Raw genomic sequence first — 55,573 nt, 5'->3', positions numbered from 1 at the left:
CCCAGGGCATCCCCGCCCGGAGGGTGCAGCCCGGTCCCTGGACCCGGGCCCTCAACGCCGAACTCCGCAAGCGCCTGGCGGTCTCCCGCGACTGCTTCCTGCCCGCAGACGGTCCCATGCTCTACCTGGATCCGGCCATCGTGGACCCTGCCGAGCGCAAACGCATCCTGGAGGCCGCGGTCGCGCTGGCCAAGGCCGCTCCCGAGGTGGCCGACGCCTTCACCGCCGAGGAGCTGGCCGCCGTGGTCCCGGACCCCCTGGAACCGCCGGCGCTCCGCAGCTACAGGACGAAATTGCGCCTCAGTTTCGTCCAGGGCCGTTCCGGCGATCTCCTGCTGGCGTACAAGCCCTTCTATTACAAAGAGGATCCCAAGGACCTGGCCACCCATGGCCATGCCCAGGACACGGATCGCCGGGTTCCCCTCGTCTTCTGGGGCCCCTGGAAGAGCGGACCGCGCACCGACCCGGCCCGCATCGTCGACCTGGCCCCAACCCTGGCCCGGGAGCTGGGAATCCGGCCGGCCGATCCCGTCGACGGGCAAGCCCTGGTCCTGCAGGTCCGGCAGGAGTAGAACCCTCCCGGGCCGGACGTATTAATTTTCATACCCGGGCCCATGCAGGGGAACCATCCGCCCGGATATTTGAACAAACCCATTTCGACGAAGGCAGTTCGCCCCGAATGACCGGAGTCACTTGTGCGGGATATAACACAAAAGTTCCATCACATTTGGCAACCCACCAGATACGATGATCTTTAATCAACTTCAATCATGGAGCCACGCATGAATTCCGCAGGTCTTCGCTTTTCCCGCCTGATCCCCCTGATCATCTGTGGCGCCCCCCTCCTGGCCCAGGGCGTCTCCACCCAGCTTGCCGGCCGCATCACCTCCAAGGGCGGCGCCGCCCTCGCGGGCGCCACCGTCAACATCCGCAACCAGGAGACGGGCCTGGTCCGCGTTGCCGTCACGGACGCCAATGGCCGCTACTTCGCCGGCACCCTGCCTGTGGGCGCCTACGCGGTCACGGTCAGCATGAAGGGCTACCAGACCGCCTCCAACCTCAAGATCAACCTGAACCTGGGTGACGCCGCCCCCCTCAACGTGACGATGGCCGCCGAGGCCGCCAGCATCGTCGAGGTGGTCGCCAGCGTCGCCGCCGTGGATTCCGACCGGGCCAGCGCGGCCGCCTTCGTGAGCCCCGAGGATCTGGTCAACCTGCCCATGTTCAACCGGAGCTTCACCAGCCTGGCGACCCTGACGCCCCAGGTGGTGGTCGACTCCCAGCGCGGCAACCTCGCCATCGCCGGCCAGCGCGGCGTCAACACGTCGATCAACATCGACGGCGGCGACAACAACGAGCCCTTCTTCGGCGGCGCCGTGGGCGCGGCCGAGGGCAAGACCCCCTTCACCGTCTCGGTGGAAGCCATTCGTGAATACCAGGTGATCACCGACGGCGCCAGCGCCGAATTCGGCCGCATGGGCGGCGGTTACGTCAACGCCATCACCAAGAACGGCACCAACGACTTCACCGGCAGCCTGTTCTACTACCAGCGCCCCCAGAGCATGGTCGCCAAGCAGCCCAACCTCAACGGCAAGCCCGACAGCAACAAGGTCGGCGACTTCAAGCAACAGCAGTTCGGCTTCTCCTCGGGCGGCCCCATCATCAAGGACAAGCTGTTCTATTTCGTGGCCTATGACGGCCAGCGCATGACCAGCCCCATCAACATGACCTGGGGCGGCTCCACGCCGCTGGTCCTGGATCCCGCCAAGGCCGGCGACGCCGTCCTGATCGCCAAGAGCGGTTCCTACAACAGCAAGGCCGACTCCGACGCCCTGTTCGTGCGCTTCGACTACAACATCAACACCGACAACGTCCTGCAGCTGCGCGTGAACCACACCTCCTTCAAGGGCGATGTGGGCTCCAGCATCACCGCCGCCCAGGAGAACATGGCCACCGACAACGTGACCACCGATTCCTATGTGCTGCAGTGGAACATGGTCATCAACGCCAACTGGCTCAACGAAGTGCGCGTCAACTACGTCAAGGACGACATGCCGCGCGCGCCCTACTCCACCATTCCCGAAGTGAGCATCACCAACGGCGGCTACTACGGCGCGTACCCCTTCGACCGCACCTACAACACCAAGCGCACGCAGTTCACCGAGAACATCAGCTACAACACCCCGGCCTTCCAGATCAAGGGCGGCTTCGACTACAACGCCATCGACGTCTCCGAATTCTTCGCGGGCAACTGGCGCGGCGTCTACTACTTCGATTCGCAGGCCAAGTTCAACGCCGGCCAGTGGACGACCTATCGCCAGAACTTCGGCCTGAACGGCAGCGTCCAGGACGCCGGCCTCTTCTCCACCACCACCAAGCAGATGGCCGCCTACGTCCAGTCCGAGTGGCGCGTGACCGACGCCCTCAAGGTGGGTCTGGGCCTGCGCTGGGACCGCCAGCAGAACCCCGACTACCCGATCGTGGACATGAGCAACCCCGCGGCCAAGCCCATGCCCGTCACCGCCAAGATCCCCAACGACAGCCAGTTCTCCCCCCGCGCCTCCTTCACCTACACCCCCGCCTTCGACGGCGGCAAGACGGTCGTTCGCGGCTCCCTGGGCCGTTATGTGAGCACCACCCCCGCGGTCTTCCTCTACCAGGTGTTCGCGGCCAACGGCCGGCGCACCGGCTCGGTGGACTTCAAGGCGGCTGACGCCACCACCTTCGGCATCCCCTACGGCGCCAACTTCAACCCCGCCAACCCCTACTGGATCCCCACCTTCCCCAGCGGCGCGGCTTCCAAGATCCCCGCCTTCAGCATCTGGACGTTCAGCCCCGACTTCAAGAACCCCTACACCGACCGCGCCAACGTGGGCGTCGAGCGTTCCTTCAACAGCCTGATCGCCGGCGTGTCCGCCACCTATGCCAAGGGCAACCAGCTGGAGCGCACCACCGACCTCAACATCGGCACGCCCTCCGTCAACCAGTACGGCCGCACCGTCTACACCGCCCGCCCGAACTCGTCCTACCAGACCATGGGCATGTATAAGTCCGACGGCACCAGCCTCTACCACGCCTACACCCTCAGCCTGAAGTACCACAAGGAAGGCTCGGACTTCGACGCCTCCGTGTTCTACACCTACGCCATCAACAAGGACTTCGACTCCAACGAGCGCAACTACTCGGGCGTCAGCATCCAGGAAGTCAACGCGCCCGGCAAGGACTGGGGCTACGCGGACACCGACCGCCGCTCGGTCCTCACCGGCTTCGTCAGCTACCACGAGAGCCGGTTCAGCGGCATCATGGCCTCCCTGGCCATCCGCTACCTGAGCGGCTTCCCCTACTCCCTGACCTACTCCAAGGACATGAACGGGGACGGCCAGACCACCAACGACCGCTACTACGCCGGCGGTCTGGACTCCGGCCGCAACACCCGGCGTTCCTGCTCCAACACCACCTTCGACCTGGCCCTCCGCCGCGAGTTCGCCATCGTCAAGAAGGTCAAGCTCACCCTGTCCGCCGACGTGTTCAACCTCCTGAACCGTCACGACACCTACGTCAGGACCTCCGTCGTCGGCTCCGGCACGGACGCGGCCCCTGCCCTGCAGACCGGCAACAGCGTCGTGGGCTCCGCCCGCCAGGCCCAGCTGGGTGTGCGCCTGGCCTTCTAGCCAGACCCGCATGCGAACGAGGCGGCCTTCGGGCCGCCTCGTTTTTGTGTCTTGATTCATTTCCTTCCTCGGCGAACCTCGGCCACCTCGGCGATGCATTCTGTTCCAGGACAGGCCGGCGCGATGATCCATTGCGCCGAAGGCTTCAAGAACCGAATTGCTTCGCCGAGGCGGCCGAGGGGCCGGGGTTCGCCGAGGAAACCTAGGCCAGGACCGGCACCGCCATGCCCGAGGACGCCACCTTCACGCCGTTGCGCACCGCGAAGTCCATGCGCCCCAGGTTCACGCCGGCAAAGCCCACCTGGAAGATCTCCGTCTCGCCCACCTTCACCGGGGCGTCCAGGAACGTGTGGCTGTGGCCGCCGATGATGACGTCGATGCCGGGGACCAGCCTGGCCAGGTGCAGGTCATCCATGGCGTAGCCGTGGAGGTCGTAGCCCAGGTGGCTGAGCACCACCACCAGGTCCACCTTCTCCACTTCGCGCAGGTGCCTGACCACGGGCTTGAGGGACTCCACGGGGTCCCGCCAGTCGACGCCCAGGTGGTTCTTGGGCGAGACGAGGCCCTTGAAGTCGACGCACAGGCCGGTGAGGCCGACCTTGACCCCCGGGAACTCGCGCACCTGGTGGGGACGCAGGCGCGCCGCCAGGGCGGGGGCGCCCTTGGCGTCGAGGTTGCAGTTCAGGAAGGGAAACTTCGCTTCGGACATGGCCGCCACCAGGGCGTCCACGCCGTTGTCGAAGTCGTGGTTGCCCAGGGTGCCCGCGTCGTAGCCGCACATGCTCATGAGGCGGTAGTCAAGGAAACCCTTGTACTCGTTGAAGTAGGGGGTGCCCTGGAAGACGTCTCCGGCGTCGAGCACCAGGACGTTGGGGGTGGTTGCGCGGATCTGTTTGATCAGGGTGGCGCGGCGGGCGATGCCCCCGCGGCCGGTGAGGTTGCCGCTGCCGGGTCCGAAGGGCTCGATGCGGGAGTGGGTGTCGTTGGTGTGCAGAAGGGTGATCCGGCCCGCGCCCGGGGCGTCCTGGCCCAGCAGGGGCAGGCGGGAGGCGGCGGTCGCGGCCCCGAGGGCCTGGAGGAAGGTGCGGCGTTCCATGGCGGATCCTAGAACTTGAAGGTCGAGGCCTTGAGGGCCGCGGCGATTTCGGGGGAGTAGATGTAGCGGGCGCCTTCCTCGGGCTGGATGGGCTTGTGCTCCCTGCCCAGGCGCTCGCACACGTCGATGACCAGCTGGCGCACCGGCTGGCCCGTGAGCTGGACGTTCCGCCCGATCTTCAGGGTGGGCGTGCCGTCCCCGTTGGCCAGGAGGTAGTCCGTGGTGGCGACCATGACGGTGGCGGCAGGATCGATGGCGGTGCCGTCGCTCCAGGTGATGGAGACGACCGGATGCCCGGGAGTGCCGGTCACCGAGGCCCGGGCGCCCGAGAAGGGCTCGCCGCCGCGGCGCTGGATGCCTTCCTTGATGATCTGGATGACCTCGGCGCCGGTGTACTCGGCGATCACCAGCTCGTTGTCGAAGGGCAGCACCTCGTAGATGTCCTGGACCTTCACGTCGCCGGGGTTGATGTTGCGCCGGAGCCCGCCGGTGTTGGTGAAGGCGAACCGGACTTCGGCCTTGGCCACCTTGGTGGCGCCTTCGCGCATGACATCGGCCAGGAAGAAGCCCAGGGGGTTGTCCCCGACGGTCCTGGCCTTGCCGATGCCGTTGGGGGAGGTCCCCAGCACGCGGCCGAAGCTGGCGTGGATCTTGTCGGCGAGGGGGGCGAGGACCTTGGCCACCTCCGGGTCGTCGGCCACCGCCGGCCCCACCGCGGTCGCCGAAGCCAGGTCCATGCGGGGCGCGGGGGTCTGCGCCACCAGGGCGAGGCCCAGGGCCCAGGTTCCTAGAATCATGGGGAGCTTTCTCACGGCGGTCCTCTCGGTTCGAAATGGGTCGTTGGCCTACCCGACAGTATGCCAGGGAGGGGCATCAAACCAATAGGTATGAACGGTTAGCGGATCCGCTCCCGGTGCAGGGTGTAGCGGTCCAGCCGGGCCGGGTCCAGGGTCACGCCCGTGCCGGGGCCCGGGGGGATGGCGATGAATCCACCGGGTCCCAGGACCACCGGCGGGTCCGCGATGTCCTCCCGGAAGTAGCGCCGGGTCTCCGAGGTGTCCCCGGGAATGGAGAAGTTGTCCACCGTCTGCAGATGGATATTCACGGCCCGGCCCAGGCCCGTCTCGTCCATGCCGCCGGACCACACGGGGACGCCCCGCTCCTCGCAGTGCCTGGCGATGCGGATGGACTCCAGGAGCCCGCCCACCCTGCCCTGCTTGATGTTGATGACCCGGCAGGCCCCCAGGCCCAGGGCGGCGGCGGCGTCGTCCAGGCTGTGGATGGACTCGTCCAGGCAGAGCGCCGTCTTCAACCGGGGCTGCAGGAGGGAGTGCTGGTAGATGTCGTGGTAGCCCAGGGGCTGCTCGATCATGGTGAGGTTGAAATCGTCCAGGCGCTTGAGGTGCGCGGCGTCGTCCAGGGTGTAGTCGCCGTTGGCGTCGGCCATGAGGGCCACGTCCGGGAACCGCTCCCGCACCGCCGCCACCCACTCCACGTCCTTGCCTCGCATGATCTTCATCTTCACCCGGTGGTAGCCCTGGGCCACGGCCTCCTCCACCTTGGCCAGCAGGGCCCCGGTGCTCTCCTGGATTCCGATGCTGATGCCCGAGGGGATGGGCCTGGCCCCGTACCCGAGCAGCTCGTGGAGGGGGATGCCCTTCCGCCGGGCGAAGAGGTCCAGGAGGGCGTTCTCCACCGTGGCCTTGGCCATGGGGTTGCCCCGCACCTTCCGGAAGCGGGCCAGGACCTCGCCCAGGGTGCGTCCGGGTTCCAGTTCCTTCAGCATGAAATCCCGGATGAGGTGCCGGGCGGTGGTGGTGGTCTCCCCGTCGTAGTAGGGGTCGGGGTCCGCCACGCACTCCCCCCAGCCCACGCAGCCGCCCTGCTCGAGGCGCAGGAGGAGGGCCTCCTTCACGGCCCAGGAGGCCACGCTGGTGCCGAAGGGCTCCACGAAGGGGACGCTCACCACCAGGAAGTCGATGCGATCGAGGGTTCCCAGGACCTCGCTCTCGGGCGAATGAAAATTTTTGCTCATGATGCCTCGCTAGGTTTCACATCTGGCCGGTTGTGGGATGATTGATTCTATACCGCAACATCATGAGGAACCTACGAATGCAAGCCAAGCCCCTGGACACCCTGCTCCTCTTCAGCCTCCCCGCCTCCGGCAAGTCCGAAATGCGCCGCTACCTGGCCAGCCTCACCCCCGACCAGTGCCGGGACGACTTCGGCATGGGCCCCACGTCTCAGCTCGACGACTATCCGTACGTCCACCTCATGCACCGCATCGACGACGAGCTCCAGGCCCGGGGCTGCGGCTACAGGTTCTACTTCGGCCCCACCCGCCCCTTCCAGGAGGAGTGGACCTGGGCCGCCCTCATCGAGCTGCTCAACGAGGACTACGCCAACCTGCGCAAGGGAGCCCACACCGAGGCCCACAGCGCCGCCCAGCTCCTCTTCGACCGCATGGACGAGGCCCGGGTCCGCGCCGGCATGCTGCCGGCCCTGGACGAGCTGCCGCACCGCGTCCGCAAGTCCGTGGCCGAGGCCCTGGAGGCCGAGTGCCGCGCCGAGCTGGACGTCCTGAACCGCCAGAACGCCCTCGGCATCGAAGGCCGCACCATCGTCATCGAGGCCGCCCGCGGCGGCGCCAACGGCTCGGCCTTCCCCCTCACCCCGCCCCACGGCTACGCGGCGGCCTTCCAGCACCTGTCCACGGACATCCTGGACCGCGCCAGCCTCATGTACATCTGGGTGGAGCCCGCCCAGAGCCGCCACAAGAACATCGAGCGCGGCAAGCCCGACGGCCAGGGCAGCATCCTGAACCACAGCGTCCCCATGGAAGTGATGCTGGGCCAGTACGGCTGCGACGACATGGCGTACCTGCTCGAGCAGAGCGACCGCCCCGGCACCATCCGGGTGGACCGCCTCGTGGCCGAGGGGAACCGCTACAGCACCCGCACCTGGCACATCCCCGCCTCCCGCTTCGACAACCGGCAGGACCTGACCACCTTCGTGCGCGAGCCCCGGGAGACCTGGAAGCCCGCGGACGTTGCGGCCATCCATTCCGGCCTCAAGGAGACGTTCCGGAACTTCGGCCGCTAGCATGTTCAAATCAGCGGAAGGCAGTACCGAACGGCTCCTGCAGCTGTGCACGGGCTATTTCCTCCTGTACGTCGTCACCGGCCTGGTGGTGAAGGCATTCACCGGGGCGCCGCAGACGCCCATGGGCACCCCGCCCATGAACGACATCGCGTTCCTCGCCTACAACACCCTGGGCGCCAACCTCACGTGCCTGATCCCCGCGGTCCTGCTGGGGTGGTGGCGCATGAAGTCCATCCGGCCCGCCCGGATCTGCGGCGTGGAGGTCCCCTCGGAGATCTTCTACATCATCCCCAGCGGCATCTGCACGGCCATCGTCATCCCCACGACGACGCTCATGTACACCCTGCCCATCTCCGTTATGGTCGCCATGGTGATCATGCGGGCCTCGGTCATCGTCATCGGGCGGGTGGTGGACGGCCTCCAGATCGCCCAGGGGATCCTCCAGAAGCGCATCTACTGGGAGGAGAACGCCGCGGTGGTCTTCGCGGTGCTGGCGGCGTGCATCGAGCTGTTCGGGCCCCACACCGGGGGCTTCGCCTTCCTGCGCAACCAGGCCGCGGTGGTGATCTTCACCAGCTACATAACCTCGTACGCCATCCGCATCTACATCATGAACTACTACAAGAACACCCGCCCCAAGGGCGCTCCCCTGGACAACAAGGCCTTCTTCGCGGTGGAGCAGATCGCGGCCTCGGTGGCCATGGTCTGCATCGCCCTGGCGGTGTTCTTCTCGCCGCGGCTCGTTCCCGCCTGGGGCGGCGTGCGGCAGATCGCGGCCTTCGTGGGCGCCATCCGGACCCCCAGCCCGGGCTGGTTCTGGGCCTCCTTCTCCGGCCTGGCCTTCGGCCTCGTGGCGTTCTTCTCGGTGTTCATCTTCATGTTCAAGGGGCGCACCGCCACGTTCACGGGCCTGATCAACCGGCTCACCTCGCTGGTGGCGGGCACCACGGCCACCCTCCTGGGGCACTGGCTCTTCGCGAGCCGCCTGCCCAGCCTCCAGAACTGGGTGTCGCTGGGCTTCGTGCTGGTGGCCGTGTTCTTCCTCTCCCGCGCCGAACGGCGAAGGGCGCTGGAACTCAAGCTGGCCCGGGAGATCTGACCACCGGGATGGTGTAGCAGTGGTTGATGTGCTGGACGCCCCCGTAGTCGAACTTGTACCGCTCGTTGCCCCGGGACAGGTCGAAGACGGGGGTGTCGGTGGTCTCGATGAGGTGCTTGAGCGTGCCGTTGATCAGCAGCCCGCCCGGGCTGTACTTCCCGAACGCCCCCTCCATGGCCAGGAAGGGCAGCGTGATCGATCCGTCCCCCGCCCGGAAGCCGGCGCAGAACCCGGCGACGGACCGGTCGATGTAGAGGATCGCGTAGAAGGTGTTCGGCAGCCGGCTCAGGGCCAGGATGGTCGGGTTGAACCACCTCCGCATGAAGTAGGGGAAGTACTTCCGCGCCTTGAAGTTGACTCCCTTTTCCGTCATGCGTCGCCAGTAGATGTCGAACAGACGCAATTGCGTGGAGAAAGGCATGGGCTGGTCGAGGAAGGTCCTCACCTCCCAGGTGCGGCCGTCGGCCTCCAGATGCCGGACCGAGGCCCGAAGCTTCTGCCGGTACCCTTTGCTGAGACGGCCCAGGTAGGCCTCGTAACCTCCGCCCAGGGGGATGTGGGCGCAGGGCAGCGCCTTCCGGTCATATTCCTCCGGCGTCCAGGCCGCCTCGATCAGGCGGTCCATGCGGCTTCCGGCCCGGACCCGGCTGAAAATGAACTCCGTGGGGCGGCCGTCCGCGATGGCCTCGAGGGCGAAGCGCAGGTCTCCGGGCTTGACGCCGTCGCTGGTGAGCCCCTCCAGGTAGCCCGCCTGGGAGAACTCGCCCCAGAGGAAGGCCTTGCCCGCCATGGCGGCCCGGCCTATGTGGAGGGGCAGAAGCAGCACGGTGCGGTCCGCGTCGTCCCGCACCTCGTAGATGACATTGCGGTAGAGATGCCGGGTGGAGAGATGGAAGAACTTCCCCACGACGCGGCAGTAGTCGAAGGCCTGGAACGGCGTGTAGTCCCGGCCATCGCCGTACATGGACGTCCACAGGCCTTCGACGTCACGCAGGTCCTTGTGCAGTATGAGCCGTGGCATGCGACACTTTCGGGGACGTACGGGGGTGGGGACGGACGCGAGGGTGCTGGGCCCACGATACCATCCGGCCAGCTAGCGGCCAATCACCCTCAATGGCCCGCCCCCGCGGGCCTGGCCTTCCAGATGGTCGTCATGATGGCCGCCCCCACCAGGCTGAAGGGGATGAGGCAGAGGGCCCATACCCAGGCGTGGGCGGGCACGTGGCCCGCGGTCCCCACCCCGTCCCAGCCGTAGGCCTTCAGGACCCAGCCCAGGCCGAAGCCGGTGAGGCCCGAGCCGATGTACTGGATGCCGTCCAGCGCCCCGGCCACGGTGGCCGCGGCCTTGCGGCCGCCGAAGTCCATGGAGGCCGTGCCGCTGAGCATCCCGTGCACGCCGAAGATGAACATGGCGGTGAGGCCCAGCAGGGTGATGGCCCACACCTGGCCGCCGTGGGTGCCCCGTCCCAGGGCCGCGCCCAGCAGGCAGATCATGACCACCTGCGCCAGGTAGAAGATGAAGGCGACGGGCGGCCGCCGGCTCTGGAAGAGCCGGTCGCTCATCCAACCGCAAAGCAGGCCGCCGAAGATCCCGCCCAGCATGAAGGCCACACCGGTGGCGCCGAACAGGGCCGCCCGCTTGGAGAGGTGGTAGACCTCCTCCAGATACTCCGTGAAGTAGAGCATGATCCCCTGGCGCACGAACCCCGTGCAGAACTCCGCGAAGATCAGGGCGATGATCACCGGGTTGCCGATGACCTTGGCCAGCAGCTCCTTGAGAGGCAGCGGCTTGTCTTCGGCCAGATGCGCGTTGCTGCCGTCGCCGGTGTCGAAGTCCTTGAGCCCGGCGTGGCTGGGCCGGTTGCGAACGAGCAGGTAGTCCACGAGCACCATGACGGCCATGGCCACCACCGGCGCGAACCAGATGATGGTCCAGCTCTTGAAGCTGGCCAGGAGCCAGGCGCCGACCGAGGTGGCCAGGAAGTACCCCGAGCTGATCATGACGCCGAAGATCCCCCCGAAGATCCCCCGCTCCCGCACATGGAACCAGGTGCTGTTCACCTTGACCACGCTCAGGGCCCCGAAGCTTTGGAAATACATGTTGAGGCTCCAGAGGAGGCTCATGGACACCAGCAGCTTCGTGGTGAAACCGTTAAGGAACAGGAGTCCCACCAGGAGGTTGGTCGAGGCGGCCCCCAGGGCCCCCACGAGGATCGCCCGGCGGCCGCCGATACGGTCCGCCAGGGGCCCGTTGATGGCCACCGCCAGGCCGTAGGTCCAGAAGCCCGCCGTGGCGATGATCCCCATCTCCCACTTGTCCAGGTGGTACCAGGCTCCGATATCGCTCTTGACGATATTGAAGTTGTAGCGGCCCATGTACATGGTCGCGTAGGTGAGGCCAAGGGGGAACCAGTTCAGGAAACGCCTGAACCGGAAGGGTTTCGTATGTTGCATGCCATGCTCCGACCCCTCCAGCTTAGACGATGCAGGTATCGGGAATGTAGCTGGAATGTGACGGGGGCGTAAACGCGCCTCCCTTGCCATCCCGGGATGGTGGCATAGTCTGATGGCAGAGGTTGGATCATGTTCAGCACCACCTTGCGCCTTCCCGACGAACTTGCCGCATTTCTCCAGGAGGCCGCCCGGAGCCAGGGCCTCAGCGTCAACGCCTACCTCGCCCGCCTGGTGGAGGAGCGGCGCGAGGGGGACCGGCGCAGCCGGCTCGCCCGCGACTGGGCCCTCTACGCCGGGGAAACCGCGGCCCAGGACGTGGAATACGCTTTCGACCCGCAGGTGAGCCTTGCCGCCGAGACGCCCCTCCCCTACAGGGCGAAGCACGAGGTCAAGAAGCCGAGGAAGCGGACGTGAACCCGCGGCGCGGGGAAATCTGGATGATGGATTTCAGTCCGGACCACGCCGGGTCCGAGCAGCGGGGTTTCCGCCCGGGGATCATCGTCCAGTGCGACGAGGGCAACCTGGCGCCGGGTGCGCGGACGACGATCCTCGTGCCCCTGACCACCCGGGGCCGCCCTTTCGTTTTCTACATTCCCATTCCCGCCGGCCCGGCCACGGGACTCCAGGCCGCCTCCTGGGCCAACTGCACGCAGGTGTTCACCGTGGACAAGTCTCGCCTGAAGGCCCGTTTGGGCTCCGCCCCCGCCCCGGCCCTGGAGGCGGTGGGCCGGGCTCTGGCCGCCACCCTGGACCTGGGAGGGCATGGCGAAAGGACCTGATGCCGCCGCCCTCTGGATCGCGGCCCGTCAGGCCGTGTGGGTCGACCTGTCCACATCGGGTGCGCGAACGGGCTCACCTCCGGAAAATGAGCCCGTTCAGCCTTCGCAGCTTCCCTTCGAACCGCCACAGGGAAGCCCGCCCGGCCACCTGGATGAAACCCGTCGCCTCCGGTGGGAACGGGCAGGCGTCCTGGAGTTCCCGCTGGAAGGCCAGCCTCTTGCGCCCGAAGGGATCCCACCAGGAGCCCTTCCAGCGGACCACCAGGAGAAGCACGGGACGTTCGGCGTGGAAGAGGAGCTTCTTGCGCACCAGGTGGGCTTCGGCGACCCGGGCGTCGGACAGGCACACCCGCTGGATCTCCTGCAGCGCCGAGGGGCTGCAGTGGTGGGATTCCAGGGCATCCAGCAGCGAGACGCCCATGCGCTCGCCCTGAACCTTCTCCACCAGGGCCGCGGCGCGAAGGGCCCGGTCCCACTCCTTGTCGGCGTTCTTCCGGTCGCCCCGGGCCCGCAGGTGGTAGGCCAGCAGTTCGTGGCAGGCCGGGGCCAGGACCGGGTCGCGGTGGATCAGCTCCCGGGCCTCGAAAACCGCGGCGCTGTCCCGGCCGCGGTCCATGGCGCGGCGGATGGACAGGAAGGAGGTTTCCACGCAGTTCCGGTTGGCCGCCCGGTACATCTCCAGGGCCGCGTCGAACCGGGGCCAAGGAGCGTGTTCGTACGCGAGCTTCAGGTATTCCAGAGCGTCGGGATGGTCCGGGAAGGTGCCCTCCAGGGCCCCGGCGAGGTCCCGGTAGCGCGTGGCGTCCTCCGCCCAGCCGCGGGCCGCCTCCTCGGCGCAGGCCAGCATCCGGGCCTTCCAGGCCCCCTCCACCTCCTCGGCCACCTTCGTGCCTTCCAGGAGCCGGCGGTAGGCGTGGCCGGCGGGGGGCATGGGGACCTGGGCCTTGGCCTGCAGGTAGTCCAGGCGCAGGCGCAGCAGGGGCGGCGCCTCCTTCTGGAGGCCATCCAGCGCCAGTTCCAGCATGCCTTCGGCGCCTTCGGGGCAGGCGGCGAGCACCTCGCCCAGGTGGCGGTGGAGATCCGCGGGCAGGGGGACGCCGGTATCCAGGCAGGCGTCCCAGTCGGCGAAGACCCTGCGGGCCACCAGGGGTTGCAGGATGGCCAGGCGGCACAGGGCCCGCACCAGGGTGGGCGTGCCGTGCTTCTCGGCGATGGCCCGGTCCGTGCGGATGAACTCGCGGGCCAGGAAGGGCTGGTAGTTCGCCACCACCCACCGGGTGTAGGGGCGCAGGAAGGCGGTGCACCACCTGGGCCAACCCAGGGCGCCGTTGCGCATCGAGGTCTCGATGTGGAGGTGGACCCGGTACCAGTAGGAGGCCAGCCGCTTCACCTGCAGGTTCAGCCAGCCCTGGTAGTCCGACCAGAAGACCGCCTCCCACTCGGCCACGGCGTCCAGCTCACGGAGGCTCAGGGCCAGCAGGGGATAGATGCCGACATGCCAGTGGTACCGGCTCCACCCGAACATGCCGGCCATGGGTACGCCGGTGAGTTCCACGCTCCAGGCGTCGGGAGCCAGGATCACCTGGGGCGACCGGGGCCCCTGCCAGGCCTCCCGGGCCGCCTCCAGGCGCTCGTCCAGGGCTGGGGCCTCCCCGGGCTTCAGGACGCGGCCCGGGGGCCGGGGGAAGCTCTTGAGCGCAAGGCGCAGGCCGTAGAGGGCGTTGGCCAGGAGGAAGGCGGCGGCAGGCCAGGCCAGGAGCCCCAGGCCCGGGGCCGGGAGGACCAGGAGAAGAACCCCCGCAAGGCCCAGGAGAAGCAGGCCCAGGAACGGCAGGGTGGCGCCCAGGGTGAAGCGTGCGGCGGAGCGGATGCGATCCTCGAGCCAGCTCATTGTATTAACCTCTTATATAAATATCTGCTTCAAAGAACGGGTCGCAAGGGAACAATTAATTCAATTTCAGCATTTCAACATTGAAGTAACCCGAGTTCCGTCCCCTTCCGTTCTCAAAGCCGCCAAGACGGGCGTCCCCAATGGATTCCAGGGGAATAGATGACTTGATTCATCCCGAAATTCCCCCGCATGGGCGCGCCGGGGATTTCCACCCACCTTCCACATGCCGCATGCTATTTTCATTCCCAAGACGGGCTGGGGACGGGTCGTTTGTTGGTTCTGTAACAACTGTGTTAGCTTTATTAAAATTTGAGGTGAATGATGACCCACAAGCCCCGTGGTTCTGGCTCGGCCCTAGAAATACCGGCCCCGGTCAAGCTGCCGAGCGTTCTGGACAAGTGCGCCGCCTTTACCATTCCCGATGACTTGAAAGCCATGGGCATCTATCCGTACCACCGGGTCATCGAAACGGGCCAGGCCACCGAGGTGATGGTCGACGGGCAGAAGCAGCTGATGCTGGGGTCCAATTCCTACCTGGAGCTCACCACCCATCCCCGGGTCAAGGAGCGCGCCCTGGAGGCCATCGAGGTGTACGGCACCGGCTGCGCCGGCTCCCGCTTCCTCAACGGGACCCTGCCCATCCACGTCGAACTGGAGCACAGGCTTGCGGCCCTCGTGGGGAAGGAGGCGGCCCTGGTCTTTCCCACCGGCTTCCAGACCAACACCGGGGTCATCTCCAGCCTGGTGCACAAGGGCGAGTACATCGTCGGCGACAAGTACATCCATGCCTGCATCATGGACGGCTGCATGCTCAGCCATGGGACCCTGGTGCGCTACGACCACAACAACATGGCCGACCTGGAGGAGAAGCTCAGCCGGATCCCGGCCCAGGCCCCCAAGCTCATCGTCACCGACGGCGTCTTCTCCATGGAGGGCGACATCTGCGACCTCCCCGGCATCGTGAATCTGGCCCAGCGCTACGGCGCCCAGGTGATGGTGGACGACGCCCACGGCATCGGCGTGCTCGGCCCCGGCGGCCGGGGCACCGCGGCCCACTTCGGCCTCACGGACCAGGTGGACCTGATCATGGGCACCTTTTCCAAGTCCCTGGCGGCCATCGGCGGCTTCATCGCCGGCAGCGCGAAGGCGATCAACTACCTCCAGCACGTGGCCCGGCCCTACATGTTCTCGGCCTCGGCCTCCCCGGCCAGCGTGGCCGCGGTGCTGGGCGCCCTGGAAGTCATGGAATCCGAACCCGAGCGGATCGCCCGGCTCTGGGAGAACGCGCGGTTCCTCAAGAAGGGCTTCGACGAGATCGGCTTCGACACGGGCAAGAGCGAAACCCCCGTCATCCCCATCATGGTGGGCGAGTTCGACACCTGCATGAAGATGTGGCTCTACCTGAAGGAGGCGGGGATCTTCGTGAACCCCGTGGTGCCCCCCGGGGTGCCTCCGGGCCGCAGCCTCATCCGCATCTCCGTCACCGCGGGCCACACCCGGGAGCAGCTGGAGTGGGCCCTCGACATCTTCCAGAAGGCCGGACGCCATTTCGGCCTCCTGGAGCAGGGGGCATGACCCCGGGGATCCAGGTCCGGCCCGCGACGGGTCCCGGGGACACGGAGGCCTTCATCCGCTTCCCGTACCGCCTGCACCGGTCCGAGCCCCACTGGGTCCCCCCCCTGATCCTGGAACGCCAGGAGTTCCTGGACCCCCTCAAGAACCCGCTCTTCGAGTACGCCAAGGTCCAGACCTTCCTGGCCCTTCGGGACGGGGAGGTGGTGGGCACCATCGCCGCGGTGCGCAACGACCGCTACGGCCAGTTCCACCCGGACGAGGCGCACGTGGGCTTTTTCGGCCTCTACGAATGCGTCCCGGACCAGGCGGTGGCCGGCGCCCTCTTCGACGCCGCCTGCGCGTGGCTGCGGGCCGAGGGCAGGACCGTGGCCCGGGGACCCGTCAACCTCACCACCAACGACATCGTGGGCCTCCTGGTGGACGGCTTCGATTCGGACAACGCCGTCATGATGCCCTACAATCCCGCCTACTACGGCTCCCAGTTCGAGGCCGCGGGCTTCGTCAGGACCAAGGACCTCTACGCCTACTACATGGCCAAGGCCGACTGCGCCGACCGGCTCACGGCGGTGGCCAGCCGCCTGGACCGGGGCGGCCACGTGAAGATCCGGCCCCTCGACAAGAAGCGGTGGCCCGAGGAACTGGCGTTCGTGAGGGACACCTACAACCAGGCCTGGTCGAAGAACTGGGGCTTCGTGCCCTGGACCGACCGCGAGGTGGCCTACATCGCCAAGGAGCTCAAGCCCCTGGTGGACACGCGCTTCGCGTTCGTGGGAGAAGTGGGCGGGGTGCCCGCGGGCTTCATCGTCTCCATCCCCGACGCCAACGAGGCGCTGAAGCTGGCCCAGGGCCGGCTGCTCCCCTTGGGGCTCCTCAAGATCCTGTGGAAGCTCAAGGTCACCGGCTGCTCCAGCCTGCGCACGATGATCATGGGCGTGCTCCCCCAGTACCGGCGCCGCGGGCTGGACCTCCTGATGATCCACCGCACCATCCAGAACTCCCTGAGCACCGGGTACCGCGGCGCCGAGGTGAGCTGGATCCTCGAGGACAACCAGGCCCTCCTGAGCCCCCTCCACCAGATGGGGGCCCGGCGCACCAAGACCTACCGCGTGTATGACCGCCCCTGCTAGCGTCCTGGTCACCGGGGGCCACGGCTTCATCGGGTCCCACCTCTGCGGGCGGCTCGCGCAACGCGGGTGCCGGGTGCGGATCCTGGCCCGGCCCGGCGCCGACCTCGCGAACCTCGAAGGCCTGGACGTGGAGGTGGTCCGGGGCGACCTCACCGACCCAGGCAGCCTTCAGGCGGCCCTGGCCGGGGTCGGCCGCGTCTTCCACCTGGCCGGGGCCCTGAAGGGCTTCAGCGAAGCCGGCCTCATGGCCGTGAACCGGGACGGCACCCGGAACCTCGTGCAGGCCTGCCCCCCCGGCCTCGAGCGGTTCGTGCTGGTCTCCAGCCTCGCCGCCGCCGGCCCCAGCCCCGGCGGTCCCGAACCCAGGCCCGGCGGCGCCCCCGACGCCCCCCTCACCTGGTACGGGCGCAGCAAGCTCGAGGCCGAGCGCGTGGTCCTGGCCTCGGGCCTTCCCAGCGTCATCCTCCGCCCCCCGGTGGTCTTCGGTCCCCGGGACCGGGACGTGCTGAGCTACTTCCGCATCGCCGCCCGGGGCTTCCTGCCGGTCCCGGGCGCCCGGGAACGCTGGTACTCCCTGGTGTTCGCCCCGGACCTGGCCGAGGGTATCGCGAAGGCCGGTGACGCCTCCCTGCCCCCGGGCCAGATCATCCCCCTGGTGAACCCCGATCCCGTCACCTGGCTGGACCTGGGCCGGCGCATCGCCAGGGCCCTGGGCCGCAGGTGCCGGGAGCTCCACCTCCCGGAGACGGCCATCCGGGCCGCAGGCCAGATGGCCGGCCTTGCCGCCCGCCTCCGGGGTCGCCCGGAAATCTTCTCCCCCCAGAAGGTGGTGGAAATGCTGGCCCCCGCCTGGGTCGCCAGCCCCGAGAAGGCCCGGGCCCTGCTCGATTGGACGCCGAGAACCTCCCTGGACCAGGCCCTGTGGCAGACCGTCCGCTGGTACCGCGATCATGGCTGGCTCTAGGCGCCCCTTCGGCCTGGCCGCCCCGCTGGGGTCCTGGCGTCCCCTGGACCGCTGGGTGGTGGGCTACGCCCTGGCCACCCTGCCCTTCCTGGGCTACGGCTGGCTGCGGGGCCACCCCGGCTGCGCCGCCCAGGCGGGCGTCAATGCCCTGGTGATCGCCGGATGCCTACTGATCGCCCGGTGGAGCCGGGACACCGCCGCCGTCGTCCCCACGGTCCTCCGCCTCTTCTACGCCCCCATCATCTACTGGTGCTTCTACCATCAGGTGCAGACCCTGTGGCCCCTGTTCCACACCCTGCCCCTGGACGGCCACCTGGCCCGGGCCGACCAGGCCCTCTTCGGCTGCCAGCCCTCCCTGGCCTGGCGCGCCGCCCTGCCCCAGCGCTGGCTCTCCGAGATCTTCTGCTTCGCCTACCTGGTCTACTACTTCTTCACGCCCATCGTGGGGTTCACCGCCCTCCTGAGGTCCGGCTACGCCGCCGCCGAGCGGGTGACCCTCGCGGCCACGGCCTGTTTCTTCGTGTGCTACGCGCTGTTCTGGATGTTCCCCACCGTCGGGCCGCACTTCTGGTTCCCGCCGGCCCAGGGCCCGCGGCTCTACGACGGGTACGTCTTCAACCATGCGCTCTTCTTCTTCACCCGGGGCGGCGAGATCCGCGGCGGAGCCTTCCCCAGCTCCCACATCGCGGTCGCCACGCTGTTCACGCTTTGGGCCCGGCGGGAGGTGAAGGTGCTGTTCGCGCCGCTGGCGGTGGTGACGGCGGTGATGCTGCCGGCGGTGGTGTACCTCCGGGCGCACTACCTGGTGGATGTGCCGGCGGGGCTCCTCGTGGGGGCCGTCGCCTACTGGGCCAGCGCCCGGACCCTCGCCGCTTCCCGCTAGCATGGTCGCCATGGGGCACCTTCGCGTCATCGAGTTCTTCGCGGGCATGGGCGGCTGGCGCCGCGCCTTCGGCGCACGTGCCACGATCGCGGCGGCCTACGACATCAGCCCGCCGGCCCTGGCCACCTACGCCCGCATCTGGGGCGAACGTCCCATCGCCCGGGAGCTGGCCACCGTGCCCGCCGCGGAAATCCTGCGGCACGGGGCCGACACCTGGGCGATGAGCCCGCCCTGCCAGCCCTTCTGCCGCATGGGGAACCGCCAGGACCTGGAGGACCCGCGCTCCCGGGCCTTCCTCCGCCTGATGGAGCTCCTGGCGGCGCACCCGCCGGAGCACCTGGTGCTGGAGTCCGTGGAGGGCTTCCTGGGCTCCGGGGCCCACGCCCTGCTCACGGACCGGCTCCGGGAGGGCGGCTTCCATGCGCTGGAATACACCCTCGACCCCCAGCGCTTCGGCCTGCCCAACCAGCGGCCCCGGGCCTTCGTGGTGGCCTCCCGGAGGACCCTGGCGGGACGGGAGCTCCCCGGCCTCCCGACGGCGCCCCTGCGGGGGTTCCTGGACCCTGTCGAGGACCCCGGCCTCTACCTGGGCGAAGCCCTCCGGCACCGGCCCGGCCTGGATCTGGTGACGGAGGACGCCACGCGCACCGCATGCTTCATCGGCGGCTACGGTCGGCGCTACGTCGGCAGCGGGTCCTTCCTGGAGACGGAGCGCGGCGTGCGCCGGTTCTCGGTGGCCGAGACCGCGCGGCTGCTGGGGTGGGAGCCTCCCCCGGCGTTCCCGGAGGAGGTGTCCGCTGAGGGGCGCTACAAGCTGCTGGGAAATGGATTGAGCATCCCGGTGGCGGCCTGGGTGGCGGGGCATCTAGCCTAGACATCATGTATTGGCCTGACACGAATCAGGCGGGCCGTTAGAACGAGATCCCCGGGGGCTCTGCCCCCAGACCCCCGGGATTTATCGCCTGAAGCCCAGAAACTGGGCCGGTTGGAAAGGCGGTTGCCAAGGACGGGGCCGGATGACTCCGGCCCACCCTGTTTCCGGGCCCGGGTCGGCGCTCGGGTCGCATCCCTGCGGTAGCCCTAACCTCCGCCCGGCTGTCTAAAGGGTGGTGCGCAAGGCCCACCGAGGCAAGGCCCCAGGCTCCTCAAAGGGGCCTGTCCGTCCTTAAATGACGCGGGTTAAGCTCAGTGCGCATTACACAACCGGCTCAGAGCCGTAATTGAGGAGGACAGGCCGTGAACGATTCTAGCAGGGTGAGCAAGTACGTCGGGCTGGATGTCCACAAGGAGACGATTGCGGTCTCGGTGGCTGAAGCCCACGAAGGGGAAGTTCGGTACGTGGGTGAGATCGCCAATACACCGGAGGCCGTGGTGAAACTTGTGAGGCAACTCCGGAAGGATGGCGCGACGCTTTCGTTCTGCTACGAAGCGGGCCCCTGCGGTTACATCCTTTATCGGCAACTACTCGCTTTACGGCTGGAGTGCCAGGTTGTGGCGCCGTCCCTCATTCCCAGGAAACCTGGGGACCGGGTCAAAACCGACCGCCGCGATAGTCTGACCTTGGCCAGGCTCCACCGGGCCGGGGAACTAACGGCAATATGGGTGCCCGACGAAGCCCAGGAGGCCCTGCGGGATCTGACCCGGGCTCGGGAGGACCTGAAGCATTTGCAGCACGTCGCCAAGCAGCGACTGTTGGCCTTCCTGCTGCGGCACGGGCGGACCTATTCCGGAAAAACCCGGTGGACCCAGGCCCATCTCCGCTGGCTGGAAACCATGAAGTTCGACCAGCCGGTCCAACAAATCGTCTTTCAGGAATATGTCGATACGGTCCAGGCCATGACCAGACGGGTTGCGGCCTTCGACGAGCAGATCGAAACCGCCGGATCGAGTTCGGCCTTCTCCAGGCTGATCGAAGGCTACATGGCCCTGCGCGGGATCAACCGCCTCACTGCGACCACGATCGTGGCTGAGATCGGCGATTTGAGGCGATTCGCCAATGCACCCCAGTTGATGAAGTATCTGGGGGTGGTTCCCAGCGAGCATTCCAGTGGCGAGACCCGGTCCCGCGGGGGGATCACCAAGACCGGCAATGGCCATGTGCGCAGGGTCCTGGTGGAGGCAGCATGGACCTACCGGCATCCCGCGAGGAAAACCCCGAGCCTGCAAAGACGGGCCGAACGTGCTCCAGAAGCAGTGCAGACCATCGCCTGGGCTGCACAGAAGCGCCTTTGCGCACGCTACCGGCAGTTCGAGGCCAGGGGCAAGAAGAAGGTCCAGACCTGCACGGCCATCGCCCGCGAGCTGACCGGCTTCCTCTGGGCCATTGGCCAGGCCCTGCCACCGCCTACCCCCAAGCCTTAGCTGGCTGAAGTGCAGCCGCAGTGTGTCGGCAGCAGAACGGACAACGGTGGGAGAATCCTCGAACCCTCTAAGAGGCATTCGCTTCTGGAATGACCCTCGCCACTAGATCGAGGCAGCTCCTCGACGAACCCGTTGTCATGCGGTACCCAACCCGCGCATATCAGACTGATCAACCGTCGGCATGCCGTCCGTTCTGCTCCCTACACACTGCCGGAAAAGAGAAATAGTTGGCTGCCAGCCTTGACAGGCCAATACATATCAGAGGGTGTTTTAGAAATAGAAGGCCCCGCGACGGTGTCCAGAAGCGTGATTATCGTGCGCAATGCCCGCAGGATGGATTGGGAATCCATTCAAGGGCATTGCGCACGATAAGCGCGCTTCTGGGCACCGCCCTCCGGGTGATGGCAGCGTGCCCGCCAACTCTGCGTCAGGCTCGTCGACCGATGTCCCGCATCGGTTTTCCTCGCCTTCCTTGATTTGCCGGGCACGGTGCCATCATCGCGGGGCCTTCTATTTCTAAAACACCCTCTAGTGTAGGCCGCCAGAAGAACAGGTAACACCTTGTCCCCCCCCCTTCGCCTCGGGTCCAGTTCAGGGCTTGGTGTTGACGAGTCGCTTGATGCCCCCGTCCTTGAGGGGCCAGTTATGAAAATTGATCAGCAGGCCCACTTCGAAATTTGCAAAGTGGAGGCAACTATTCAGTTGGGCGAAGTCGGCATCCGAAAACTTCGCAATGGCCTTCGCCTCGACGACCACCTTGTGGTCCACCACGATATCCATGATGTAGGCATTCTCGACGCACAATTCCTTGTAGGTGATGTCGAGGTGAACCTCGCGTAGGGCCTCGTGTCCGGCCAACCTGAGTTCATGGGCGAGGCAAGCCTTGTAGGCATTTTCCAGGAGTCCAGGCCCCAGAACTATCTGCACCCTGATGGCAGCGAGGATGATGGCTTCGGTGATATCTCGATGGGGATAGTTGTCGCCCCAATCTTCGCCCCAATGCCGACCCATGACTTCCTCCTTCGGGTCAGGAGTGCGCTCAATCACGCCGGGACGTTCAGGCCAAAATTCTTTCCTCGGTATCCTCGGCCTCCTCGGCGCCTCGGCGATGGGCTTTTCGACGGGTGCTTCGGCGCATGTAATCTTTGCGCCGACTGATACTTGAGAAAGCCATCGCCGAGGCGCCGAGGAGGCCGAGGATACCGAGGAAAAGAAAAAGGCAGGTTCGCCGTCAACCCTTGGCAGAGGCCGTCCGAATGGCCGCGAGGGCCTGCCGTGCTCGTGTCACCTTGGCGAGGATATCGTTCGCGGACGCGGTCCAAACAAATGGTTTCGGAGCGGCATTGTGTCTCGCGATATAGGTGTGGATCGCTGCTTCGAGTTCCGGGACGGATCTGAAAATACCCCTTCGGATGCGGTTCTCCGTGATGTCCCGGAAAAATCGCTCCACCATGTTCAACCACGATGAACTGCTGGGGGTGAAGTGAACGTGGACCCTCGAATGGCCTTTCAACCAGCTTTTGACCGCCGGATGTTTGTGGGTGGCGTAGTTGTCGCAAATGATGTGCAGAGCGAGTCGCTTCGACGTACCCCGCTCAAGCCGCTTGAGGAACTTCAGCCACTCCTCATGGCGATGACGTGGCATCGTGGCCGAGATCACCGTACCATCCAGCGTGTTCATGGCCGCAAAGAGGGTGGTCGTTCCATTGCGCTTGTAGTCGTGCGTCATGGTGCCGCAGCGACCCTTCTTCATCGGTAGGCCAGGCTGAGTCCGGTCCAGGGCCTGAATCTGGCTCTTCTCATCTACGCTCAGCACGATGGCATGCTCCGGAGGGTCCAGATACAGGGCCACGATGTCCACCAACTTCTCTTCGAAATGAGGATCGTTGCTTAATTTGAAACCAACGGTGCGGTGCGGCTTGAGGCCATTCTGACGCCAAATGCGTCCCACCGTGCTCTCGCTCACCCCGGTGGCCTGCGCCATGGAGGCCCGGCTCCAGTGCGTGGCATTGACGGGCTGTTCCTGCGTCGTCTTATGGAGCACCTCTTGCCCCTTCAAAGCAATCACCCAAGACTTCCGGCCTCGACCTGGGCGTTCCCTCTCGAGGCCATCGAAGCCCGCTTCCTCCCATCGCTTGAGGCATTGCCAAGCAGTCCGATGATCACAGCCCAAAGCCTGGCCGATGTCACGAAAGGACTCGCCAGAAGCTCGATGAAGAACAATCTTGGCCCGCAGGACGCTGCGCGCAGGCAAGGTCCGGCTCCGCGCCATTTCCTCAAGGCGTCTGAATTGCTCCACAGTTAGATCAACTCGCCCCACTTGCGCCAAAGTTCTCACCTGCCGCTTGGATGCGACGAGCTGTATTGGCGTTACAGGTATTTCTGGCGGCCTACACTAGGAGCCTCCGGATCACTTCCTGCGCCACCCGCAGCCCGAACAGCGCCGGCATGTACGACACCGTCCCGATGGGCTGGCGCTTGCGGCCGGTGCCGTGGTGCTCGCCCACGTCCGCGGGTTCGAAGGGCGTCGTGTTGAGGGCGGGCTCCACGGAGTAGACGCAGGGGATGCCCGAGGCCACGCCCCGCCTGCGCAGGCGCAGCCGCACCACGCGCGCCAGGGGACAGATGAGGGTCTCGGAGATGTCCCCGACCCGCACCTGGGACGCGTCCATCCTGCCGCCGGCGCCCATGCTGGAGACCACGGGGATGCCCAGCCGGTGCACGGCCTCCAGGAGGGTGACCTTGGAGTTGAGGGAATCGATGGCGTCCACGACCATGTCGGGGCGCGGGTCCAGGAAGCCGTCCACGGTGTCCGGGTCCAGGAAGCCGGGACGCGCGTCCACGTCGCAGTCCGGGTTGATGTCCAGGATGCGCTCCGCGGCCAGGTCCGCCTTCTTCCGGCCGAGGGTGGAGTGCAGGGCGAAGAGCTGGCGGTTGATGTTCGTGGCGTCCACCGCGCCGTAGTCCACTAGGCGGAAGTGCCCCACCCCGGCGCGGGCCAGGGCCTCCACGGCGTAGGACCCCACGCCCCCCAGGCCGAAGACGGCCACCCGCGCGTCCCGGAGCCGGGCCAGGGGCTCGGCGCCCAGGAGCTGTTCGGTGCGGGCGTACCATCTCATCTCAACCATCTCCTGAAGAGGCGTGAAGCGTTTTCATGGGCGGGCACCGGGCGGGGGGAGGCGGCGGCGATGCGCGCCAGGTTGGCGGGTTCGTTGGGGCCCGTCACCCCCTCCGGGGGCAGGTCGGGGGAATCCGTCTCGAAGAGGATCCGGTCCTCCCGCAGCGCCGCCAGGGAGGCGTGGGCCCGCCTCGCTCCGGGGACGGTGAGGGCGCGCCCGAAGGACAGGTGCAGGCCGAGGGCCTGGAACTCCAGGGCCACCTCGGGGGCGCCGGAGAAGGCGTGCACGAGGCCGCCCGAGGCGGGGAGGCCGGTCTCCCGGAGGATCTCCAGCAGGCGCCCCGCAGCCTTCACGCAGTGAAGGGAGACCGGGAGGTCGCGCCGGATGGCCAGGGCGAGCTGGGCGCGCAGGGCTTCCTCCTGGAGCTCCCGGGAGGGCCTGCCGTCGGAGAAGTCGAGGCCGCATTCGCCCGCGCCGGCGCCGGCGTCGAAGGCCGCCTCCAGCCGCGCCGCCCAGCCCGGGGACGCGCCGTCCACGTACCAGGGATGCAGGCCCGCCATGGGAAGGATCTCCGGTCGGCGGCCCAGCTCCAGCACCCGGTCCCAGTCGCCTTCCCGGGTGCCGCAGCAGACCATGTGCGTCACCCCGGCCCGGGCGGCCCGGCGCAGCACCGCCTCCAGCCCGGCGCCGAAGCGCTCGTCCTGGAGGTGGCAATGCGCGTCGAAGAGCACTAGTACCGGTAGTGCTCGGGCTTGAAGGGCCCTTCCACGGGAACGTTGATGTACTTCGCCTGGGTCTCGGAGAGCTCCGTGAGCTGGGCGTTGAGCTTCTTCAGCTGGAGCCTCGCCACGTGCTCGTCGAGCTTCTTGGGCAGGGTGTAGACGCCGACCGCGTACTCGCCCTTCTTCGTCCACAGCTCGATCTGGGCCAGGGTCTGGTTGGCGAAGCTGGAGCTCATGACGTAGGAGGGGTGGCCGGTGCCGCAGCCCAGGTTCACCAGGCGGCCCTTGGCCAGCAGGATGATGCGCTTGCCGTCGGGGAAGATGACGTGGTCCACCTGGGGCTTGATCTCCTCCCAACGGTAGCCTTCCAGCGAGGCGATGTTGATCTCGCTGTCGAAGTGGCCGATGTTGCAGACGATGGCCTGGTCCTTCATCTTCGCCATGTGGGCGTGGTCGATGACGTGGTGGTTGCCGGTGGCGGTGACGAAGATGTCGGCCTTGTCGGCGGCGTAGTCCATGGTCACGACCCGGTAGCCCTCCATGGCGGCCTGCAGGGCGCAGATGGGGTCGATCTCGGTCACCCACACCTGGGCGCTCAGCGCGCGCATGGCCTGGGCGCAGCCCTTGCCGACGTCGCCGTAGCCGCAGATGAGGGCGACCTTGCCGGCGATCATGACGTCGGTGGCGCGCTTGATGCCGTCCACCAGGGACTCGCGGCAGCCGTAGAGATTGTCGAACTTGGACTTGGTCACGGAGTCGTTGACGTTGATGGCGGGGAACTTCAGCTCGCCCTTCTCGGCCATCTGGTAGAGGCGGTGGACGCCCGTGGTGGTCTCCTCGGTGACGCCCCTGATGCCGGCCAGCTGCCGGGAGTAGAAGCCGGGATCGGTGGCCAGGGTGCGGCGGATGGCGCCGTACAGCGCCCGCTCCTCCTCGTTGCCGGGGTTGTCCAGCAGGGAGGCGTCCTTCTCGGCCCGGGCGCCCAGGTGCACCAGGAGGGTGGCGTCCCCGCCGTCGTCCAGGATCATGTTGGCCGCGCCCTCCTTGAAGGCGAAGATGCGGTGCGTGAAGTCCCAGTAGTCGTCCAGGCTCTCGCCCTTGAGGGCGAAGACCGGGGTGCCGCCCTGGGCGATGGCGGCGGCGGCGTGGTCCTGGGTGGAGAAGATGTTGCAGGAGGCCCAGCGCACCTCGGCGCCCAGGGCGATCAGGGTCTCGATGAGCACCGCGGTCTGGATGGTCATGTGCAGCGAGCCCGCGATGCGCGCGCCCTTGAGGGGCTGGGCTCCCGCGTACTCCTCGCGGATGGCCATGAGGCCGGGCATCTCAGTCTCGGCGATGGCGATCTCGCGGCGGCCCCAGGGGGCCAGGGACAGGTCGGCGACCTGGAAGTCGGTGGTGGTGGCGGTCATGGGAACTCCTGGGCGGCTGCCGGGTGGGGACACCGGGCGGCGATCCCGCGCCTACCCGCGAACCCGGCTGAGGTTTCAAGGTAAGCGCCGTTGGGAGCACAGGCTTCCGAGCCTGGGACATGGAGATGCCTTGCAGCGCCTCTCGGAAGTACCCAATGATACGCAATCTCAGGTATCCTGGCAATGACATGGACGCCCCCCAGCCCGTCTTCGACACCCTGATCCGGAACGCCCTGGTGGTGGACGGGACGGGAGGCCCCCGCTTCAAGGCCGACGTGGGGCTCCTGGACGGCCGCATCCATGCCGTGGGGGACCTGGGCCCGGCCCGCGCCGCGGCGGTGCTGGACGCGCAGGGCCAGGTGCTCGCCCCGGGGTTCATCGACACCCACACGCACGACGACCGCGCCGTGTTCCGCGCGGATTCCATCCTCCCCAAGTCGAGCCAGGGGGTCACCACCGTGGTGGTGGGAAACTGCGGCATCAGCCTGGCGCCCCTTTCCCCCCTCCAGGCCCCCCCCGCCCCCCTCGACCTCCTGGGCGGCGCGGAGGACTTCACGTTCCCCACCTTCGCCGCCTACGCCCGGGCCCTCCAGGACGCCCCGCTCGCCACCAACGTGGCCGCCCTGGTGGGCCACGGAACCCTGCGCGTGCGCACCATGGAGGACTGGTCGGGGCCCGCGGACCCCGGGCAGCTGCGGGCCATGGTGCGGGACGTGGAGGAGGCCATGGAGGCCGGCGCCCGCGGCCTCAGCACCGGCCTGGCCTACCCCACGAACATCGGCGCCGACACCGCCGAGGTGGTGGCCCTGGCCCGGGCCGCGGCGAGGCACGGCGGCCGCCTCGCCATGCACGTGCGCGACGAGTTCGACGGCGTGGCCGGCGCCACCCGCGAAGCCTTCCGCTGCGCCCGGGAATCCGGGGCCTTCCTGGTGCTCAGCCACCAGAAGGTCGCAGGCCGGGCCAACCGCGGCCGCAGCAGCGAGCTCCTGCGCCTCTACGCGGAGGAGGGCGCCGGGGTCCCCTTCGCCATCGACGCCTACCCCTACACCGCGGGCTCCACGGTGCTGGACCCGGCCTTCGCCTCCCAGTCCAGCAAGGTGCTGGTCTCCTGGTCCCTGCCCCATCCCAAGGCCGCGGGCCACACCCTGGCCCAGGTGGCCAAGGGCTGGGGCTGCACCGAGGCCCAGGCCCTGGAGCGCCTCAAGCCCGGGGGAGCCATCTACTTCCACATGGACGAGGCCGACGTGGAGCGCTTCCTGGCCTTCGACCGCTGCATGGTCGGCTCCGACGGCCTGCCCCACGACGTCCATCCCCATCCCCGCCTCTGGGGCACCTTCGCGCGCTTCCTCCGCGTGTACGTGGCCGAGCGCAACCTCTTCACCCTGGAGCAGGCCGTGCACAGGATGACGGGCCTGCCCGCGGAGGTCTTCGGCCTTGCGGGCCGGGGCCTGGTCAAGCCCGGGTGCCACGCGGACCTGGTCCTGTTCGATCCGGCCAAGGTGCGGGACATGGCCACCTACGAGCATCCCGGCCTGGCTGCGGAGGGGATCCTGGAGGTGTTCGTGAACGGCGTGCCGCGGGAAGCGGGGACGGCGGGACAGTTCCTCTGATCCGGAATCCGGGAAGTCCTGGAAATTGGGCCCCTCGGTTCGCGGCCTTGATCTCGAAGATCGGCACCACCCCTGGAAAAGCCTATCGCCGGAAGACCCAGCGGTCGCCGGTGCTGTCCTTGGGGTCGAAAGCGTAGCCCTCCGAGTCGAAAGACTTGAGCCCTTCGGGTTCCCTGATCCGGTTCAGGATGGCGAAGCGGCACATGAGGCCCCGGGCCCGCTTGGCGTGGAAGCTCACCACCTTGCCGCCGTCCAGGAACACCGGCGTCAAGGTGCGGGCCGGGAGCGCCACGGCCCGGGAGAACTCCCCGGACGCGAGGTTCACCAGGGGGCCTCCGTCCAGGGCCGCCTTCAGGGCCCGGGTGAGCGTCCCTTCCCAGAAGGCGTAGAGGTCGGGGCCCTTGGGGTTGGGCAGGCGCGCGCCCATCTCGAGGCGGTAGGGCTGGATGAGGTCCAGGGGGCGAAGCAGGCCGTAGAGGCCCGAAAGGATGCGCAGGCGGTCCTGGGCGAAGGCGAGGTCCGCGGCGTCCATGCCGGTGGCGCCCAGCCCGTTGAAGGCCTCCCCGCTGTAGGCGAGGGCGGCCGGCCGGGCGTTGGCCGGGCTGAACGGGGGTTTCCAGGCCCGGTAGCGGCCTGCCGTCAGAGCGGCCAAGTCCTCGGACATGGCCATGAGCTTGCCCAGGGCCCCCAGATCCAGCTTTTTCAGGAGGCCCGCCAGCGTCCGGGCCTGCGGGAGGTGGACCGGGAGGGAAACGGGGACCTCCGGGACGGGCCGGTCGAAATCCAATTTCTTCGCTGAGGAAATCAAGAGAATCACGAAGACTCCGATAAGGGAGGGGTGACGATCTGCAGGACGAACGTTTCCTCCAGCCTATAAGGAGTTCCCATGAACGTGGGCCGGATCTGCATCATCGCCTTCGCCGCCATCTGCCTCCGGGCCCAGGACCTCGTCCTGGCGGTGGGCATCACGCCCGCCCAGAACATCTTCAACCGCATCCAGGGGCCCTTCGAGAAGGCCACGGGCATCCACCTGGTCCTCAAGGACGCCCGCAGCCCCGAAGCCTGGCGCCTCCTGGACGCCGGGCAGGTGGAAGCCGCCTCGGGCGGCCTCACCTGGGAGGACTGGGTGGCCTCCATCAAGGCCAAGAACCTCCGGGTGCCCTCCGAGGAGGAGATCACCCGGTTCCAGATCGGCATCGACCAGATCCAGGTGGTCACCAGCCCCGACGTGCTCCTGTTGGAGCTCGGCCGGGAGGAGCTGCAGGGCATCTTCAGCGGGAAGACCACCAACTGGAAGCAGGTGGGCGGGGACGACGCCCCCATCGTCCTGCTCCTGGATCCCACCCAGATCGCCACCAACGACACCTTCCGCGGCCAGATACTCGGCGGCGCGCCCTTCGGGCCCGCCAAGTGGACCTTCCCGGCGGGCGTCACCCTGGTGCAGGCCGTCGCGGCCACGTCCCATTCCATCGGCTTCGCCCCCAAGGCCTCCCAGGAGAGCCTCAAGGTCAACAGCCCCGTCACCCCGGCCATCACCCGGCCGGTCCTCCTGGTCATCAAGGGGAAGAAGCCCAGCGCCAGCCTCCGCCGGCTCCTGGACTACCTGGAAAGCCCCGAGGGAAAGCAGCTCACGGTCCGGTGACCGGCAGCCGCGGCCCCAGGAAGGCGCCCAGCGCGGCGCCTCCCGCCAGCGCGGCCACCAGGGCGGAGCCGACCACGGGCACCGCGCCCAGGGCCCGCACGCGCTCCAGGCTCCCGGGGTCGTCCAGGCCGAAGCCCACGGCCAGCGGGCGGTCCGTGGCGCCGCGCAGGGCCTCCAGGCGCTCGGCCACCGGGCCCAGGTCGGTGCCCTGCCCCGTGCCGGTCACCCCCAGGCGCGCCACCACGTAGGCGAAGCGCTGGGCGAAGGGATGCCCGGAGCCCGGGTCGGGCCGGGAGGCCAGGAGCTGCCGGGCCCTGGCCAGGGGCGTGGTGGGGGTCAGCAGGGGCACGATGGGGTAGCCCGCGGCCCGCAGGCGCTCCTCCCACGCGGGCTCCTCGCCGAAGGGGAGGTCCACCACCAGCAGGCTCCTCACGGGGGTGGGCGCCAGGAGCCGCTCCAGGTCGTCCCCCAGCTGCAGCAGCGGATTGAAATAGGTGAACAGGACGACGTCCGGCCCCGGAAGCCCGGCCAGCGCCTCCAGAACCCGCCGCGGCGAGGTGCCGGCCTCCAGGGCGCGGTGGGCCGCGGCCTGCAGCACGGGGCCGTCGGCCACCGGGTCGGAATGGGGCAGCCCCACCTCCACGGTGCCCACCCCCAGGGCCCGGAATTCCGCGAGCAGCGCCGGAAGGCCTGAAAGCGTGGGATCGCCCGCCATGATGAAGGGAAGGATCGGTTCCATGTCAGGCTCCCAGCGCGGCTTGGTAGGTGGAGAGGTCCTTGTCGCCGCGGCCGGAGAGCCCCGCCAGGACGGTGCGCGCCCCGAGCCGCCCCAGGACGGCCAGGGCGTGGCTGGATTCCAGGGCCGGCAGGATGCCCTCGGCGCGGCAGAGGCGCCGGGCCGCTTCCAGGGCCTGGGCGTCCGAGGCCCGCAGGGCCTCGACGCGGCCCTCCAGGCACAGCGCCGCCAGCTCCGGGCCCATGGAGGGATAGTCCAGGCCCGCGCTGATGCTGGCGGTCTCGGCTGTCCAGCCGTGCTCGTCCTGGAGCAGGAGGCTTTTGCAGCCGTGCAGGACGCCCACGCGCCCGCCGCCCACGCGCGCGGCGTGCTCGCCGATGCCCGCGCCGTGGCCCCCGGCCTCCACCGCCACCAGGCGCACCGGATCGTCCCGGAACGGCACCATGAGTCCCAGCCCGTTGCTGCCGCCCCCCGCGCAGGCCACCACCACCTCGGGCAGTTCGCCGCAGGCCTCGAGCACCTGGGCCCGGGCCTCCTCGCCGATGACGCTCTGGAAGCTGCGGACGATGAGCGGGAAGGGATGCGGGCCCAGGGCCGATCCCAGGATGTAGTGGGCCCTGTCGCAGCGCCCCGCCCAGGTGCGCAGGGCCTCGTTCACGGCCTCCTTGAGGGTGCGCAGGCCCGCGGTCACCGGCACCACCTCCGCCCCGAAGAGCCGCATGCGGGCCACGTTCGGGGCCTGGCGGGCCATGTCCACCTCGCCCATGTAGACGGTGCAGGATAGGCCCAGGCGCGCGCAGGCCGCGGCGCAGGCCACGCCGTGCTGGCCGGCGCCGGTCTCCGCGATGACCTCGCGCTTGCCCATGCGCCGGGCCAGGAGGGCCTGGCCGAGGGCGTTGTTGATCTTGTGGGCGCCGGTGTGGGCCAGGTCCTCGCGCTTGAGGTAGAGGGCGTGGAGGCCCAGCTCCCTGGCCAGCCGCGGCGCGGAGGTGAGGGCCGTGGGCCGGCCCACGAAGGTGCGCAGCTCCTCCTTCAGCTCGCGCTGGAAGCCGGGGTCGGCCAGGGCCGAGACGAAGGCCGCCTCCAGCTCCAGCAGGGGCTGCATGAGGGTCTCCGGCGCGTAGCAGCCCCCGAGGCCCAGGTCGCCGTAGCGTCCGGACAAGGTGAATTCCGTCGTCATCGCTTCTCCAATCGGTGTGCTTCGGCCACGAACGCCGCCACCAGGGCGGGATCCTTCAGGCCAGGGGCGCGTTCCAGGCGGCTCGCCGCGTCGAAGCCCCTGCAGTCCATGTGCGCGGGCAGCGCCCCGAGGCGCTCCGCCAGCAGGCCCCCCCGGAGCCCGCCGGCCAGGAGGAAGGGCCCGGGCGGAGGATGGGCCCCCGCGTGGGCCAGGCCGGACCCGCCCAGGAGGCCGGTGGCCTTGGGCCCGGTCTCCCAGAGGTACAGGTCGGCGGGCGCCGGCTCCTGGCCGGGCTCGTCGGGCCACGGCAGCAGGATGCTCAGCCCGCGGGCCCGCAGGAGTTCAAGCCCGCTCCGGTCCGGCAGGTACGGCTGCACCCACCGGGCGCCGCAGAGCTCCGCCCACCGGGCGATCTCCGCCGCGTCCCCGGCCACCGCCACCAGCACGGCCCGGTCCCCGGCCAGCCGGGGCAGGAGGGGATCCGGGCAGTGGCGGGGACTCGCGGGATGGGCGAGGAAGCCCAGCCAGTCCGCCCCGGAGGCCAGCGCCAGGGCCACGTCCCCGGGGGTGGTCAGGCCGCAGACCTTGGCCTTCACGGACGCACCGCCCGGAGGAAGGCTTCCGGATCCGCGGCGCGCATGAGGGACTCCCCGATGAGCAGGGCGTCGAAGCCCTGGGCCAGGGCCTCCCGGGCCAGCTCCGGGCTGCGCAGGCCCGATTCCCGGATGAGCAGCGCCCCCGGGAAGGCCCGCCGCAGGGGTTCCGCGTCGGCGGGGCCCTCCGAGAAGTCCGCGAGGTTGCGCACGTTCCACCCCACCAGGCGCGCCCGGCTTTCCTGGGCGGCGGCGATCTCGTGGATGGCGTGCAGCTCCACCAGGGGCTCCAGGCCCAGGGCCCGCGCCGCCGAGGCGTAGGCCGGGAGCTCGCCGCCCAGCACCCGGGCGATGAGCAGCACCGCCTGGGCCCCCAGGGCCACGGCCTCCTCCAGATGCTTCCGGGTGCAGACGAAGCCCTTGTAGAGCACCGGCAGGCCGAAGCCCAGGGCCAGGGGGATGTCACCCGGGCGCCCGCCGAACCAGTGGGGCTCGGCCAGCACGGAAAGGCACGCCGCCCCGCCCCGGGCGTAGGCGCCCAGCCGGGAGGCGAGGTCCGCGTCGAGGGCGAAGGGCCCCAGCGAGGGCGAGGAGCGCTTGAATTCCGCGATGACCGGCAGGCGCGCCCGGCGCAGGGCCAGCTCGAAGGGGCCCTCGCCCCGCAGGGGATGGGCGCGGAAGGGGGTCCGGAAGGCCTGCTCCGCGATGCGCAGGCGCTCCCGCTCCACGATGGCCGAAAGGATCTCCGCCATGGCTATGCCGCCAGGGACAGGAGGGACGGCAGGGGCAGCCCATCCTCCAGGGAGGCCCGCACCTCGGCCACCAGGGCTCCCAGGCCGGACAGCTCCCGGTCCCGCACCAGGGCGAGGCCCAGGGCGGCCTGGAGGGCCACCTCCTCGGCCACGCGCCTGGAATAGTCCGGGTGGCCCGCGCCCCCGGCGAGGCCGCGGGCCAGGTCCACGCACGCCTCCAGGGAGCCGGCGGCGGCCGGCGCGAGGCCGCCGCGCACCCCGGCGTCCCCGGGCGAGAAGCGCACGGCGGGAAGGAGGCGCCCGGCTCGCACCGGCTGCAGCAGGGTGGGGCCCTCCAGGGACGCCTCGTCCATGCCCGCGCCCGAGGCGGTGGTGCCGTGCACCACCAGGGCCCGCTCCAGGCCCAGGGCCGCCAGGGCCTCGGCCACGGGAAGCACCCACTCCTCCCGGGCCACGCCCAGCACCTGGTAGGCGGGGCGGGCCGGGTTCAGGAGGGGGCCGAGCATGTTGAACACCGTGGGCACCGCCAGGGCGCGGCGGATGGGCACCATGCGCGCCAGCACCGGGTGGAAGCGCGGCGCGAAGAGGAACACGAAGTGGCTGCGGGCCAGGTCCGCCTCCAGGAGCGGCAGGGGCCGGGCCAGGTCGAGGCCGAGGGCCTCCAGCAGGTCCGCGGACCCGCAGAGGCTCGACGCCGAGCGGCTCCCGTGCTTGACCACGTCCACGCCCATGTGGGCCAGGGCCAGCGCCGACAGGGTGGAGAGGTTGGCCGTGTGCACCCCCTGGCGGGCGTCGCCGCCGGTGCCGCAGGTGTCCAGGGAGGGCCCGGGGGCCGGGAAGGCCACGGCGTGGCCGCGCAGCACCTGCGCGAAGGCCGTGAGTTCGGTGCCCCGGAAGGGGCGGCCGTTCAGGTCCAGGAGGGCCTGGCCCACGGCCTTGGGGTCGGAATCCGGGTCGAGGCAGGCCTCCATGAAGGCCCGCGCCCCGTCCAGGGAGAGGTTCTCGGAAAGGTGCAGGGGGTTGGTCATCGCATGCTCCTCAATTGGCCGATCCCCAGCCCACGGCGCGCCGGATGTACGGGACGCCGGACTGGCTTTGGGGAAGATCCAGGCGCCGGCCCACGGCCCGGGCCACGGGGCCCAACTCCTCTGCGAGGCGGCGGAACTCGGGGAAATGCAGGGACTGGGCGCCGTCGCTGAGCGCCCTGGCGGGATCGGGGTGGACCTCCACGATGATCCCGTCGGCCCCCGCGGCCACGGCGGCCCGGGCCATGGGAATCACGGCGTCCCGGCGCCCGGTGCCGTGGGAGGGGTCCACCACCACCGGCAGGTGGGTCATGGCCTTGAGCACGGGGACGGCGTTCAGGTCGAGGGTGTTGCGGGTGGCCGTCTCGAAGGTGCGGATGCCGCGCTCGCAGAGGATCACCCGGGCGTTGCCCTCCAGCAGGACGTACTCCGCGGCCAGCACGAACTCCTCCAGGGTGGCCGAGGGGCCGCGCTTGAGGAGCACGGGCTTGCCGGCCCGCCCCACGGCGCGCAGCAGCGGGGCGCTGGACATGTTCCGGGCGCCGATCTGGAAGCAGTCCACGAAGGGCAGCATCTCCTCCACGTCCGCGGGGTCCATCACCTCGGTGATCACGGGCAGCCCCGAGGCGTCCCCCGCCTCGCGCAGCAGCAGGACCCCCTCCTGCCCCAGCCCCTGGAAGGCGTAGGGGGAGGTGCGGGGCTTGTAGGCCCCGCCCCGGAGGCCGGTGGCGCCGTAGGCGGCGATGTAGTTCGCGGTGGCGACGATCTGCTCCCGGTCCTCCACCGAGCAGGGACCGCCCATGAGGGCGATGGCCTCGCCGCCCACGTCGGCGCGGCCCAGGGCCACCCGGGTGCCCCGGGGCGCCGCGGACCGGGCCGCCAGGATGGGCTTGGCGCCCGAGGCCTTGGCCCACTCGACGCCCTCCAGGGCCTGGACCTCCTTCAGGGAGGGCCCGCCGGGGCCCAGCAGGGCCAGGAAGAGGCCGAAGGGGAAGTCCAGCCGCCGGGCGCCTTCCAGGGCCTCCAGGGCGGGGACGGGGTGCTTGAGCTTGATGATCATGGGGGCCTCAGTTCAGGACGGGGTTCCGGCACAGCCCCACGAAGTTGGCCAGCAGCCCCGCGCCGTCGGGCGTGAGGATGGACTCCGGGTGGAACTGCACGCCGTGGCAGTTGAAGGTGCGGTGGCGGACGGCCATGATCTCCCCGTCGGCCGTCGTGCCCTGGACCGCGAGGCAGTCCGGGAGGCTCGCGGCCTCGGCGGCGAGCGAGTGGTAGCGGCCCACCTGGAGCGGGTCGGGCAGACCCGCCAGCAGGCCCGAGCCGTCGTGGGGCATGAGGGAGATCTTCCCGTGCATGGGCCGGCCCGCCCTCGCCACCCGGCCCCCGAAGGCCTCCACCATCACCTGGTGCCCCAGGCACACGCCCAGGATGGGGACCCTGGGCGCCAGGGCCCGCACCAGCTCGATGCAGACGCCGGCGTCCCGGGGGTGCCCGGGCCCCGGGGAGATGACCAGGCCGTCCAGGTCCATGGCCAGGGCCTTCTCCACCGTGAGGGCGTCGTTGCGCACCACCTCCAGGCGGGGCTCCAGGGCCCCGATCATGGAGACGAGGTTGTAGGTGAAGGAATCGTAGTTGTCGACGAACAGGATCATCGGTGCACCTCCACGCCGAGGGCGGAGAGGAGCACGCCGGCCTTGGCGTGGATCTCCGCCCACTCCGAAGCCTCCACCGAATCCGCCACGATGCCGGCCCCGGCGCGGAACCGCGCCACGCCGTCCTGGATCTCCAGGCTGCGGATGGTGATGGCGATCTCGAGATTGCCGGTGCGGTCCAGGATCCCCACCCCGCCGCCGTAGGCGCCGCGGTCCTCGCCCTCCAGGGCGGCCAGTATCTGGGTGGCGCGGATCTTGGGGGCGCCGCTGAGCGTGCCGGCCGGGAAGGTGCTCCACAGGGCGTCCAGGGGCCGGAGCTCCGGGCGCAGGCTGCCCCGCACCTCGGAGATGAGGTGCATGACGTGGCTGAACATCTCCACCTGCTCGCGCACGGGCACCGTCACCGAGCCGTGGGCGCAGACCCGGCCCAGGTCGTTGCGGGACAGGTCCACCAGCATGGCGTGCTCCGCCAGTTCCTTGGGATCGGCCTTGAGCTCGGCGGCGAGGCGCCCGTCCTCCAACGGGTCCCCCGAGCGCCTCCGGGTGCCGGCGATGGGCACGGTGGCCACCTGCGAGCCCTCGACCCGCACCAGCATCTCCGGCGAGGCGCCCACCAGGGTGCGGCCCCCCAGGGACACGAAGAAGTGGTACGGGGAGGGGTTCAGGCGCCGCAGCCGCCGGTAGACCTCGAAGGGGTCGCCCTCGATGCGCCCCTCGAAGGGCTCGCTCAGCACGATCTGGTAGGCGTCGCCGGCGAGGATGGCCTCCTGGGCGGCCTTGAAGTTGCGCGCGAACCGCGCCCGGTCCGGGGTGCGGGTGGTCGCGAAGACCGGCGGGGCGGGCCGCTCGGGCAGGGCCCCTTCCAGGCGGGAGGCCAGTTCCGCCAGGCGCGCCTCCCCGTCCCCGGCCGTGGGGAAGTGGTAGAGGTAGCCCTGCTGCTTGAGGTGGTCCAGCACCAGGCCCGAGGCGAAGCGCCCGAAGCGCAGCCTGGGCTTGCGGGCCCCGGGGAAGGAAGCCTCCAGCACCGGCTCGGCCAGGGCGAAGGCGCTGAAGTCCGCCCAGCCCACCGCCCCGCCCAGGAAGGGCACCGGGACCTCGGGAGTCTCCACCTTCAGGGCCGCGGCCCAGGCCTCCAGGGCCGCCAGAGGGTGGCCCGGCAGGGCCTCCCGGACGCCGCCGCGCACCAGCGCCGCCTCCGTCCCCGCCTCGAAGACCTCCGACGCGTCCAGACCGATGAAGGAGAAGCGGGCCTGGGACTCGCCGCCCGTGACGGACTCCAGCAGGTAGGCGTCCTGGCCCGGCTCCGTGAGGGCCAGGAAGGCCCGCACGGGGGTCGTGAGGTCCGCCGGGAAGGAGATCACCAGGGGGGCCGCAGCCGCCGGGGTGGATGTGGGGGATGCAGGTGTCATGTTTTCCTCTAGATACGAAAAAGCCCACCGTGAAGGTGGGCCGGGATGCTTGCTTTGGGTTCTCTATGCCTTATGTCCGAAGGCTGCCCACGCGAACGCCCGACCCCTGGTGCCAGTAGCGCCAGTTCCAGGCCAGGTTGGTCATGCGATGGGTCACGAGGGACTCCGGTTAAGGGGGAAGTCTACGGGCTTCCGGGATGGAATGCAAGCAGTCGGAACAAGGGCTTGTGCCGATGCCCCCGGGGCACGTGCGACGGATCCACCACTGATCAATTGATATATTTTTTGGCCGTTCGGGGTAAAATTTTTTCATTCCGAGGTGGGCCATGGGCATGAAAATCGTGGGCACGAGCGTCCAGCGCCTGGACGCCGTCGCCAAGGTCACCGGCAGGGCCCGCTACTCGGAGGACTTCTTCGAGCGGGACATGCTGGTGGGCAAGGTGCTGCGCAGTCCCCACGCCCACGCCAGGGTGCTGCGCGTGGACGCCTCCCGGGCCCGGGCGCTGCCGGGCGTCGAGGCCGTCCTCGTGCCCGGGGACCCCTCCTGGCGCCCCTTCGGCACCGCCGGGCACCCCTGGTCCCTGGATCCCCACCACCGGGACGCCCAGGACCGGCAGATCCTGACGGACAAGGCGCGGTTCGTGGGCGACGCCGTGGCGGCGGTGGTGGCCGTGGACCTCCTCACCGCCCAGAAGGCGCTCTCGCTCATCGAGGTGGAGTACGAGGTCCTCCCCTTCGTCCTGACCCCCGAGGACGCCATGGCCGAGGGCGCGCCCCTCATCCACGAGGACAGGCCCCGGAACGTCCTCAGCGACTTCGGGGTGGGCTTCGGGGACCTGGACGCCGAGATGGCGAAGGCCGACCACGTCTTCGAGGGGCACTTCGAGACCAGCGTCGTGCAGCACTGCCACATCGAGAACCACAACGCCTTCGCCTTCGTGGACACCGACGGGCGCATCGTCATCAACTCCTCCACCCAGATCCCGCACATCGTGCGCCGGGTGGTGGCCCAGGCCCTGGGCCTGCCCTGGGGGCGGGTGAAGGTGATCAAGCCCTTCATCGGCGGCGGCTTCGGCGCCAAGCAGGACGTGGTGGTGGAACCCCTGGTGGCCGCCATGGCCCTGGCCGTGGGCGGGCGCCCCGTGCGCTACGCCCTCACGCGGGAGGAGGTCTTCATCGACTCCCGCACCCGCCACGCCTTCAGGATGGACCTGAAGACCGCCGTGTCGAAGGACGGCGAGCTCAAGGCCATCGGCATCAGGCTCCTGAGCAACTCCGGCGCCTACGCCTCCCACGGCCACTCCATCGCCATGGCGGGGGGCGGCAACTTCCGGTCCCTGTACAAGCTCGACGCCGTGAAGTTCGAGCCGAAGACCGTCACCACCAACCTCCCGGTGGCCGGGGCCATGCGCGGCTACGGCTCGCCCCAGGTGTTCTTCGCCCTGGAGAGCCACCTGGAGGACATCGCCCGGGCGCTCAGGCTCGACCCCATGGCGTTCCGCCTGCGCAACCTCATCGGGGTGGGCTACACCGACCCCCTCACCGGCATCACGGTGCGCTCCATGGGCGTGCCCGAGTGCATCGAGAAGGGCAGGACCCTCATCCGCTGGGACGAGAAGAAGAAGGCCAACGCGAACCAGACCGGGGACCTCCGCCGGGGCGTGGGCATGGCCTGCTTCAGCTACGCCTCGGGCACCTTCCCCTTCAGCCTCGAACTGAGCGGGGCCCGCATCGTGATGAACCAGGACGGCTCCATCACCCTGCAGGTTGGCGCCACGGAGATCGGCCAGGGCAGCGACACCGCCTTCGCCCAGATGGCCGCGGAGATCCTGGGCATCACCGTGGACATGGTCCACGTGGTCACGTCGCAGGACACGGACGTCACGCCCTTCGACCCGGGTTCGTACGCCTCCCGCCAGACCAGCATCTGCGGCGTGGCGGTGCGCAAGGCCGCGCTGGAGGCCCGGGCCAAGGTCCTGGCCATCGCCGCGCGCAAGTGCGGCCTGCCGGCCTTCGAGCTGGACATCCGGGACTGCCGCATCGTGGAGAAGGCCCTGGGCCGGGAGATCTGCACCCTCGAGGAGGTGGCCATGGACTCCTACTACGACCGCATCCACGCCGACCCCATCCGCGCCGACGTCTCCGCCAACGTGCGGAACTCCGCCATCGCCTACGGCGCGACCTTCGTGGAGGTGGAGGTGGACCTCCGCACCGGCAAGGTCGAGGTCCTGGAGCTGTACAACATCCACGACTCCGGCCGCATCATCAATCCGAAGCTGGCCGAGGGCCAGGTCCACGGCGGCGTGAGCATGGCCCTGGGCGCCGCCCTCCTGGAGCAGCTGCTGGTGGATCCCGCCACCGGGAAGACCCTCAACAACAACCTGCTGGACTACAAGCTCCCCACCATCCTCGACACCCCGAAGATCAACGCCGCCTTCGTGGAGACCTGCGACGCGGGCGGCTCCTTCGGCTCCAAGGCCCTGGGCGAGTGCCCCGTCATCTCCCCCGCCCCCGCCATCCGCAACGCCGTGCTGGACGCCACGGGCGTCGCCTTCGACCGGATCCCCCTCTACCCGCAGGCCGTGTTCGAGAAGTTCCGAGAGGCGGGCGTCATCCGTCCGCAAGCACCCGCGACAGCCGCCCTTCCCTGATCATCAGGTCCGCCAGCACCGCGGCCGTGACCGCCTCCAGCACCACCGGCACCCGCAGCGCGATGCAGGCGTCGTGGCGGCCGCCGACCTTCAGCTCGGCGGGGGCCTGGGTGCGCAGGTCCAGGGTGGTCTGGGGTGCCTTGATGCTGGAGGTGGGCTTCACGGCCACCCGGAAGACCAGCTCGTTGCCGTTGGTGATGCCGCCGTTGAGGCCGCCGGCGTTGTTGGTGGCGGTGCGGCCCTCCATGTCCAGGATCGGATCGTTCACCTGGCTCCCGCGCAGGCGGCAGGCCCCGAAACCGATTCCGAACTCGATGCCCTTGATGGCGGGGATGGAGAAGGCCCCGTGGGCCAGCAGGGACTCCACGCTCTCGAAGAAGGGCTCGCCCAGGCCCGCAGGCAGGCCCTGGACGCGGCACTCCACGAGGCCGCCCACGGAGTCCCCGGCGGCCATGGCCTCCTGGATGGCGCGCTCGATGTCGGCCTTGCCGCCGGCCTCCAGGAGCCGGGCCTCGACCCGCACCGGGGCGAGCAGCTTCTTGGCGACGACCCCCGCGGCCACCAGGCCCGCCGTGAGCCGGCCCGAGAAGTGTCCGCTGCCGCGCATGTCCGCGAAGCCGCCGTACTTCTTCAGGGCCACCCAGTCCGCGTGGCCGGGACGGGGCGTGTCCTTGATGGCCTCGTAGGCGCCGGAGTCCGTGTTCCTGTTGCCGAACAGGATGAGGATGGGGGCGCCGGTGGTGCGGCCCCCGAGGATCCCGGTCTGGATGAGGGCGGTGTCGTCCTCGCGCCGGGGGGTGGTGCCGGGGGCGGAGCCGCCCCTGCGGCGCTCCATGTCCGCGGAGAAGTCCCCGGGCTCAAGGAACAGGCCCGCGGGGCACCCGTCCAGGAGGATCCCCACGCAGGACCCGTGGGACTCGCCCAGGATCGACATCCGGAAGGTCCGGCCGAATGAGTTCACGCGTCACCTCGCAGGGAAGCCAGATCGCTGAAGAATTCGGGATAGGACTTCTCCACGCAGGCCTCGCCCTCCATGGTCGCACCCCGGGCGCTCCGGAGGCCAGCCACGGCGCAGGCCATGGCCATGCGGTGGTCGTTGTGGGGGTCGATGGCGCCGCCCTCCAGGGGCCCGCCTTCGATCTCCATCCAGTCGCCCTCGACCTTCAGGGTGGCGCCCATGGCCGAGAGCTCGGCCACCAGGGCCGTGGCGCGGTCGCTCTCCTTGGCCTTCAGGCGGCTGGCGCCCTTGAGGCGGGTGAGGCCCCGGGCGTGGCAGGCCAGGGCCGCCAGCGGAGGGAAGAGGTCGGGGCAGTCGGTGGCGTCGAAGGTGAAGCCGCGCAGGTCGGCGCGGTCCTGGAGGAGCGCGCCGCCCTCCCAGCGAGGCGCGGCGCCCGCGTCCTCCAGGGCGCGCAGGATGGCCCGGTCCGCCTGGGCCGAGTCGGGGTTCAGGCCCTCCACGGCCACCGCTCCGGCCACGGCCCCGGCCACCAGGAGGAAGGCCGCGCCCGACCAGTCCCCTTCCACGGACAGATCCACGGGCCGGAAGGTCTGGCCGCCTGGGACGACGAAGAGATCCAGCGCCGGGGACGCCTCCACCCGGGCCCCGAAGGCCGCCAGGACGTCCAGGGTCATGCGGATGTAGGGCCCGCTGCGCAGCCCCTCCACCTCCACGCGGCTGTCGCCTTCCGCCCCGGGCAGGGCCAGGAGCAGGCCGCTGAGGAACTGGCTGCTGGCGCGGCCATCCACGCGCACGCGGCCCCCCTTCAGGGGCCCGCGCAGGGTTATGGGGGGGAAGCCCTCCCGGGTGGAGCAGACCACGCCCAGCTGGCGCAGGGGGTCCAGCACCATCTCCATGGGGCGGGTGAGGAGGGAGCCGTGGCCCGAAAGGGTCATGGGCAGGTCCTGGAGGGCGGCCACCGCCGCCGCGGCCCGCAGGCAGAAACCCGATTCGCCGCAGTCCAGGTTCCCGGTCCGGGGCCGCCCCCCGCCGCGGATCTCCAGGACGTCCCCGGCCTCGCGCACCCGGGCGCCCAGGTCCCGGATCACGCCCAGGCAGGCCGCCCCGTCCGCGGAGCTTCCGGGCTGGCGGATGACGCTTGCGCCCGGGGTCCGGGAGGCCGCCAGGAGAAGGCGCTGGAGGTGGCTCTTGGACGCCGGGGCCCGGAGGCGCCCGGCCACGGTTCCGGGGGGGATATGGATCATCGGCTCATTCCGGATCCCCCAGGGCCAGGCGCTCCCGTTCCCGGGGGTCCAGGGTCTCGAGGAACTCCTGGTAGCGCTGCTCATTTTCGCGAAGGCGGGCGCCCATGAAGCGGCTGGCCCGGAGTTCAGCGGGGGTGAGGGTCCGTTCTTTGCGTTTCTGGCTCGCCATGGGTGCATGGTATCGGCGCTTGGAGCGAAATTCCACAGGACGCGCCGAATTTACGCCCTCGCTCAAATAGAAATGATTTTCACTTGAATCAAACAGAAACGAGTTCTATTCTCTTTGAAGGCACCTGCCTTGAATTTTCTCTGCTTGAGGACTGAATGAATCGTTTGTTTTTGCTGCTCGTGGCCGCCTCCCTCCCTGCCCTCCTTTCCGCCGCCTCCTCGGGCAGCGGCCTGATCTCGGGCGTCGTGAAGGACGAGGGCGGCAAACCCGTCGCCGGCGCCGTGGTCACCCTCGAGAACCGCGTCGCGGGGCGCATCCAGACCGCCCGCACCGATGCCCAGGGCCGGTTCTCCCTCTTCAACGTGCCGTTCAACGACTACCACCTGGAAGCCGCGGCCCCGGGCCTCGCCACGGCCCACCGCGACGTGGCCGTGCGGAGCACCCTGCCGCTGCAGCTGGCCCTGAGCCTGCCCCAGGCCGGGGCCGTCGTGGTGGTGGAGGAGCGCTCCGGCCTCCTTGAGGCCCACCCCTCCAGCCACCTCGACATCGACCGCGCCACCATCGAGCAGATCCCCGCGGTGGTCCAGAGCCGGGGCATGGAGAGCATCCTCCTGGCCACGCCGGGGTTCATCCAGGACGAGAACGGGCGCTTCCACTTCCGGGGCAGCCACGGCCAGGCGATGTACGTCATCGACGGCGTGCCCGTCACCGACCAGATGCAGGCCACCTTCTCCAACTCCCTGGACCCGGGCCAGGTGGAGAGCATGGAGGTCATCACCGGCGGCATCTCAGCGGAGTACGGCGGCAAGCCCGGGGCGGTGGTGAACCTCACCTCCAAGTCCGGCCTGGGGACTCCGGGCGGCTTCCAGGGGGACTACAGCGTCGGGGCCGCGCGCTTCCGCACGTTCGAGTCAGGCATCAGCCTCCGGGGCTGCACGGACCGCTCCGGCTGGTTCGTCACCGCCGCGGGCTCCGGCAGCGACCGGTTCCTGGACCCGGTCAACTTCGAGAACCTGCACAACCACGGCACCACGGGCAGGATCTTCACGCGCTTCGACTGGCTCCTCTCCGGCACCGACACCCTGCGGCTCTCCGCGGGCGGGGGCTCCACGGCCCGGGACGTCGTGAACCTGGCCAGCCAGGAAGCCCGGGGCCAGGACCAGCGCGCCCGCAACGTGGACGCGAACCTCAGCCTGGGCTGGACCCGCCTCCTGGGCCCCGACGCCAGCATCGAGGCCACGCTCTTCCATCGCCAGTCCACCGCCCGGCTGGACCCCACCGCCGACCTGGCGCCGGGTTTCGGGGGGGGCGGTCCCGACTACCCCTACTGGGCACGCCAGGACCGGTCCCTGGACAACCAGGGAGCCACCGCGGCCTACCAGAGGAAGAACGGCGACGACACCTTCAAGGCGGGCCTCCAGTACGTGCGCTACCCCATCCGCGAGCGCTTCGCCTTCGCCATCACCGACGGCTCCAGGGCCGCCGATGCCGGGGACCCGCTCCACGCCTACACCCCGGAGGGGGGCGGGAACATCTTCCGGTTCGACGAGAGCATCGCGCCGTCCCTGGCCTCGGCCTATGTCCAGCAGGACCTGAAGGCCGGGGACTGGAACCTGGGCCTGGGCCTGCGCCTGGACAGCTACCGCGGGCGCGGCTACGTGCACAACCAGCTGCAGCCCCGGGTGGGCGTGTCCCGCTCCTTCCCGGCCGCGGGCACCCTCCTGCGCTTCAGCTACGACCGGCTCCTCATCACGCCGGAGAACGAGAACCTGGCATTTTCCACCTCCCAGGCCGCCTGGGACCTCACCTCGGCCGCAGGCACGAAGGTGCCGCAGCTGCGCCCGGAGCTCCAGGACAGCTTCCTGGTGGGCGTGGAGCAGCAGGTGGGCGGAGTCTTCAAGGCCAGCCTGGACTACTGGTGGAAGGACAGCGTCAACAGCGCCGACAACGACCAGTTCCTCAACACGGGCGTTCTCTTTCCCACCGCCGCGGCACGGGGCTTCTTCCACGGCATGGACCTCCGCCTGGACCTGCTGGAAGTGGCCGGCTGGTCCGCCTACCTCAGCGCGGGCACCGTGCGCACCATCTTCCGCAGTCCCACCGTGGGGGGCCTCTCCTCGGCCGAGGCTTCCCGGCCCGCCGGAACCCCCTACCTCATCGACCACGACGAGAAGCTCACCCTCCAGCTGGGCGTCCACTACCAGTCCAAGGCCTTCTTCGCGCAGGTGATCGGCCGGTACGACTCGGGCCTCGTGGCCGGCGACCCCGGGAATGCCGCGGGCAACCCGGACTACGCCTTCGGCATCCCCTACGTGCGGGTGACCGACGATTCCCTGGTGGGGCCGACCTGGCGCATCCGGCCCCGCACCGTGTGGAACCTGAGCGCCGGGCGGGAGTTCGCCACCGGCCGCGGCACCTCCATCGTGGCCGGTGCCAACCTCCTCAACGTCTTCGACGAGAAGGGCCTCTACAACTTCCTCAGCGCCTTCGGCGGCACCCACGTGATCCCGCCCCGCACCCTCGCGGTGAACCTGAAGTTCAAGTTCTAGCCTTCAATGCGTGGCGAACGGCGGTCTCGAACTGGGACCGGTTGTAGGGCTTGGGCAGGAAGCCCGCCAGGTCCCCGCCGGAGAAATCGCCCACCGCGAAGGTCTCGTTGTACCCGCTGGTGAGCAGGACGGGAATGGTGGCGTCCTCGGCCGCCATGATCCGGAAGGCCTCCCGCCCGTCCATGCGGGGCATGGTGAGGTCCATGATCACCAGGGAGAGGTCGCCCCGCCGCTCCAGGAAGATGGCCACGGCCTGCGTGCCGTCCGAGGCCTCGAGGACCTGGAGCCCCATGGTCTGGGCGAGGGCGCAGGCCACGGCCCGGGCCGGGGCCTCGTCGTCCACGATCAGGACCGTGCCCCTGGCCTGGAAGGCCTCCGGCGCGTGCTCCTCGGGGGTTTCGGCGCCCGCGGCCTCCACCGCGGGGAGGAAGAGCTTCATGGAGGTCCCCTGCCCCGGCTCGCTGTAGACCTTGATGCTGCCGCCGTGGCTTTTCAGGATCCCCATGAGGGCGGAGAGCCCCAGCCCGCGGCCCGTGAACTTCGTGGTGAAGAAGGGGTCGAAGATCAGGTCGATGACCTCCCGGGTCATGCCGCAGCCGGTGTCGGACACCTCCATGACCACATAGCGCCCCGGCGGGATGGGAATGGCCGGGATCAGCGTGGTGAGGTAGACGGAGTCGAGCCACTGCACCCCGGTGCGCAGGGTGATGGCCCCCCCCTCCTCGCCCAGGGCCTCGGAAGCGTTGGTCACCAGGTTCATGACCAGCTGCTGCATCTGGGCCGGGTCGCCCACGATCTCCGGCAGGGCCGCCGCCAGTTCGAGGCGGATGGCGGCCTTCTTGGAGATGGAGACCGACAGGAGCTCGGTCATCTCCTGCACCAGGTAGTTCAGGTTGATGGGCGAGATCATGACCTTGCCCTTGCCCGCGTAGGCCAGCATCTGCCGGGTGAGGTCCGCGGCCCGCAGGGAGGCCTTCTCGATCTGGTCCAGGTAGGGCCCTGCGGGGCTGCCGGGGTCGAGCACCATGGAGGCCAGGTTGCAGTTGCCCAGGATCGTGGTGAGCAGGTTGTTGAAGTCGTGGGCGATCCCCCCGGCCAGGACGCCCAGGCTCTCGAGCTTCTGGGACTGGCGGATGGCCTCCTCCCCCTCCTTGCGCTGGGTGATGTCCGCGCGGATGGCCACGAACTGGAAGGGCACCCCCTCATCGTCCAGATAGGGGACGATGGTGGTGTCCACCCAGTAGTAGGTCCCGTCCTTGGCCCGGTTCCGGATCTCGCCCTTCCACACCTTGCCCTTCTTGATGGTGCGCCAGAGGTCGGTGAAGAAGGCCTTGGGGTGGTGGCCGCTGTTGATGATCCGGTGGTCCTTCCCAAGCAGCTCCTCCCGCGGGTACTTGGAGATGGCGCAGAACTTGTCGTTGACGTAGGTGATCCGGCCGTTGGCGTCCGTGATGGCCACGATGGCGTGCTCGTCCAGGGCGTTCTTGAACACCTCCAGCTCGTGCACGGCCGCCCCGAGCTTGGCCTCGGCGCCGTTGCGCTCCACGTAGGGCCGCGCCAGGCCGTAGTAGAGCCGGGACCCCTCGCTCACCGCCAGCCGCCACACCAGGGTCACCGGGGTCCCGTCGCTGCGCAGGAAGCGGGACCGCTGGGGTGCCAGGGACCCGTTCATGCGGCTGGTCTCCATCACGTGCCGCACGAGGGGCACGTCCAGGGGGTCCACCAGGTCCAGGAAGCGCCGCCCCAGGAGCTCCCGCGGCGGATGCCCCCAGAGGCCCAGACACCCCGTGCCCACCGCCTGGAAGGCGCCATCGGGCCCCAGGGAGAAGAAGACGTCCTGGTTCTGGGCCATCACCCAATCGAACAGGGAACCGGCACCGTCCTGCGGGACGGCCGGTTCCCTCGGGCATGATTCGTTCTGCGACATGGTGGACTTTCCAACTTCTCCACCATGATAATGAGTCTCGCCCGCTTATGCGGAATTATTCTAACGGACCCGGTTGGACAGGGAGAAGGTCTCGGTGGCCCCCCACCCGACGGCTCCACCGGCCGTGTTGGTCTTGTTCCAGAGGCACTCCCGCACGGTGAACACCTTCTTCGCGGTGTCGATGCTGACCACCTGGAAGGACAGCTTCTTGGGGTCCTTGGCGGAATCCTTGCCCTTCATGGGCGAATCCACCCGGAACACGGGGATGGCCAGCTGGGTCATGGTGTTGTCGACCGAGACGCTGTTCTCGCCATTCCAGGTACGGAATTGATTGAAGTTATCGTGACCGTGGAACCAGGCGACGATGTTCTTGTGGGCCTTCAGGAAGGTGGCGAGGTCCTTGACCTCCTTGGTGGGGGCGGTGGCCGTCGTGACGGCGGTGGCCGGGGCGACCACGTTGCTGATGTTCATGGCGTCCCGGAAGTAGTTGGAGAAACCGCCCGTCCACGGGAAATCCAGGCCGTTGGACGCGGGGTCCCGGAAATTGGCCCCGGTCTGTTCCGGGGGCATGTGCGCGAAGATGAACACCGGCGTGCTGGAGGTGAGGGTGGCCAGGTACGGCTCCAGCTTCTCCCGCATCTCGGCGTCCAGCCACATGTTCAGGAACACGAAGTGCATCCCGCCGAACACCTTGACGCTGAAGACCTTGTGCATGTTGTAGTTGAATTCCGTGGTCAGCAGGGGCGCCGCGGGCTTCATGGTCCAGTTGTAGACGTTGACGAAGGCGGTGGGGTCGCTGGCGGGATTCATGACATCCGGGCCGCCCAGCGCGTTGGAGACATCGTGGTTCCCGGGCGTGAGGAAGATCGGCAGGGCCGCGCCCGTGCGGTCCTTCAGGGTGAGCCCGTCGGCGTAGATGGCCTTCCACTGGTTGAAGCTGGTGGTGGATGAGTTGCCGTTGGACAGGGGCGGGATGACGCTCTTGCTGCCGATGTCGCCCGTGTTCGCCATGAAGTCGAAGTTGCCGAAGGCCGCACCGGCATTGACGCCGTAGTCGCCGGGCGCCGTCAGGCCGGGCAGCAGGTTCATGACGTCCCGCGCCCGGGTATTCACCTCGACGGCGTCCACGGAGGCCGTGGCCCCCTGGAACGCGGCGGCGGCGGTGGTCACGTCCCCGAAATGGCAGTCCGACGTGAAGATGAACTGCACCGTGTCCACCGGCTTCACCACCACGGTGAACGTCCGGGTGTTCAGCGCGGTCCCCAGCGCCACCTGCGCCGTGAGCGTCACCGTGCCGTCCGCCCCCACCGGCGGCCTGACGACCTTCCCCGCGGGGCTGAGGGTCGCCGGATTGCTCGACGTCCAGGTGATGGCGGACCCGGCCGCGGCGCCCTTGGTGGGCAGGGTGACGTCCTTGGTCACGGCAGAGGCGGTGTCCCCCGAGGCGTAGGCGATCTCGATGACGCTCGCGTCGGCCGCGGTGCGGTCGCTGTCCGCGACGGAGGTGCTGCTGCTGCAGGAAACCCCCAGGATCAGGGCGGCCACCGCTGCGCCGAACTGCCCGGCCGGGGACGTGAAGGGACGTTGTTTCATGGTTTCTCCTGGGAAGGTGGACACACCCTGCCCTCCCACCGCATTGGAAGGAGGGAACATGACGAAAAGACCTACGGTCGAATTGCCAAAGATTAAATTGGCAATTCAAGTGCCAGGATCGTCATGGCGAGAAGAGTGGCCCAGGAGTAGACGAAAGACTCCAAGCCCGCCCCCGGAGGGCGTCGCCCATGCGGGATCCCGCATGCAAAATGCGGCAATCCGCACACCCGGACGGATGCGTCCTCAGCGGGCCCCGGCGCCGGCCTCCACCCGCACCGTGAGTCCTTCCAGGAGGTCCCACGTCTGGTGGCATTCGTCGCAGCTGCTCCGCGGTTCGCCGCAGGGGAAGCCCTCGGCCCCCATGCCCTGGCACCGGGGGTTCTGGACGAAGAACAGCAGCTCGCCGAGGACCTCGTGCACACGCTCCCGCTGGGCATGCTCAGGCAGGCCGCGCAGGGCCTGGATCAGCTTCCATTCCGCAGCACTCAGATCCGCTTGGATGGGGGTCTCGGACATGGGGGCCTCCTTGGCTATGGCCAGTATAGGCAGGGACCCCGCCCAAAGGGGACCCTTCCGGTAACTTGTGACCGGTGCCGGATTGCCGGTAGGGTTGTGGCTGGAGGGTCGATGCGGGCGGTGATCCAGCGGGTTAAGCGAGCGGAAGTTCGATCCGGGGACCAGGTGGCGGCCATCGGCCCCGGCCTCCTGGTGCTGGCCGGCCTGGCCAAGGACGACACGGAAGAGCAGTGCCGCTGGGTCGCAGCCAAGATAACCGCCCTGAGAATCTTCGAGGATGCCGAAGGCCGGATGAATCTTTCACTCCAGGAAACGGGCGGGGAAATCCTGGTGATTTCCCAGTTCACCCTGGCAGGGAGCCTGGAGCGGGGCCGGCGGCCCTCCTTCGACGGGGCCATGGCCCCCGGCCCGGCCCGGGACCTGTTCGGCATCTTCGCGGGCCTCCTGGAGGCCGGATGGCCGCGGGTGAAGCGCGGGTTCTTCCAGGAGCACATGGAGGTGGAGCTGGTGAACGACGGCCCGGCGACCTTCATCCTCGAGCGCTGATCACTTCTTCCTGCCGGTCCCCACCATCACGGTCTTGAAGCGGGTGAGGGCCTCCTGCCGGGTGGTCCCTGGAGGCAGGCGCAGCACGGCCAGCACCAGGCCGTTGCCGCCCACGGCCCAGGCCTGGGTCGTGGCGGAGTCCCGGGCCACGGCGGGCGCCGTGGACATGAACCACCAGGCGTTCTCCTTGAAGGTCTCGTCCATGAAGCTGAGCAGGAGCCTGCGGTACAGCCGCACCGCCTCCTCCTGGGCGGGATCCGCGAGCCAGCGCAGCAGGGCCTCGGGGCTCGTGCGCAGCAGGTCCCCCTCGCCGAACCAGACCGGATCGAGGTCCGGCACGCCTTCGGCGTCCGGGAGGCGCCGCGCCAGGAAGGGCTGGAAGACGTCCAGCATGCGGGCCCGCGCGGGGCCGTCGCCGTAGTCCTCCACCCACCGCTGGGCCGACATGCGCGCCCAGCCCAGGAAGGCGAGGCGGCAGTCCTCCCGGAGGGCCTTGGCCAGGTCCACGCGGCCGTGCCCCTTGGGGTTCGTGCACCGGTAGGGTCCCATGGCGCCGGAACACTTGAACGAGGGGCCTCCGCTCTCCCAGGCCGCGCCCTCCAGCTTCGCCCAGAGCAGCTGGGAAAACGCGCCCAGGGGCCCTTCGACCGCGGCGTCGCCGTAGCGGTACACCTCCAGGTCCGGTCCGGCCAGCGCCAGCGACTCCCCGGGCAGGAGGAGCGGCCGCGGAGGCGGGGCCTTCGGAGGGGCCGCGGCCAGCATGGCGGTGGCCAAAAGTCCGGAGAGCGTTCGTGCGCCGATCCACATCTGGGTGCCCCTCGAAGGGAAGTATAACGGCGGCCCGCGCCCCCACGGCATAATGGTTCCCATGGCCACGAGCACCGTCATCACCAACCTGAAGGGGGCCGTTACCCCCGATCCCGCGCGCCCCTGGGCGGTGGATTTCATCGAGGACGCGGCCATCGCCGCGAGCGGCGGAAAGGTCCGGTGGATCGGCCCGCGCGCGGACCTGCCCCTGGACTTCCGCGGCGCCCGGGCCGTCGACGGCCGCGGGTGCTGGGCCTCCCCGGGCTTCGTGGACCCGCACACCCACCTGCTCTTCGGCGGGGACCGCAGCCACGAGTTCAACCGCCGCCTTCACGGCGTCACCTACGCCCAGCTCGCCGCCGAGGGCGGAGGCATCCGCGAGACCGTGCGCGCGACGCGCGCCGCCACGGTCCCCGAGCTGGTGGCCCTGGGCGAGGAACGCCTGCGCTCCTACCGCCGCAAGGGCGTGCTGCACCTCGAGGCCAAGACCGGGTACGGCCTGGAGCTGGAGACGGAGAGCCGGCTCCTGGAGGCCTACGCGGAGCTGCGGGCCCGGGGGTGGAGCCTCGACGTCACGCTCATGCCCGCCCACGACCTGCCCCAGGAATTCGCCGGCGATCCGGACCGCTACATCGCGGAAGTGGCCGGAACGTGGCAGCCCGAGCTGGTCCGGCGCCACCCCGGCGTGGCCTCGCACTGCGACGTGTTCGTGGAAAAGGGCGTGTTCGACGCGGAGCAGGGCCGCGCCATCCTGGAGTCCGGACGGCGCCTGGGCCTGAGGCCCCGCATCCACGCCGACGAGTTCTGCTCCACCGGCGGGGCCGAGCTGAGCGCCGCCGTGGGAGCCGCCAGCGCGGACCACCTGATGTTCGCGTCGGACACGGGCATCCGCGCCATGGCCCAGGCCGGCGTCGTGCCGACCCTCCTGCCCGCCACCACCCTGTTCCTGGGCATGAGGGACTATGCCCCCGCCCGGAAGATGATCGCCGAAGGCTGCCGCGTCGCCCTCGCCTCGGACTTCAACCCCGGCTCCTGCGCCTGCATCGATCCCCTCCTGGTGCTGCGCCTGGGCTGCCTGCAGCTGCGCCTGACCTTCGAGGAGGCCTTCACCGCCATGACCCTCCACGCGGCCCGCAGCCTGGACCGCGGCGACCTGGGCCACCTCCACCCCGGCGCCAGCGCCCGGGTGCTCCTGTGGGACGTCAAGCACCCCCTGGACCTGGTCTACTGGATGGGCGAAGGCTTCCTTCCGGGGATCGTGGAGCCGGCCTGACAGCGGAAGGGCTCGATGAATCAATTGTAAAACGATGAAAGCCCCGGGTTTCCGGGGCTTTCGTCTACAGGGCAGAAACCTGGGTCTTCACTGCCCCCGGCCCTTGAACTCCTCCACGATGTGGTAGATCCGCTCCTTGGCCCGGAGCTTGGCCTTTTTCAGCTCCACTTCCTCGATGGTCTCCTTGGCGGAGAGCCGGATCTTGTTGCGGAGGTACGTCAGCCTTTCGTCGGCCGCCTTGTGTTCCTCCATCAACTTCTTGAACTCGAAATTCTCCCTCGTCAGGCTATCCTGAATGTCTGGGCGGAGAAAGTCCATGAATCCTCCATAAAAAGAATGTTGTCAGCCACTTCACGCATCGGTGGACTTATTCTTGCCCTAGAGTACTCCCGACCCATTCCCCGTCAAGGGATTAGAATCCGATCTTCCGCTCCTTTTTCCCACTTCCATCCGGAGACCCCGCTTGCATTGGTTCGAGAGGGATTTTGACCATCCGCACTACTTCGAAATCTACCGGGACAAGACCCTGGAGGCCGCCCAGGAGGGTCCAGGACTGGCCCGGCTCCTGGACCTGGCTCCCGGAGCGCGGGTGCTGGACCTGCCCTGCGGCTGGGGCCGCCTGAGGCCTGCGCTGGAGGCCTGCGGCTACCAGGTGGTGGGCGGGGATCTCAGCGCCATGAACCTCCGCCGCCACGCCACCGAGTTCCCGGGCCACCTGGTGCGCCTGGACTTCCGCGACCTGCCCTTCCGTGACGGGTGCGCCGACGGCGTGCTCTGCGCCTACACCAGCTGGGGCTACTTCGCGAGCGACGAGGAGAACCAGCGCCAGCTGGACGAATTCGCCCGGGTCCTGAAGCCGGGTGGAACCCTGCTCCTGGACCTGGCCGGCAGGGACTTCTTCATCCGGGCCCTGGCGACCCTCGACCAGGAATGGTACGAGGTGGAAGGCCTCTACCAGGAGCGGGTGCGGCTCAGCTCCGACGGCCGGCGCTTCCTCACGGACCGGATCATGCGTGGAACCCGCTTCCAGCACGACATCTGGATCCCCACGGACCCCGAAGTGCGGGCCGCCCTGGCGGCGGCCGGCCTGGAAATCGACCAGACTTTCGGAAATGTCCAGGGCGCCCCCTGGCTCCCCTATGCCGAGCGCTGGATCTACCGGGCCCTTAAGCCGATCCAATAATCATGTACATGGCAGGACCCCCTCGCGGGGGTCCAGGTGAACCGGTAAGCCGGATTCTGTCGTGGGACGTCATTCCTCTAGGACGATCATCACTGATCGCCTCAAGCGACCTACCCGCTGGCTCGATCGGGCCGATCCTCACTTCCGAAGAAGCTCGCCAGCCTATTTGGTCTTGCTCCGTGGGGGGTTTACCTAGCCCGCCCTGTTGCCAGGAACGTCGGTGGGCTCTTACCCCACCCTTTCACCCTTACCTGATCCCCGTTTCCGGGGCCATCGGCGGTCTGCTCTCTGTTGCACTGTCCATCGGGTCGCCCCGCCCAGGTATTACCTGGCCCACTGCCCTATGGAGTCCGGACTTTCCTCTGCGGGTTAGCGCAGCGACGCCCTGGTCCACACTTATAGGGTACACGAAAAAGCCCCCCATCGAATGGGGGGCTTTGGATTTTAACGTCGCGGCGACCTACTTTTCCACCTGTGTGCCAGGAAGTATCATCGGCCCTCTGGAGCTTAACTGCCGTGTTCGGGATGGGAACGGGTGTGACCTCCAGGGTAAAGCCACGACGAAGGGGTCAGACTTCGAAGTGTTGAAGCGAAGGGTGAGGCGAGACGAGCCTAAACATAAGCATTGTCTCATTGATTGGATGCAATTGATTGATGAAAAGTCAAGCCAGTGGACCAATTAGTATCGCTCAGCTCAACGCGTTACCGCGCTTACACATGCGACCTATCAACGTCGTGGTCTACGACGGGTCTCGTGGGGAGATCTCATCTTGAGGGGTGTTTCGCGCTTAGATGCTTTCAGCGCTTCTCACTTCCCGACATAGCTACCCAGCATTGCATTTGGAAACACAACTGGAACACCAGAGGTCAGTCCATCCCGGTCCTCTCGTACTAAGGACAGGTCCTCTCAAATCTCCTACGCCCACACTAGATAGGGACCGAACTGTCTCGCGACGTTCTGAACCCAACTCACGTACCGCTATTGATCGGCGAACAGCCGAACCCTTGGGACCTGCTTCAGCCCCAGGATGCGATGAGTCGACATCGAGGTGCCAAACCTTGCCGTCGATATGAACTCTTGGGCAAGATCAGCCTGTTATCCCCGGCGTACCTTTTATCCGTTGAGCGATGGCCCTTCCATGCGGAACCACCGGATCACTATGACCTGCTTTCGCATCTGCTCGACGTGTGTGTCTCGCAGTTAAGCTCCCTTATACCATTGCGCTCTGCGGCTGATTTCCAAACAGCCTGAGGGAACCTTTGCACGCCTCCGTTACTCTTTAGGAGGCGACCGCCCCAGTCAAACTACCCGCCTGACACTGTCTTCCACCCGGATGACGGGCGTGAGTTAGAGATCAGCATTGCGCAGGGAAGTATCTCAACGACGACTCCACCGACCCTAACGAGCCAGTTTCAAAGTCTCCTTCCTATCCTGCACAGCACAATGCCAACCTCAATGTCAAGATGTAGTAAAGGTGCACGGGGTCTTTCCGTCTAAGTGCGGGTAACCGGCATCTTCACCGGTGCTACAAGTTCGCTGAGTCTCTGCTGGAGACAGTTTCCAGATCGTTACGCCATTCGTGCAGGTCGGAACTTACCCGACAAGGAATTTCGCTACCTTAGGACCGTTATAGTTACGGCCGCCGTTCACCGGGGCTTAAATTCGCAGCTTCGCTTGCGCTAACCGCTCCTCTTGACCTTCCGGCACCGGGCAGGCGTCAGCCCCTATACCTCCTCTTTGGAGTTTGCAGAGACCTGTGTTTTTGTTAAACAGTCGCCTGGAACATTTATGTGCCACCACCTCGGGCTATGAACCCTACCGTGGTACCCCTTCTCCCGAAGTTACGGGGTTAATTTGCCGAGTTCCTTCAGCAGAGTTCTCTCAAACGCCTGAGGATTCTCTCCTCGACTACCTGTGTCGGTTTGCGGTACGGTCACACGTGGCTCTCCTTAGCAGCTTTTCTCGGCAGTGTAGGATCAGGACTTTTCGTCAGAGCGCTTGGGCTCATGCCCACCGGACTTCCCTGGCGGACACCCTTGCGAACTTTCGCAGCACATTCCATAGCGCTGCGTCCCTACCTTCCTGCGTCCCTGCATCGTACAAACGAACCACACATGGTGCGGGAATATTAACCAGCTTTCCATCGCCTACGCCTTTCGGCCTCGGCTTAGGGACCGACTAACCCAACGCGGATTGACCTTGCGTTGGAAACCTTAGTCTTACGGCGGACGGGGTTCTCACCCGTCTTTACGCTACTTATGCCGACAGAGTCTCTTCCCATGTCTCCAGCTGTCCTTACGGTCAACCTTCACAGACGTAGGGAATGCTCCCCTACCACAAAGTTCGCAGCTTCGGTACTATGCTTGAGCCCCGTTGAATTGTCGGCACAGACCCGCTTGACCAGTGAGCTATTACGCTTTCTTTAAAGGATAGCTGCTTCTAAGCTAACCTCCTGGCTGTCTAAGCACATCCACATCCTTTTCCACTTAGCATAGATTTTGGGACCTTAGCTGGCGATCTGGGTTCTTTCCCTCTCGACTACGGATCTTATCACCCGCAGTCTGACTGCCGGACTTCACGGCGTGCCATTCGAAGATTGGTTGGATTCAGTAAGCTGGTAAGCCCCCTAGTCCATTCAGGTCTCTACCTGCACGACGAAACATCCGACGCTAGCCCTAAAGCTATTTCGGGGAGAACGAGCTATCACGGAATTTGATTGGCCTTTCACCCCTATCCTCAACTCATCCAAGCGGTTTTCAACCCACACTGGTTCGGACCTCCATTCGGTGTCACCCGAACTTCATCCTGGTCAAGGATAGATCATCCCGTTTCGCGTCTATTCCCAGCGACTGTTCGCCCTATTCAGACTCGGTTTCCCTACGGCACCGCCTCATCGGCTTCGCCTCGCCACTGAAAATAACTAGCCGGCTCATTATGCAAAAGGCACGCGATTCCCCTGGTTTACCATAGGGGTTTCACTGCTTGTAGATTGACGGTTTCAGGTTCTATTTCACTCCCCTCATCGGGGTTCTTTTCGCCTTTCCCTCACGGTACTGGTTCACTATCGGTCTGATGGACCTATTTAGCCTTACGGCATGGTCGCCGCAAATTCCAGCAAGGTTTCTCGTGCCCCGCTGTACTTGGGAACACCAACCAGAGGCGCATCGGATTTCGCGTAAGGGGCTATCACCCTCTATGGCCGGCTTTTCCAAACCGTTCCACTATCCGTGCACTTTGTAACTCTGCACCAGTCATGCGTGACTGGCATGTGGGTCCCTCGACCCCCCCTACGCAACGCTCGCATG

The 55,573-nt window shown here is 68.2% G+C and carries 47 protein-coding genes, 2 rRNA genes, 1 other RNA gene and 1 riboswitch (2 of these 51 cut by a window edge); of the genes, 19 read left to right on the top strand and 31 right to left on the bottom strand.

All coding sequences use genetic code 11. The features are described 5' to 3' along the window. Both ACZ5MC_RS10190 and ACZ5MC_RS10185 read left to right on the top strand, forming a co-directional pair. Window positions 1–572: the end of an alkaline phosphatase family protein gene (locus ACZ5MC_RS10190; RefSeq protein WP_464517675.1), read on the top strand. Its footprint begins 1,036 nt before the window's first position; the window shows 572 of its 1,608 coding nt (coding positions 1,037–1,608); its start codon lies off the left edge, out of view; its stop codon occupies window positions 570–572. Window positions 573–782: 210 nt separating this feature from the next. Beyond that, window positions 783–3,671 carry a TonB-dependent receptor gene (locus tag ACZ5MC_RS10185; protein ID WP_464517674.1) on the top strand — a complete coding sequence of 963 codons (2,889 nt, stop codon included), beginning with the start codon at window positions 783–785 and terminating at the stop codon, window positions 3,669–3,671. Window positions 3,672–3,873: 202 nt separating this feature from the next. On the opposite strand, the gene ACZ5MC_RS10180 is transcribed toward ACZ5MC_RS10185, so the two are convergent. The 3 genes from ACZ5MC_RS10180 to menC all read right to left on the bottom strand — a co-directional run bounded on the left by ACZ5MC_RS10180 (window position 3,874) and on the right by menC (window position 6,802). Further along, complete coding sequence (locus ACZ5MC_RS10180; RefSeq protein ID WP_464517673.1) at window positions 3,874–4,767, bottom strand: bifunctional metallophosphatase/5'-nucleotidase; 894 nt, start codon at window positions 4,765–4,767, stop codon at window positions 3,874–3,876. Window positions 4,768–4,775: 8 nt separating this feature from the next. Further along, window positions 4,776–5,564 (bottom strand): 5'-nucleotidase C-terminal domain-containing protein, encoded by a 789-nt coding sequence (locus tag ACZ5MC_RS10175; RefSeq protein ID WP_464517672.1) that lies wholly within the window; start codon window positions 5,562–5,564, stop codon window positions 4,776–4,778. Window positions 5,565–5,662: 98 nt separating this feature from the next. Continuing rightward, window positions 5,663–6,802 carry an o-succinylbenzoate synthase gene (gene menC / locus ACZ5MC_RS10170; RefSeq protein WP_306600224.1) on the bottom strand — a complete coding sequence of 380 codons (1,140 nt, stop codon included), beginning with the start codon at window positions 6,800–6,802 and terminating at the stop codon, window positions 5,663–5,665. 77 nt (window positions 6,803–6,879) lie between these two features. On the opposite strand from menC, the gene ACZ5MC_RS10165 reads away from it, so the two are divergent. Together ACZ5MC_RS10165 and ACZ5MC_RS10160 are read left to right on the top strand one after the other, a co-directional pair. After that, complete coding sequence (locus ACZ5MC_RS10165) at window positions 6,880–7,869, top strand: hypothetical protein (RefSeq protein ID WP_306600223.1); 990 nt, start codon at window positions 6,880–6,882, stop codon at window positions 7,867–7,869. 1 nt (window position 7,870) lies between these two features. Continuing rightward, complete coding sequence (locus tag ACZ5MC_RS10160) at window positions 7,871–8,968, top strand: hypothetical protein (RefSeq protein ID WP_306600222.1); 1,098 nt, start codon at window positions 7,871–7,873, stop codon at window positions 8,966–8,968. Here ACZ5MC_RS10160 and ACZ5MC_RS10155 read toward each other — a convergent pair. Beyond that, on the bottom strand, window positions 8,946–9,989 hold the full coding sequence (locus ACZ5MC_RS10155) for a GNAT family N-acetyltransferase (protein ID WP_306600221.1): 1,044 nt from the start codon (window positions 9,987–9,989) through the stop codon (window positions 8,946–8,948). The two genes, ACZ5MC_RS10160 and ACZ5MC_RS10155, sit on opposite strands and share 23 nt — an antisense overlap. An 89-nt stretch (window positions 9,990–10,078) precedes the next feature. Then, entirely contained in the window at window positions 10,079–11,422 is a 1,344-nt protein-coding gene (locus tag ACZ5MC_RS10150) for an MFS transporter (RefSeq protein ID WP_306600220.1), read from the bottom strand. Window positions 11,423–11,551: 129 nt separating this feature from the next. Here ACZ5MC_RS10150 and ACZ5MC_RS10145 point away from each other — a divergent pair, with 129 nt between their 5' ends. Together ACZ5MC_RS10145 and ACZ5MC_RS10140 are read left to right on the top strand one after the other, a co-directional pair. Then, window positions 11,552–11,836 (top strand): hypothetical protein, encoded by a 285-nt coding sequence (locus tag ACZ5MC_RS10145; protein WP_306600219.1) that lies wholly within the window; start codon window positions 11,552–11,554, stop codon window positions 11,834–11,836. Continuing rightward, window positions 11,833–12,201 (top strand): type II toxin-antitoxin system PemK/MazF family toxin, encoded by a 369-nt coding sequence (locus ACZ5MC_RS10140; RefSeq protein WP_464517671.1) that lies wholly within the window; start codon window positions 11,833–11,835, stop codon window positions 12,199–12,201. Before ACZ5MC_RS10145 ends, ACZ5MC_RS10140 begins: the two co-directional genes overlap by 4 nt. A gap of 73 nt (window positions 12,202–12,274) precedes the next feature. On the opposite strand, the gene ACZ5MC_RS10135 is transcribed toward ACZ5MC_RS10140, so the two are convergent. Continuing rightward, entirely contained in the window at window positions 12,275–14,092 is a 1,818-nt protein-coding gene (locus tag ACZ5MC_RS10135) for a tetratricopeptide repeat protein (protein ID WP_464517670.1), read from the bottom strand. 435 nt (window positions 14,093–14,527) lie between these two features. Between ACZ5MC_RS10135 and ACZ5MC_RS10130 the strand changes: the two genes are divergently transcribed. The 6 genes from ACZ5MC_RS10130 to ACZ5MC_RS10105 all read left to right on the top strand — a co-directional run bounded on the left by ACZ5MC_RS10130 (window position 14,528) and on the right by ACZ5MC_RS10105 (window position 21,002). Continuing rightward, window positions 14,528–15,667: an aminotransferase class I/II-fold pyridoxal phosphate-dependent enzyme gene (locus tag ACZ5MC_RS10130; RefSeq protein ID WP_306600216.1), complete on the top strand. Its 1,140-nt coding sequence runs from the start codon at window positions 14,528–14,530 to the stop codon at window positions 15,665–15,667. Continuing rightward, window positions 15,664–16,794, top strand: coding sequence for a GNAT family N-acetyltransferase (locus ACZ5MC_RS10125; protein ID WP_464517669.1), 1,131 nt, complete (start codon window positions 15,664–15,666; stop codon window positions 16,792–16,794). The genes ACZ5MC_RS10130 and ACZ5MC_RS10125 overlap by 4 nt, the downstream gene beginning before the upstream one ends. Then, complete coding sequence (locus ACZ5MC_RS10120) at window positions 16,778–17,758, top strand: NAD-dependent epimerase/dehydratase family protein (protein ID WP_464517668.1); 981 nt, start codon at window positions 16,778–16,780, stop codon at window positions 17,756–17,758. The genes ACZ5MC_RS10125 and ACZ5MC_RS10120 overlap by 17 nt, the downstream gene beginning before the upstream one ends. Then, window positions 17,745–18,641 (top strand): phosphatase PAP2 family protein, encoded by an 897-nt coding sequence (locus ACZ5MC_RS10115; protein ID WP_464517667.1) that lies wholly within the window; start codon window positions 17,745–17,747, stop codon window positions 18,639–18,641. The genes ACZ5MC_RS10120 and ACZ5MC_RS10115 overlap by 14 nt, the downstream gene beginning before the upstream one ends. A 10-nt stretch (window positions 18,642–18,651) precedes the next feature. Next, the gene (locus ACZ5MC_RS10110; RefSeq protein WP_464517666.1) at window positions 18,652–19,515 is read left to right on the top strand and encodes a DNA cytosine methyltransferase; all 864 of its coding nucleotides are present in this window, start codon (window positions 18,652–18,654) and stop codon (window positions 19,513–19,515) included. Window positions 19,516–19,895: 380 nt separating this feature from the next. Continuing rightward, window positions 19,896–21,002, top strand: a complete 1,107-nt coding sequence (locus ACZ5MC_RS10105; protein WP_373432559.1) for an IS110 family RNA-guided transposase — start codon at window positions 19,896–19,898, stop codon at window positions 21,000–21,002. 591 nt (window positions 21,003–21,593) lie between these two features. On the opposite strand, the gene ACZ5MC_RS10100 is transcribed toward ACZ5MC_RS10105, so the two are convergent. The 5 genes from ACZ5MC_RS10100 to ahcY all read right to left on the bottom strand — a co-directional run bounded on the left by ACZ5MC_RS10100 (window position 21,594) and on the right by ahcY (window position 26,252). Then, complete coding sequence (locus ACZ5MC_RS10100; protein WP_306598196.1) at window positions 21,594–22,013, bottom strand: GxxExxY protein; 420 nt, start codon at window positions 22,011–22,013, stop codon at window positions 21,594–21,596. A gap of 220 nt (window positions 22,014–22,233) precedes the next feature. Further along, window positions 22,234–23,274 carry an IS630 family transposase gene (locus ACZ5MC_RS10095; protein ID WP_306602277.1) on the bottom strand — a complete coding sequence of 347 codons (1,041 nt, stop codon included), beginning with the start codon at window positions 23,272–23,274 and terminating at the stop codon, window positions 22,234–22,236. A 118-nt stretch (window positions 23,275–23,392) separates the two neighbouring features. Further along, the gene (locus ACZ5MC_RS10090) at window positions 23,393–24,121 is read right to left on the bottom strand and encodes a tRNA threonylcarbamoyladenosine dehydratase (protein ID WP_464517665.1); all 729 of its coding nucleotides are present in this window, start codon (window positions 24,119–24,121) and stop codon (window positions 23,393–23,395) included. After that, complete coding sequence (locus tag ACZ5MC_RS10085; RefSeq protein ID WP_464517664.1) at window positions 24,118–24,852, bottom strand: TatD family hydrolase; 735 nt, start codon at window positions 24,850–24,852, stop codon at window positions 24,118–24,120. The genes ACZ5MC_RS10090 and ACZ5MC_RS10085 overlap by 4 nt, the downstream gene beginning before the upstream one ends. Then, a complete protein-coding gene (ahcY, locus tag ACZ5MC_RS10080) occupies window positions 24,852–26,252 on the bottom strand; it encodes an adenosylhomocysteinase (protein ID WP_306600209.1) in 1,401 nt (466 codons plus the stop codon). The genes ACZ5MC_RS10085 and ahcY overlap by 1 nt, the downstream gene beginning before the upstream one ends. A gap of 75 nt (window positions 26,253–26,327) precedes the next feature. Then, window positions 26,328–26,402: riboswitch (S-adenosyl-L-homocysteine riboswitch) on the bottom strand. A gap of 38 nt (window positions 26,403–26,440) precedes the next feature. Here ahcY and ACZ5MC_RS10075 point away from each other — a divergent pair. Next, complete coding sequence (locus tag ACZ5MC_RS10075; RefSeq protein ID WP_464517663.1) at window positions 26,441–27,862, top strand: N-acyl-D-amino-acid deacylase family protein; 1,422 nt, start codon at window positions 26,441–26,443, stop codon at window positions 27,860–27,862. Between the two features lie 82 nt (window positions 27,863–27,944). Here ACZ5MC_RS10075 and ACZ5MC_RS10070 read toward each other — a convergent pair whose 3' ends face one another. After that, window positions 27,945–28,679 (bottom strand): YaaA family protein, encoded by a 735-nt coding sequence (locus ACZ5MC_RS10070; protein WP_464517662.1) that lies wholly within the window; start codon window positions 28,677–28,679, stop codon window positions 27,945–27,947. Window positions 28,680–28,748: 69 nt separating this feature from the next. On the opposite strand from ACZ5MC_RS10070, the gene ACZ5MC_RS10065 reads away from it, so the two are divergent. Then, window positions 28,749–29,504 carry a substrate-binding domain-containing protein gene (locus tag ACZ5MC_RS10065; protein ID WP_464517661.1) on the top strand — a complete coding sequence of 252 codons (756 nt, stop codon included), beginning with the start codon at window positions 28,749–28,751 and terminating at the stop codon, window positions 29,502–29,504. Here the strand turns inward: ACZ5MC_RS10065 and trpA are convergent. From trpA to ACZ5MC_RS10025, 8 genes are read right to left on the bottom strand one after another with little or no spacing between them, the layout of a single operon-like run. Further along, window positions 29,491–30,243: a tryptophan synthase subunit alpha gene (trpA, locus tag ACZ5MC_RS10060; RefSeq protein ID WP_464517660.1), complete on the bottom strand. Its 753-nt coding sequence runs from the start codon at window positions 30,241–30,243 to the stop codon at window positions 29,491–29,493. The genes ACZ5MC_RS10065 and trpA overlap by 14 nt on opposite strands. 1 nt (window position 30,244) lies before the next feature. Continuing rightward, on the bottom strand, window positions 30,245–31,420 hold the full coding sequence (gene trpB, locus ACZ5MC_RS10055; RefSeq protein ID WP_464517659.1) for a tryptophan synthase subunit beta: 1,176 nt from the start codon (window positions 31,418–31,420) through the stop codon (window positions 30,245–30,247). After that, on the bottom strand, window positions 31,417–32,016 hold the full coding sequence (locus tag ACZ5MC_RS10050; RefSeq protein WP_464517658.1) for a hypothetical protein: 600 nt from the start codon (window positions 32,014–32,016) through the stop codon (window positions 31,417–31,419). Before ACZ5MC_RS10050 ends, trpB begins: the two co-directional genes overlap by 4 nt. Next, entirely contained in the window at window positions 32,013–32,765 is a 753-nt protein-coding gene (locus tag ACZ5MC_RS10045; protein ID WP_306600201.1) for an indole-3-glycerol phosphate synthase TrpC, read from the bottom strand. The genes ACZ5MC_RS10050 and ACZ5MC_RS10045 overlap by 4 nt, the downstream gene beginning before the upstream one ends. Before the next feature lie 2 nt (window positions 32,766–32,767). Continuing rightward, window positions 32,768–33,793 carry an anthranilate phosphoribosyltransferase gene (gene trpD, locus ACZ5MC_RS10040; RefSeq protein ID WP_306600200.1) on the bottom strand — a complete coding sequence of 342 codons (1,026 nt, stop codon included), beginning with the start codon at window positions 33,791–33,793 and terminating at the stop codon, window positions 32,768–32,770. 10 nt (window positions 33,794–33,803) lie between these two features. Beyond that, entirely contained in the window at window positions 33,804–34,850 is a 1,047-nt protein-coding gene (aroF, locus tag ACZ5MC_RS10035; RefSeq protein ID WP_306600198.1) for a 3-deoxy-7-phosphoheptulonate synthase, read from the bottom strand. A gap of 7 nt (window positions 34,851–34,857) precedes the next feature. Beyond that, the gene (locus ACZ5MC_RS10030) at window positions 34,858–35,442 is read right to left on the bottom strand and encodes an anthranilate synthase component II (RefSeq protein WP_464517657.1); all 585 of its coding nucleotides are present in this window, start codon (window positions 35,440–35,442) and stop codon (window positions 34,858–34,860) included. Beyond that, on the bottom strand, window positions 35,439–36,851 hold the full coding sequence (locus tag ACZ5MC_RS10025; protein ID WP_306600196.1) for an anthranilate synthase component I family protein: 1,413 nt from the start codon (window positions 36,849–36,851) through the stop codon (window positions 35,439–35,441). The genes ACZ5MC_RS10030 and ACZ5MC_RS10025 overlap by 4 nt, the downstream gene beginning before the upstream one ends. A 326-nt stretch (window positions 36,852–37,177) precedes the next feature. Between ACZ5MC_RS10025 and xdhA the strand changes: the two genes are divergently transcribed. Continuing rightward, on the top strand, window positions 37,178–39,502 hold the full coding sequence (xdhA, locus tag ACZ5MC_RS10020) for a xanthine dehydrogenase molybdenum-binding subunit XdhA (protein WP_464517656.1): 2,325 nt from the start codon (window positions 37,178–37,180) through the stop codon (window positions 39,500–39,502). Here the strand turns inward: xdhA and ACZ5MC_RS10015 are convergent. From ACZ5MC_RS10015 to ACZ5MC_RS10005, 3 genes are read right to left on the bottom strand one after another with little or no spacing between them, the layout of a single operon-like run. Beyond that, window positions 39,462–40,463 (bottom strand): chorismate synthase, encoded by a 1,002-nt coding sequence (locus ACZ5MC_RS10015; RefSeq protein ID WP_464517655.1) that lies wholly within the window; start codon window positions 40,461–40,463, stop codon window positions 39,462–39,464. The genes xdhA and ACZ5MC_RS10015 overlap by 41 nt on opposite strands. Continuing rightward, window positions 40,460–41,704, bottom strand: coding sequence for a 3-phosphoshikimate 1-carboxyvinyltransferase (aroA, locus tag ACZ5MC_RS10010; RefSeq protein ID WP_464517654.1), 1,245 nt, complete (start codon window positions 41,702–41,704; stop codon window positions 40,460–40,462). Before aroA ends, ACZ5MC_RS10015 begins: the two co-directional genes overlap by 4 nt. Before the next feature lie 4 nt (window positions 41,705–41,708). Next, window positions 41,709–41,873, bottom strand: coding sequence for a hypothetical protein (locus ACZ5MC_RS10005; protein WP_306600192.1), 165 nt, complete (start codon window positions 41,871–41,873; stop codon window positions 41,709–41,711). Between the two features lie 155 nt (window positions 41,874–42,028). On the opposite strand from ACZ5MC_RS10005, the gene ACZ5MC_RS10000 reads away from it, so the two are divergent. Beyond that, window positions 42,029–44,422, top strand: a complete 2,394-nt coding sequence (locus ACZ5MC_RS10000; protein WP_464517653.1) for a TonB-dependent receptor — start codon at window positions 42,029–42,031, stop codon at window positions 44,420–44,422. Here ACZ5MC_RS10000 and ACZ5MC_RS09995 read toward each other — a convergent pair. The 3 genes from ACZ5MC_RS09995 to ACZ5MC_RS09985 all read right to left on the bottom strand — a co-directional run bounded on the left by ACZ5MC_RS09995 (window position 44,412) and on the right by ACZ5MC_RS09985 (window position 48,458). After that, window positions 44,412–46,274, bottom strand: coding sequence for a PAS domain-containing hybrid sensor histidine kinase/response regulator (locus ACZ5MC_RS09995; protein WP_464517652.1), 1,863 nt, complete (start codon window positions 46,272–46,274; stop codon window positions 44,412–44,414). The two genes, ACZ5MC_RS10000 and ACZ5MC_RS09995, sit on opposite strands and share 11 nt — an antisense overlap. 135 nt (window positions 46,275–46,409) lie before the next feature. Beyond that, entirely contained in the window at window positions 46,410–47,942 is a 1,533-nt protein-coding gene (locus ACZ5MC_RS09990) for an immunoglobulin-like domain-containing protein (RefSeq protein WP_306600189.1), read from the bottom strand. A gap of 243 nt (window positions 47,943–48,185) precedes the next feature. Continuing rightward, on the bottom strand, window positions 48,186–48,458 hold the full coding sequence (locus ACZ5MC_RS09985) for a hypothetical protein (RefSeq protein WP_464517651.1): 273 nt from the start codon (window positions 48,456–48,458) through the stop codon (window positions 48,186–48,188). A gap of 111 nt (window positions 48,459–48,569) precedes the next feature. On the opposite strand from ACZ5MC_RS09985, the gene dtd reads away from it, so the two are divergent. Beyond that, a complete protein-coding gene (gene dtd / locus ACZ5MC_RS09980; RefSeq protein WP_464517650.1) occupies window positions 48,570–49,004 on the top strand; it encodes a D-aminoacyl-tRNA deacylase in 435 nt (144 codons plus the stop codon). Here dtd and ACZ5MC_RS09975 read toward each other — a convergent pair whose 3' ends face one another. Continuing rightward, window positions 49,005–49,811, bottom strand: coding sequence for a hypothetical protein (locus ACZ5MC_RS09975; RefSeq protein ID WP_306600186.1), 807 nt, complete (start codon window positions 49,809–49,811; stop codon window positions 49,005–49,007). It abuts the gene before it with no gap. Window positions 49,812–49,872: 61 nt separating this feature from the next. Here ACZ5MC_RS09975 and hutI point away from each other — a divergent pair, with 61 nt between their 5' ends. Then, window positions 49,873–51,084 (top strand): imidazolonepropionase, encoded by a 1,212-nt coding sequence (hutI, locus tag ACZ5MC_RS09970; protein WP_306600185.1) that lies wholly within the window; start codon window positions 49,873–49,875, stop codon window positions 51,082–51,084. 87 nt (window positions 51,085–51,171) lie between these two features. Here hutI and ACZ5MC_RS09965 read toward each other — a convergent pair whose 3' ends face one another. Beyond that, the gene (locus ACZ5MC_RS09965) at window positions 51,172–51,402 is read right to left on the bottom strand and encodes a hypothetical protein (protein WP_306600184.1); all 231 of its coding nucleotides are present in this window, start codon (window positions 51,400–51,402) and stop codon (window positions 51,172–51,174) included. 145 nt (window positions 51,403–51,547) lie between these two features. Here ACZ5MC_RS09965 and ACZ5MC_RS09960 point away from each other — a divergent pair, with 145 nt between their 5' ends. Continuing rightward, on the top strand, window positions 51,548–52,267 hold the full coding sequence (locus ACZ5MC_RS09960) for a class I SAM-dependent methyltransferase (RefSeq protein ID WP_306600183.1): 720 nt from the start codon (window positions 51,548–51,550) through the stop codon (window positions 52,265–52,267). A 29-nt stretch (window positions 52,268–52,296) separates the two neighbouring features. Here ACZ5MC_RS09960 and rnpB read toward each other — a convergent pair. From rnpB to ACZ5MC_RS09945, 3 genes are all read right to left on the bottom strand, one after another. After that, window positions 52,297–52,664: RNase P RNA component class A (gene rnpB, locus ACZ5MC_RS09955), an RNA gene on the bottom strand. A 50-nt stretch (window positions 52,665–52,714) separates the two neighbouring features. After that, window positions 52,715–52,830: ribosomal RNA gene (gene rrf, locus ACZ5MC_RS09950) — 5S ribosomal RNA — on the bottom strand. A gap of 95 nt (window positions 52,831–52,925) precedes the next feature. Continuing rightward, window positions 52,926–55,573, bottom strand: a 23S ribosomal RNA gene (locus ACZ5MC_RS09945) (it continues 290 nt past the right edge of the window).

It is taken from the genome of Mesoterricola sp. JemC181, assembly GCF_055384585.1.
The sequence above is the reverse complement of the archived record's forward strand: the minus strand, read 5'-3'. Positions and strand labels throughout refer to the sequence as shown.

Excerpts from the sequence above, each read along its gene's own strand:
- ACZ5MC_RS10185 (WP_464517674.1), top strand. The coding sequence starts at position 783 with ATGAATTCCGCAGGTCTTCGCTTTTCCCGCCTGATCCCCCTGATCATC.
- ACZ5MC_RS10180 (WP_464517673.1), bottom strand. The coding sequence starts at position 4,767 with ATGGAACGCCGCACCTTCCTCCAGGCCCTCGGGGCCGCGACCGCCGCC.
- ACZ5MC_RS10175 (WP_464517672.1), bottom strand. The coding sequence starts at position 5,564 with ATGATTCTAGGAACCTGGGCCCTGGGCCTCGCCCTGGTGGCGCAGACC.
- menC (WP_306600224.1), bottom strand. The coding sequence starts at position 6,802 with ATGAGCAAAAATTTTCATTCGCCCGAGAGCGAGGTCCTGGGAACCCTC.
- ACZ5MC_RS10165 (WP_306600223.1), top strand. The coding sequence starts at position 6,880 with ATGCAAGCCAAGCCCCTGGACACCCTGCTCCTCTTCAGCCTCCCCGCC.
- ACZ5MC_RS10160 (WP_306600222.1), top strand. The coding sequence starts at position 7,871 with ATGTTCAAATCAGCGGAAGGCAGTACCGAACGGCTCCTGCAGCTGTGC.
- ACZ5MC_RS10155 (WP_306600221.1), bottom strand. The coding sequence starts at position 9,989 with ATGCCACGGCTCATACTGCACAAGGACCTGCGTGACGTCGAAGGCCTG.
- ACZ5MC_RS10150 (WP_306600220.1), bottom strand. The coding sequence starts at position 11,422 with ATGCAACATACGAAACCCTTCCGGTTCAGGCGTTTCCTGAACTGGTTC.
- ACZ5MC_RS10145 (WP_306600219.1), top strand. The coding sequence starts at position 11,552 with ATGTTCAGCACCACCTTGCGCCTTCCCGACGAACTTGCCGCATTTCTC.
- ACZ5MC_RS10135 (WP_464517670.1), bottom strand. The coding sequence starts at position 14,092 with ATGAGCTGGCTCGAGGATCGCATCCGCTCCGCCGCACGCTTCACCCTG.
- ACZ5MC_RS10130 (WP_306600216.1), top strand. The coding sequence starts at position 14,528 with ATGGGCATCTATCCGTACCACCGGGTCATCGAAACGGGCCAGGCCACC.
- ACZ5MC_RS10125 (WP_464517669.1), top strand. The coding sequence starts at position 15,664 with ATGACCCCGGGGATCCAGGTCCGGCCCGCGACGGGTCCCGGGGACACG.
- ACZ5MC_RS10120 (WP_464517668.1), top strand. The coding sequence starts at position 16,778 with ATGACCGCCCCTGCTAGCGTCCTGGTCACCGGGGGCCACGGCTTCATC.
- ACZ5MC_RS10115 (WP_464517667.1), top strand. The coding sequence starts at position 17,745 with ATGGCTGGCTCTAGGCGCCCCTTCGGCCTGGCCGCCCCGCTGGGGTCC.
- ACZ5MC_RS10110 (WP_464517666.1), top strand. The coding sequence starts at position 18,652 with ATGGGGCACCTTCGCGTCATCGAGTTCTTCGCGGGCATGGGCGGCTGG.
- ACZ5MC_RS10100 (WP_306598196.1), bottom strand. The coding sequence starts at position 22,013 with ATGGGTCGGCATTGGGGCGAAGATTGGGGCGACAACTATCCCCATCGA.
- ACZ5MC_RS10095 (WP_306602277.1), bottom strand. The coding sequence starts at position 23,274 with ATGGCGCGGAGCCGGACCTTGCCTGCGCGCAGCGTCCTGCGGGCCAAG.
- ACZ5MC_RS10090 (WP_464517665.1), bottom strand. The coding sequence starts at position 24,121 with ATGAGATGGTACGCCCGCACCGAACAGCTCCTGGGCGCCGAGCCCCTG.
- ahcY (WP_306600209.1), bottom strand. The coding sequence starts at position 26,252 with ATGACCGCCACCACCACCGACTTCCAGGTCGCCGACCTGTCCCTGGCC.
- ACZ5MC_RS10075 (WP_464517663.1), top strand. The coding sequence starts at position 26,441 with ATGGACGCCCCCCAGCCCGTCTTCGACACCCTGATCCGGAACGCCCTG.
- ACZ5MC_RS10065 (WP_464517661.1), top strand. The coding sequence starts at position 28,749 with ATGAACGTGGGCCGGATCTGCATCATCGCCTTCGCCGCCATCTGCCTC.
- trpA (WP_464517660.1), bottom strand. The coding sequence starts at position 30,243 with ATGGAACCGATCCTTCCCTTCATCATGGCGGGCGATCCCACGCTTTCA.
- trpB (WP_464517659.1), bottom strand. The coding sequence starts at position 31,420 with ATGACGACGGAATTCACCTTGTCCGGACGCTACGGCGACCTGGGCCTC.
- ACZ5MC_RS10045 (WP_306600201.1), bottom strand. The coding sequence starts at position 32,765 with ATGGCGGAGATCCTTTCGGCCATCGTGGAGCGGGAGCGCCTGCGCATC.
- trpD (WP_306600200.1), bottom strand. The coding sequence starts at position 33,793 with ATGACCAACCCCCTGCACCTTTCCGAGAACCTCTCCCTGGACGGGGCG.
- aroF (WP_306600198.1), bottom strand. The coding sequence starts at position 34,850 with ATGATCATCAAGCTCAAGCACCCCGTCCCCGCCCTGGAGGCCCTGGAA.
- ACZ5MC_RS10030 (WP_464517657.1), bottom strand. The coding sequence starts at position 35,442 with ATGATCCTGTTCGTCGACAACTACGATTCCTTCACCTACAACCTCGTC.
- ACZ5MC_RS10025 (WP_306600196.1), bottom strand. The coding sequence starts at position 36,851 with ATGACACCTGCATCCCCCACATCCACCCCGGCGGCTGCGGCCCCCCTG.
- xdhA (WP_464517656.1), top strand. The coding sequence starts at position 37,178 with ATGGGCATGAAAATCGTGGGCACGAGCGTCCAGCGCCTGGACGCCGTC.
- aroA (WP_464517654.1), bottom strand. The coding sequence starts at position 41,704 with ATGATCCATATCCCCCCCGGAACCGTGGCCGGGCGCCTCCGGGCCCCG.
- ACZ5MC_RS10005 (WP_306600192.1), bottom strand. The coding sequence starts at position 41,873 with ATGGCGAGCCAGAAACGCAAAGAACGGACCCTCACCCCCGCTGAACTC.
- ACZ5MC_RS10000 (WP_464517653.1), top strand. The coding sequence starts at position 42,029 with ATGAATCGTTTGTTTTTGCTGCTCGTGGCCGCCTCCCTCCCTGCCCTC.
- ACZ5MC_RS09995 (WP_464517652.1), bottom strand. The coding sequence starts at position 46,274 with ATGGCCCAGAACCAGGACGTCTTCTTCTCCCTGGGGCCCGATGGCGCC.
- ACZ5MC_RS09990 (WP_306600189.1), bottom strand. The coding sequence starts at position 47,942 with ATGAAACAACGTCCCTTCACGTCCCCGGCCGGGCAGTTCGGCGCAGCG.
- ACZ5MC_RS09985 (WP_464517651.1), bottom strand. The coding sequence starts at position 48,458 with ATGTCCGAGACCCCCATCCAAGCGGATCTGAGTGCTGCGGAATGGAAG.
- dtd (WP_464517650.1), top strand. The coding sequence starts at position 48,570 with ATGCGGGCGGTGATCCAGCGGGTTAAGCGAGCGGAAGTTCGATCCGGG.
- ACZ5MC_RS09975 (WP_306600186.1), bottom strand. The coding sequence starts at position 49,811 with ATGTGGATCGGCGCACGAACGCTCTCCGGACTTTTGGCCACCGCCATG.
- hutI (WP_306600185.1), top strand. The coding sequence starts at position 49,873 with ATGGCCACGAGCACCGTCATCACCAACCTGAAGGGGGCCGTTACCCCC.
- ACZ5MC_RS09965 (WP_306600184.1), bottom strand. The coding sequence starts at position 51,402 with ATGGACTTTCTCCGCCCAGACATTCAGGATAGCCTGACGAGGGAGAAT.